Origin of the sequence: Ekhidna sp. (assembly GCF_039960695.1) — a bacterium.
Classification (GTDB): domain Bacteria; phylum Bacteroidota; class Bacteroidia; order Cytophagales; family Cyclobacteriaceae; genus Ekhidna.
On sequence record NZ_JBDVKP010000003.1, the window covers coordinates 57,672 to 115,342 of the forward strand.

Below are 57,671 nucleotides of genomic sequence, written 5' to 3' on the forward strand. Positions count from 1 at the left end.
ATAAGTTTGGAAAAAAGAAACCACAACAATGATTTAACAAGATATCTGACCGTATCAGAAATATTTAAATTAACCTTGTCGCCTCAAATCAAAAAACAAAGTTTTTAAAACAGAATAGTATGCCAGAGTTTAATGTAGGGGATAATATGATTTACATATTCCCAATTTTACTTCTTTTCATGGTCGTAGAGTATAAAGTGGCCAAACACGATTATGAGCTTAAGGATTCTTTAGCAGGATTTGGAATAGCCTTAGGAGCTGCATTTATTTCATTCTTCACAAAGGCCTTTACTGTTGCTGTCATCTTTCAAGGTATTTTCAACTTTTTTGAACCCTTGCGGGCTGAGTATCTGGGGTACACGACTATTGGATGGGCATGGTGGGTCTGGATTCTTGCAATCATAGCCGATGATTTTAATTTCTATTGGCATCACAGGTGGAGCCATACCATTAGATTGCTATGGGCTGCTCATGTACCGCATCACTCATCAAAAAATTATAATCTGGCAGTGAGTATTCGAAACGGATGGTTTATAACATTTTACAAGCCTATTTTCTGGTTATGGATGGCGGTTATTGGCTTTGAGCCAATCATGATCGGTTCTGCTTTGATCATTAATGCCACTTATCAGTATTTCTTACATACCAAGTTGGTAGGTTCTTTGGGCTTCTTCGGTAAAATTTTCAATAATCCTCATGTTCATGCGGTGCATCACTCTAGCAATATTGAGTATTTGGATAAAAACCATGGTGGGATTTTGCTGATTTGGGATCACATATTTGGGACATGGCAGAATACAATAAAAGGTGTAAATCCACATTACGGTATTTTGAAAAGCCCGGATACCTACAATCCAATTAAACTCAATACCCACATTTTTGTTGATATTTTCAATGATGTCAAAAAAGCTAAGAGTTTCAAGGAAGTATTCATGTACATCTTTGGCCCTCCGGGATGGAGTCCTGATAACAGCTCGCTTACTGCAAAGCAAATACAAGAACTATATTATGCTGGCAAAATATCAGCTGATGCTCAATTTGAAGGAGTAAAGATAAATGAGGCTAATGAAGGTAAGTCTTCTGAAAAGGCGGCCTAAGCTTCTGGTTGAGATTTGATGTGAACATCACGTTGAGGGAATGGAATTTCTATTCCCTTTTCTTTGAACTTCTCAAAAATCGCAAAGTAGAGCTCTGTTTTTAGCCTTCTAGGCTTATCCGTATGAGTTGACGTCCAAATAGCCAAAGTAAAGTTTAATGAGCTATCTCCAAATTCATCAAAAAAGACATGAGGTGAAGGATGTTTTAATGCATGTTCATTTTCCTCTGCTACGTCCATCAACACTTTACGAACTTCTTCAGGATCTTCTTGATAGCTGACCCCAACCGGAATATCAAAGCGGATGTTTCGATCGTTGTGACTCCAGTTTATAACCCGTGAGGAAATGAATTCAGAGTTTGGGACTATGATAGAGACGTTTTCGTTTGTGAGAATCGTGGTGGCTCTAACTGAAATATTGATAACGTCACCTTCTGTATCCCCAACCACGATGCGGTCACCTACTTTTATAGGCTTTTCAAAAAGAATAATGATACCAGAAATAAAATTGTCTGTGATATTCTGCAATCCGAATCCAATACCAACGCCTAAAGCTCCTGCTAATAAGCTTAGCGAACTCATGTCTATGCCAGCACTTTGAATAATGAAGATGGATCCAATGAACATGATCATTACCCTGGTGATCAGTCCGATGGAATTTCTCGCCCCTTTTTCCATATTGGCTTTCACCAATATTTTATTAACCAGAAGATTCCTGAATCGCTTGGCTAAAAATGTCAGGATAATGAAACTGATAAGAAAATAGAGAATGGTGCCTAAGGTGATTTTACTATCGCCAAGATTGAATAAGTTGGTAGTAAATATTTCACCGACTCTGGTGAGGAAGTCGATGATCTTATCCCATACGGTTTGTAATGATTCCATTAAGCATTATTGTTGGAGTAAACCTAGCTCAGAACTTTGACAAAATGAATTGCGCTACCTCAGAACTTGAGTCTGAGCATTGCCTTTATCTCGGAAGCAGTATCTCCGAAGGATGTATCTAACGATGACCCGATTGCATTAGCTACTCCAAATGCACCAGGAAATGTAGTCTGCGCATATCGTATCCAAATAGAAACATTTTTGACGGGATCATATCGTACCATGGCATAGGTTCTGATGCCTGACCCATTGTAAGCAGGAATGGAGAACGCGTAGAGCACGTCACTTTCATAGACATACTGGGCATTATCAAAATCGTCCGTTTCGAAAAGTGCCATACGCGTATTGAACTTCAATTTCCAAACGTTAAAATTCACATCCTGAACGATAGCAAACCCCTTCGTGAATATATCATTCTCATCTTGAGTGCTGCTTTGTACTTTCGTTTTCAACTTCAGCCAGGGACGTAGCTCATAATCGATGTTGAAAATGTAATTGCGTTTGATTTGATCCGCAAGAATGTTCAGGTTTTCATCGCCTACTGTTATTTGTCTGTTTTGCTGACGAGCTTGAACATACATGGAAATCTGCCGAGTAGGGAAATGAGAATATCTAACCAACCATTCTTGACCAACAGAAGGGGCTTCCGTACGGAACTTTAACCATGGAAACTTAAATCGATCGTAATAAGCATTAAGTTTATGCCTTCTATTTGGTTTAACAGAGACACCCCAATAGGTGCCTTTTTCGTTGATATTTCGAGAATTTTCAGAGAACGCATTTCCATAGAATGAATGGAAATCTCGAGCATAGTTTCGCAGCACCATGGCCATATCTACAGTTCGTGAAAGGCTGGCTACAAACCCAGCGACAGCTCCAATTCCACCACTCTTTGATCGAGCTGCTTCTCCGAAAAATGTAAAATTTTGCCAGGTATAATGTCCATAGGCTGATGTGATATAATTGTGGTCACCTTTAAATTCAAATTGATTGTAGTTATTGGGTTTTCGTTGCAGTGGCTTGCTGTACTTACTATTGAGTCCGGAGACACCAAGGGTAAATCTTCGGTGAGGTGAATATTCAATAACTGCACCAATAGATTGTTCTTTTATTTGATCTTTCGTGGCTAGTTCTTGTGATGTCCGGTGGAAGCCCGTGTTTTGTATTGAGTTTACAAACTCTTCAAAATCAGAAAAAGTGGTGTCTGTTTGAATATTTCCATCTTGTTTAATGTTGGAGTAAAAGAGCGTTAACTCTAGATTTCCCTGCTTTCTTGTGATGCCTGCTCCACGAAAAAAACCTGCTTCAAGTACCGAGGTGTATGGGCGTAAACCTAAACTATTTCTTTTGGTGGTATTCACAGTTTCAGCACCCTTACCGGCATTAAAACCGGCGCCAAAAACGACTCCTTGTCCAATTTGCATCTGAAAATCACCTAACATGATTCTTTCAAACCCGAACTTATTTTCCAGCATTAGATGATACGAATAGAAGTCAAAACCCTTCTTGCCATCATCAAAGCTGAATCTCTCACCATTATCCTTTTCAAAAGTAAACCCAAGGCTAAAGTCATTGCGATGACTAGTTCTGAATCTGCCGTAAATTTTGTTTTGAGATCCTTGATATCGAGTAGGAGGTGTAGTGACGGTGTCTACTACAATATTGTCCTGATCGAGGATGAATGTTGTGTCTAAAGGTGTGGCTGCGGTGTAGCCAATTTGCTCTTCAAGGCGGCGCGAAAAGCGAAGCAAGAAGTAGTTGTTTTCTTCAGTAAGCATCCGTTTTAGCAATGGTCTTGTATCGATTAACGATTCTTTCATCGTGACAAAGGGAAGGAGTAATCGAATGGTTTCCAGGTCTATTTCCGGCACAGCCTGCAATTCGTTGATAGATAGAAAATCTCCAAAACGATCTCTGTAAATGAAGAAATTTGATAGTTGTGCCGGATTTAAAACATAGAGTGAAGCTAGCTCTTCAGGTTCTACGTTATTCAGGTTTAGCTTATTGCTATAATAGAGTAGAAGGGATTCGTAAATGTCTTCATAGGAAACATCTTCATCCTGAACCTGAAACAATCTTTCTGCAAAATCTTCCAGATTTATTTCTTCATTTTGTCCGAGTACAACAAGACGAGATGCAAGAAATAATATGGTTAGCCATTTCTTCATTTCTTGAATGAATACGCGACAGATATCTCATGTATGTTTCCTAGCTTGGAATCGTTGGAAAAGCCGTAATCAAACTTTAGATTTTTTGGATGAAACCCAACACCAAAGGCACCTATGAAAGGCTGAGTGCTAATGCCCGTTCTGACGAATACTTTTTCAACTATTCTATACTCGATACCAGCTTTAAATATTTCATCAAAATCGAGATCTTTTTCTACTTCGAGGTTAAGCATCAATTCATCGCTCGGACGATAAGAGAAACCTCCTTTCATGATCGTTGGAATCCGTTCGCCTGTTTCCGAATCATATTTTGCTTGATTGAGATTGAATATGTGTGCACCAAATCTTAGTTGTGAGGTGATTTCAGCAATACCACCAAATTGAATAGCAAGTGCTCTGCTTGTACCAACAGTAGCTATGTTGTATTGAAGTAAATCAAGGCCTAGCGAAAGACTTACCATTTGAATCTTGTTTCCAACAGCCAGATGAACACGCTGCTCGCTGTAGATGTCATCACCGAACTTGTAGAAACCAACACCTGCATTTCCAATATCTGTAGCGTATACAGCTCCCGCTCCCACCACTTGAAACTGACTTACACCATAGCGATTTTGATAAGATGCGAATGCAGCATGGTTTTCCAAACGTCCCAGTCCTCCAATGTTATTGAACAAACTAAACTCATCTCCAAGCGTCAATGAAGCACCAGCCATCCCGGCACTTCTACCACCTAGGTTAAAGGAACCTACCTGAGCATGAGAAGAAAAAGAGATTGCTACCAGCAGCAGCAGCAGGATACGTTTCATAGTTGCAAAGTATGCATTTGGCAACTTTAATTCAATAATCGTAAATTAACTAGTCATGAAAATTCTATCTGCCATCACTTTGGGATTGACTACATTTTGCTTAGATGCTCAACAAACAGATACTGTGAGATTTGAAAATGGAAGTATAAAGGCTTTTGGAGGGATGACTGATGCTGGGAAATTTGGAAAATGGACGTATTACTATCCAAATGGAGAGCTCAATAGCTTGCTCAACTACACCAAAGGTTTGTTGGATGGGCATCAGGAGTATTATTCATTTGACGGGAAACTCATTGGCCTGGAATATTATCAAAGTGGGCTCATGACGGATTCTGCTTCCTATTATTATCCTACAGGTCAAATTGAAAAACTAGGAGTCTATCAAAATGGATTGTATGAAGGAGAGTGGAAGTTCTATTATGAAAATGGAAACTTAAAGAGATCAGGTTTTTACAAAGAAGGACTTCCAAATGGACAGTGGTCTTTCTATTTCGAGAATGGGAATCTTAATCAGCAAGGCTTATTAAGTGATGGTTTGGAAAGTGGTTTGTGGAAATACTACAATGAAGATGGAAGCCAGCTTTATGAAGGCAACTGGAAAAATGGGGTGAAATCCGGGCAATGGTATTTCTTCAAAAAAGGAAAGAAAAAAGAGTGGAAAAAATTTGATTAAAAGAGGGATAGGAGATTTACAAAAAAGAATGTCTCATCCTGAGATGTCTGTGACAGCTCGAACCTAAAAGTCAAATCATTCACAACGACCAAGTCAACACCAGTTCCAAAGCTGTACAGGTATTGATCTGAAAGTAAATCACTACCATCATAATTTGGGTAGCCGACGGCATACCCTTGATCAAAATATATTTTACCGTAAATAGTAATAGGAAACGTTTGAAATTGTCTCACAGGCATGACTTTGCTGATGTCATATTTTCTACCCAAAAGTCTATGTTTAAACTCATTGCGTTGTAATATATAGGAGCTTGCTTCAATGATTCGCAGGTCATAGCCTCGGAGCACCTCTTTGAGGAAACCAACAGAGGAATAGTTGAAGTAACTTCTGTCTTTAGCTGGAAATGTACTTAGTCCGGAAATGTCCGCGACTAAATAGAAATTATCTGTAAACTCCCAATACTTGGTCAGGTTCAATCGAGCTCTCCAGAAATCCACATCATCATTATAAACACCTATCCCGTGCTTGAATAACCCGACCTGATACCATTCACCATTTGTAGGATAGTTTCTGTTATTACGTTTATCCCAAACATAAGTGTAGCCCAGCCAAAGGTGTTGTTGCTGTGTTTTGCTGTTGCCCAGATAGTTTGGGTTAATAGCGGCGATCGTATCTGCGACATCCAGCCGCACATGGCCAAGCGTCGTGAAATGAAAAGAATAAAAAGAGCTTCTATAGGAATGGCGGATGGTGGTTTTGTAGGCTCTTCTTAAGACATCATCCTCGGAAGAGGTGAAACGCCTGATGTTATCTCTGGTGATAACAGGCACATTCTTTGTCTCGAAATAGCTGCTACTGATGCGTAATCCATTCCGTTGCTTTTTGTCTATGTATGGAACACTGTAAATCACGTTGACCACAGTCTCAAACCCTGTTTGGAGCCACAGCCTGAGAATTTCACCTCTACCTCTGAAATTAAATTGCGTAAGTTTTATGCCATAGTTGACCCGACTTAGATCTCGATCTCTATTGACCCACCAATCGTTGAAGTTTCTATCTACCAATCTGAAAATGGGCAACGGGTAAAAGTACCAACGTTCATCTACCGTGATTTTGATATCAGTAGATCCGTTTGAAGTATTGATCAATTCCAAGAATACTTCATTAAACAGGTTTGTATTGTAGATTCGATTGCGATCCCACACGAACATACTGTCCAGCTGATAACGTTTGTAAGTGCGCCCTTTTTCGAAGCTGAGCTCGCGAGTAATCATTTGAGGTCTGGTCTTGTAGTTACCCTCAATGGTAATCTCCTTAATAGTAAGCACCTCAGTAGAGTCTTGCTGACAGTAGAGCAACTGATAGCAGCTGATGAAAACGAAAATTAGCAGGAATCTTTTCAATACAATCAATCAGAATTTTTACCACTATTCTTAGCGGCTAACGTGCAAACTGAATGATTTTTTGGTGCGCTTGCAAATTTGCTTGGTACTTTTGCTGCTGTGAACCGCATCCTTAAGAAAATCCTCATTTTCCCGATCTTGGTGTATCAGTACTCGATCTCGCCACTGTTTCCACAGTCTTGTAGATTCACTCCTACATGCTCGCAGTATGCGAAAGAGGCCATCCAGAAGTATGGGTGGAAAGGTTTTATAATGGGACTAAAAAGAATCAGCAGGTGTCATCCATGGGGGGGAAGCGGGTACGATCCGGTAGACTGATACTTACTCTTTTACAATTGTTGCATTTAAAATTCTCACATCCTCAAGCGGCCTATTTAGCGGATTGGTAGCCACAGCAGCTATAGAGTCGATTACAGCAAGTCCTGAAACTACCTCTCCAAAAACCGTATAGTTCTGATCCAGGTGCGGAGTTCCTCCAATGGTTTCATAAACTTCACGATGTTCTTTCGGAATTTGATACTTTTCATAGTCTTCATAGTCTTTTGCCAGTTCATAAAACCGACTGTTTATACGGTTGATTGTTCGCCAATCTTCATTTTCAAATGCAATTAACAAAGAGTCTAAGTCTGCTCTATACGCTGAGTCGTGAATGATATGATATTCAGCTAGCCAACCATTGATTCGAGTTTCTGCCTGGTTGAGCAAACTGTCGTTGAATACCTTGCCCTGCACAATGTAGAATTGGGTGCTACTGGAAACTCGACCCGGATGGCCACCGCGCGCGGCAGCAAGCACACCTTTCTTGTGAAAAAGTTTTGAAGTGATTTCAGCTGGCACATTGTATGGAAGATCGCCGTTTCCTAACGTGTCGCCAGGCTGAGCAGTTTTGCTATTAGTATCACCACCTTGTATCATGAAGTTTTCAATCACACGGTGAAAGAGTAGACTATCCAATACGCCATCATTTACAATCTTGATGAAATTGTCTCTATGTAGAGGTGTTTCATTGTAGAGCTGTAAGACGATCTCGCCTTTTGTTGTAATTAGCTTAATTTTTGTAAGCGGAGTAGTTTGGGTTTCTTTTTGATTTGGTGAACATGCAATTAGAAGTACAAGGAAAAGAATGGTTAGGTATTTCATGGTTTTGGACGTTTTCATGAGGAAGATAGGGATTTTAGAAAACTAAGTCTGATGTTATTTCTCGAAGATTTGGATCCTGTTTCCATCAGGATCTGTAATTATGATCATTTTCTTACCTGTTAATGGATCAGAAACGATATTTCCAGAGAAGCTAGCTTTTGATTTCTCCAGATGGTCTATCCATTTTTCAAAGTCGCTCACTTTAAATCCAATCTTGAAAAATCCATTCATTCGGGTCTTCTTTGTGAAGTTTGGAAGTACATCTTTCGGTTGAACTGCCCGATCAAGTTGAATCAGCTCTAACAAGATTCCATTTCTATTTAGATTCGATTGCCTGAAACCACGTTCTTCTGAGTCAACCCTGTTTTGAATTTCAAATCCCAGTACTGTTGAGTACCAATTAATAGAAGAGTCTATATCGGCAACAATGATTGCGGAGAAATAGGCATCCAAAGTAAGTTCTGGTTTTTCCTGAGCATAACCCAGATAGGAAGTACAAAGTATCGCAAGAGTGAATATCTTTTTCATGTTGAGTGAAGTCACCCTTCAATATATATCGTTTTCACTTAAAGCTCCTCCAGCTCTTCTCGATACCCACCACTCAAAATAGGGAATCGATACCATGAGCGAGGATCAATATTGAAGTCATCGTAGTGAAAGCTTGGCGCATAGCGCTCGCGCTTCCACTGATTTCTTGTCCAAAGTCGATAGAACTTTTTGATCCAATCTTTGAGCCTTTCAGAAGCATAATCCGCTTCTAACGATTTGAAAACTTGCGTTGGCGATTGACCGTTAAGGATTGCTTCTCTTTCAATTTTCACCAGGACTTCATATGGCATCAAGTCTTCCTCATCTGTCTGATGTTGATCTTCCGGTCTAAGTTCAGCCGTTGGGGTTAGACTGTTTACGTCTTTTAATCCCGAAAATTCTAACTCATTTTCTGCATACTTCAACCATTGAAGCACAAAGTGCTTATCTACACCGGCAATGGGAGAGATGCTCCCGCTCGTATCTCCATCCATCGTTGCGTAGCCTACATCTCCTTCGCTACGGTTCGAGGTGGCCAACAATAGTTTGCTTTCAAGATTGGCCAGCATCCATATGATAGGAGAGCGCGCACGCGCCTGGATATTTTGAAGGGTAATATCATCTTGCTTCCAGGTGAGTTTCCTTCCAATAGCATCTTCTATTGTGGAACGATATTCATTCACCTCACTATCAATGTTCCAATTGTAAAACGTAGCACCTAAACTAGCAGCAAGATTTTTTGCGGAATTGAATGTTGCTTCGGAGGAGTTTCCAGTAGCCTGATATGCTGTTGTAAGTAGTTGTTTCGTAATTTCTTTTGCGGTCTCACCGGCTAAATCAAAACCCAGTTTTCTTTCCAGTCCTTCTTTCCCTAGTTGTTTCAGTCCTGTACGTATAGCAAAGCTCACCAATGTGGCAATTGAGCTAGAGTCAGCGCCACCACTTAGCGATAAAACGAATCCTTTACTTCCACTTTTTCTGCAATAGTCAAATAACGCTAAAGATGCAGCGTGAGCAAATTCTTCATTTTGATTTTTATAATCTTCCTTGATATTAGCTACAGAAGTATTGGTGTCAAAGTCTACATCAACTGCAAGCAAACGATAATCGTGAAACCAAAGCCGATGGTTTCGGCCAATCAAGTTTCCTTTTTGAGCAATGAGCACGTCACCATCATAGATCATGCGGCCAGCTTCATTGCCTAGTAGATTGGCATATAAATAGACACAATCAAATTGTCTGGAGCTTTGGGTGACCAAATTTTCCCGAAATTGTGCTTTTTTGAATGCAAAATGCGAAGCGCTTGGATTGAGCACCAGGTCTACCTTTTTAGTGAGATGCCCACATGGCCGATCAGGTTGCCAGGCATCTTCGCAAATCTCAAAACCGATAGAAATATTTTGAATATCGCATGTGATATGCCCCAAAGGATACTCTTTGCCATCTATCTGAATACGTGTTACTTTCTCTGAAGGCCAGGGTGAAAACCATCGAGGTTCGTAGTGAACTCCATCGTTGGCAAGCTTTTGTTTGGCGTAAAGTCCAAGAATTAAACCATCCGAAAGGAGGCATGTAGTATTATAAATTCGGTCTTCAAATCGGACCGGTAGTCCTACAGTGACTGCTATTCCCTTTGAGTGAGGTATTATTTCCTTCAGTTTTTCGAGTGCTGTTTCAGGCAACCATTGACTCAGGAACAAATCTTCACAACCATACCCTGTGATGCACAACTCGGGTAGGCACAGAATATCTACACCTTCTTTTTTGGCATCCTCAATAGCGGAAACAATGTTGCGAAGGTTAATGGTCCAATCGATGGGTGTCTGATTGAGACATGCACCAGCTAGTTTCAGTTTGCGACTCATTGGCCTAAGTTAAGTTGCTCGTAGGTCTTTTGAGCGGCATCTTGCTCTGCTTTTTTCTTACTGAAGCCAAAGCCTTTAGACATGGCTTGATCATTAATGAAAACTTGTGCAGTAAATTTCCGATCTTCTTCATCAATAATCTCAAATCGTAAATCTTTGTTTTCTTTTTGAGACCACTCTAGCAAGCGACTCTTAAAATTTGTGATTTTAGAAATAAGCTCATCCAGATCATAATGTGGCTTTACAAGCTTTTTGATTACAAATTTTTTGCTGTATTCAAATCCATGATCTAGATATACGGCACCAATTAATGCCTCCATGCAGTCTCCATAGACGGAGCGATGTGCCCGTGAGTTTTGATTGTATTGAACGAGTTCTTTAAGTCCAATTTTTTGCCCCAGTCGATTCAGGGATTCACGATTCACAATCTTGGCCCTTATCTCTGTTAGAAATCCTTCTTCTTTGAATGGATACGTCATGTAGAGATATTCAGCTACAATCATTCCCAGAATGGCATCTCCGAGGTATTCCAGTCGCTCATAGGAGTTTTTTATTCCTTGCTCGTTTACTGAAGCTACGCTACTGTGGCGCATGGCTTGATTATATAAGGCAAGGTTGATAGGAGATCTACCAGTAATCAATCGAAAAGATTGTCGAAGTTTTTTTTCGGATTTAAGAGAATTAAGAAGTCGGCCCGATAATCTTTTCGGAAACGAAGACACTAGCCGTTGTATTTGCCGATGATGATTGAGGTGTTATGACCACCAAATCCAAATGTGTTGCTCATGGCAATATTCACTTCTCTTTCTTGCGCTTTATTAAAGGTAAGATTTAGATTCGGATCTATTTCCGGATCATCAGTGAAGTGATTAATCGTTGGAGGAACGATTCCTTTTTCTATTGCCATCAGGCAAGCGATAAATTCCACCGCCCCTGCGGCACCTAATAGGTGTCCGGTCATTGACTTGGTAGAACTGATGTTCATTTTTTCAGCATTACCTCCAAAAACACGCTGTGCAGCTTTGATTTCTCCTGCATCTCCAAGCGGAGTAGATGTTCCGTGCGTATTTAGATAATCAATTTTATCTGCTGTTAGCCGTGCATCCTCAAGTGCATTTTTCATTACGAGCTCTATGCCTGTTCCTTCAGGGTGTGGCTGTGTGATGTGATAGGCATCTGCAGACATGCCGCTTCCAAGTATTTCTCCGTAAATTCTTGCTCCTCTCGCTTTGGCATGTTCTAATTCTTCAAGCATGATTGCCCCGGCTCCCTCACCCAACACAAATCCATCTCTGTCTTTGTCATAAGGTCTGGATGCGGTTTCTGGAGAATCGTTTCTCTCCGAAAGAGCTTTCATTGCATTGAACCCTCCGATTCCAGCTTGAATTACACCCGCTTCAGATCCTCCAGTCAGGATTGCATTTGCCTTCCCAAGTTGGATGTATGAATATGCGTCTGTAATTGCGTTGTTTGAAGAAGCGCATGCAGAAACGGTGGCAAAATTTGGCCCCATGAATCCATATTTAATGGATAAAAGCCCCGGTGTAATATCCGGTATCATCTTAGGTACAAAGAATGGATTGAATCGTGGAGTCCCATCTCCGTTGGCAAAGTTTATCATTTCATCCTGAAATGTGCTAAATCCACCAATACCGGATCCCCAGATTACACCGATGCGAGTTTTATCAACCCTATCAAGATCCATTCCTGAGTCTTGAATAGCCTGCTCGCCAGTAACCATCCCATATTGGGTGTTGGGATCCATTTTCCGGGCTTCTTTACGATCCAGGAAGTCTGTAGCTTCAAAACCTTTGACTTCACAGGCAAATTTTGTACGGAATTTTTCGGTATCAAAACGAGTGATAAGAGCCGCGCCGCTTACTCCTTTGGCTAAAGAATCCCAAAATTCATCTTTAGTATTTCCCAAAGGGGTAAGGGCACCAATTCCGGTTACAACGACTCGTTTTAATTCCATAAGTTTAATAAGCTAAGTTGGTTGACTTACTTAACGTTTTCTTCAAGGTAAGAGATAGCATGACCGACAGTGGCTATGTTCTCAGCCTGGTCATCAGGGATAGAAATGTTGAATTCTTTTTCAAACTCCATGATCAACTCTACAGTGTCAAGAGAGTCAGCTCCTAGATCATTGGTGAAGCTTGCCTCTGGAGTTACCTCAGACTCTTCTACACCTAGTTTGTCAATTATGATTGACGTTACTTTTTGTGCTATTTCAGACATTTTTGTAATGTTTGGTTAAAAATGAGTTGCAAAGAAATATATTCTCAAACTAAAATCAAATTAGTCTTTGAACACATATCTCTTATTGCGAATTTAGGTCTTAGCTTGCACTTTCTATGAAGAAAAACAAATTAGATGGTGGTTATGCCATCGATTTTGAATTGTTTGGTCTTGTATGCAACAAAAAAGAATACAAGCTGGCCTGGTATCTAAACCAAGCGCTTAATATTACGCTGGTCAAACAAGATGATATTAAAATTGAATATGCCGACAATACGTCTATTTGGATTTCAAACTATGTTTATGAAACCGATTTTGTTTCGATTGAACTGCTTCAAAATAAGTTGGTAGGAAGTGGGAATATTAAAACCAAGCTATTGATGCCCGAACTGAAACAGTTTGACTTTCTCTTAAAACTCAAAGATCAGACTGATGAACTCTCTTCCGAAAACGTTAGCGCAATAATCAAGGATATTTCTATCATTGAGTACACAATGCGCCTTAAATTTGATTCCTTAAAATCGAAGGAAAATCTTCTCTATTAAACAATATTTACTCTATGCGTTCAATTTCTAAACGAACAAAAATAGTAGCTACAATAGGCCCAGCAAGTAATAATAAAGAGACTATTACTCAGTTGATTGAGGCAGGTGCTAATATCTTACGACTGAATTTTTCTCACGGATCGCACGAAGATCATAGAAAAGTCAAGGACTTTATTAGAACTATTGGTAAAGAGAAGGAATATCATGTAGGGATTCTCCAAGATTTGCAAGGGCCAAAAATCCGAATCGGCCTCATGAAAGATGATGGGGCGCAATTGGAAGATGGTCAAGAACTGGTGATTACAACTGAAGAGATCGAAGGCGACAATAAGCGCGTAAGTACTGTTTACAAACAGATTGTGAATGACGTTAAACCCGGTGATACTATTCTCATAGATGATGGAAATATTGAATTAGAGACTATTACAGTTGGAAAGAATGAAGTAGTAACTAAGGTTATTCATGGTGGCTTTTTGAAATCCCGAAAAGGAATAAATCTTCCTGATACAGTAGTTTCAGCACCTTCGCTTACACCTAAAGATTTGAAAGATCTGGAATTTGGGTTAGAACTGGATGTTGATTGGGTAGCGTTGAGTTTTGTGAGGAAGGCTGACGATATACGTCAGCTTAAAAACATAATAGCTAAGGCTGGCAAGGAAATAAAAGTAGTTGCAAAAATCGAAAAGCCTGAAGCGCTCAGGAATATCGATGAGATTATAGCGGAGACTGACGCAATTATGGTAGCTAGAGGAGACCTGGGTGTTGAGATTCCTATGCATGAAGTGCCTATATGGCAAAAGAAGATTGTAGAAAAATGTAATACGGCTGCAAAACCAGTCATCATTGCTACTCAAATGATGGAAAGCATGATTGAAAACCCAAGACCTACACGTGCCGAGACGAATGATGTAGCGAATGCAGTAATGGATGGAGCCGATGCTTTAATGTTGTCAGCTGAATCAGCTGCCGGTAAATTCCCGGTTGAAGCTGTTCAGAAGATGTCTGAAACGATCATGGCTGTAGAGACAGAGGCAAATTCCATGTATAATAAGTACTATGATAAGGAGTTTGAGTCAAGTACTCGGATGAATGATTTACTGATCCGTGCGGCCTGTCGATTGGCAGAAAATACGTCGGCTCGTGCTTTGGTTTGTATGACTAAGTCTGGCTATACTGGTTTTAGAACGGCCATGCATCGCTCAAAAGCTGAGATATACCTGTTCACTAATAATGAAAAACTCCTTCATCAAATGTGCCTCCTGTGGGGTGTGAAGACCTTTTACTACAATTCACATGAGAATATTGACAAAACTCTTGTTCAAATCGAGAAAAAATTGGTTGAGACAGGAAATCTCGCGAAGGGAGATATTTTTATTAATACGTCATCAATGCCTCAACATTGGCATGGCCACACAAATATGTTGAAGATTCAAGTAGTTGAGTAGGGAATCTTACTAAGTCGCACTTTGTATTGTGATACATAAGTAAAAGCACATAGGCGCAATCTTTCAGTTCTTGTATATCTTAGTTTTATATCTAAACTAAGTACCACCAAAACAAGCAAGATATGACCGATGAAGTTTCAAGATTTAATATTGAATCAATTGAAGATCACCTACTGGAATTTCAAACCGACGTTGAGGAGATTAATGAGGTTGTATCTGAATTTATGAGGTGTATCAAAGAGCAGGATAAGGATACATTTCTGCAATTGTTCTATCATGATAATACCCCATGGTTGGGCAAGTTTGATCGGGAAAGCGAAGAAATAGCCAAAGGAACCAACCCTGATGTTGTTAACCATTTTGGTGTTTTTGATATTTCAAGAGATACGTTTATCAATAGCATGGTGACACCTCCAAGAGCACTCCATTTTGAAGAGAGGTTAACAAATCTTAAAATTGATACCGATGGATTCGTCGCATCGGCTAGCTTCGATTATAGTTTACTGGTTAATGAAAGCCGTATCAAAGGAGGGCGTGAATTTTGGCAGCTAATTAAAACCACTCATGGCTGGCGTATTGTTTCTGTGATTCATTCTATAAAATTTTGAGTTTTTCTCAAGCTTATCGAAATACCACTTAATCATTTGCCTGGAGCGTAAAGGAGGATGTTAATCCAACGCTAAAATTTCTGGGAAGTTTTTCAACACCAAAGATTGCTCTGGAGTGAGTGCCCCGATTACCCAATACTTTCACAAATAAATCAGAAGCTCCATTCACAACTATTGGTGAGTCATCCCAATTTTCTCCGGATTGAAAATAGGCATCAATGTGATTGAGACCCGTAATGTTTTCAAAGCCAATTTTTTTATTAACCTGAGAGAGAACATTTAGAGCACATAACTCCATTGCTTTATAGCCATCTTCAGTCGATAATTCCTGACCCAGTCGTCCTTGAAAAAGATATTCATCATCTCGGATTGGAAATTGGATAGCGATATAAGCAATGTTTTCACGAATATTGACAGAAACATAACTACCGCCAGGGCTGGACGCTGTTGGTAAGGTAAGGCCTAGCTCTTTTAATTTATGGTGTGGATTCATTAAGTAAGCAGATAAAGTAGCATGACTATGATGAGTAAAATGGCAATCCATTTATAACCGGTACTTATCTCAGAAAATTCATATTGACAGATCGGACAGACTTTGCTCTTAACCGCTACTTCCATTGCACATGAAGGGCATTCTTTGGTTTTCATTCAAGTGACTTCAATGCGAACATCAAGAGAAATATCCAGCCCAAAATAAAGAGTAACCCTCCAACAGGCGTAATCGCTCCCAACCACTTCATTCCTGAGAAACACAGGATGTACAACGAACCTGAGAATATTAAAGTGCCAAATGTCAGGCTATAGCCAGCGTAACTCAGCCACTGACTTTCATACTTGATCATTAGCAATGCAATACCCAAGAGTGCCAAGGTGTGATAGAATTGATATTGAACAGCAGTTTGAAATGTATTTAGTGTTCCTTCAGCGGCAAGCTTGTCTTTGAAGGCGTGTGCGCCAAACGCTCCTAAGCCAACGGCTAGCATGCCAGAAATGGAGGAGATGATAAGAAAAAGTTTATGCATTTATTCTTTTATTCGAAAGTAATCAGGGATTTCGAAAATTGCTGGACCTGGAGCAACATCTAAATTCACTTCAGTGGCCACGGTGACAATATTCCGGTCTCCTAATTTAGCTCTTCGCTTCATCACCAGTCCTTTCCAAATCCACATTTCCTGAATGGCTTTTCCATTAAATGTCCAAACCTGACAGGACTTCCCTTTAAGTGTGGAATCTGCCTGTTGGGTTCCTCCCATTGAAAACAAGATGGCTTCTGATACCTGACTCGGATTTTTATATGATGCTTGTTGGCTCCACTTCAGGTCTCTTTTCATGAGGTAGGTGGAGTCGTCAGGATTGAGTCGATACACCAAATCCCCATCTGTAATTTCGTAGACGGTTTGCGTGCTCGTAATGCCGTAGAGCTCAAAGGTCATCACTTGCTTTCGCAAGCTGGTCCATCCGTAATTGTCGAAGGTCATCATTTCCTGACCTTCAGCATCTCCGGAAATTTCATACTTGATCTCTGCGCTTTTGATTTCGTATTTCTTCAAATCTTGCGAACGAAGTTTATCTGCATTTTGCGCTTGTGAGAAGCCAAAAAATGGAACGACTGTCAATAGGATAGTTAATCTTTTCATATTGGGTTGAGGCGTGGTTTATGTCAAAGATAAAAAACCCTGACGTCCCAAGTGAATTGGGGGCCAGGGTTGTCAACCAGCTATAGTCAAAGATCCCTAGTCAGGGGATTATCTTAATCTCGACAATTGACACTTATTCAATTCCGAGACAATCTTTATTAAGGTTCTTTCTGATGCATCCCGAAATCGTTCGAGTGCTAAGATTTCATTGGGTCTTCCGGACACTCTTGATTCGAATTCTTTATAGCTTCCGTATTGATAAGATTGGGCGGTGGTATTGTACCAAATTACTTGCATGGTGGTGGCGTTTAGTTGAATTTGACAACTCTAAGTTGAGTTGGTTTAATTTATAAATCCTGCCAACTCACTTTCAATTCCTGCCAATCTGGAATCAGCCCTCTAAAACCTCTTTAAATGAATGTTCGAAACGTTTTTCATATTGAGATGAAAATGAACTTACATTATTCATGCCGATTAATTGTGCGGCCTCAGTTGCTGTTCGTACTTTGTTATTCTTTAAGTGATTTTCTAAAAACTGCCATCTAACCTCCTTTATCAGTTCATAGGGCGTCAACCCTGAAATCTTCTTAATCATGCGATAAACTTTACGTTCACTAGCTGCCATTTCATCTGCTAAGTCCAACACCGATAAGTGAGGGTCATCTATTCGTTTTAGAATGAGATTTTCCAGTCGATGCATGATGTTCTTTTCAAATTCCTGAGCAGTTTCACCGTAGAGTTGGGAAAATACTTTATTGCTGTCCCATTCTCGTCCTAGAATGTTTTGAATTTTAATCAGCAGTTCATCTTTATCAAAAGGCTTACTAATGACGTCTTCGGCGCCTTTAGAAATCAGATCTAATCTTTCTTTTTTGTCGGTTCGCGCACTTACAACTATGACGGGAATTTTCTTAAGTTCCTTGTCTTTTTTCAGTTGATCTACCAATTCGAATCCGTCCATATATGGCATCATGAGATCTGTTATGATTAAATCAATTTTTCCTGCCTGGAGTATGTCCAGAGCGCTAGTTCCATTGGCAGCAAGATATACTCGGAAGTCTGTGGCTAAGATGCTCTTAAGGTAAGATCTAAGTTCTTTGTGGTCTTCAACAATCAATACAGACTTAGCTTCTTTGTCCTCATTTTTGATTCCAGGGACTTGAAGCCTTTCTTTTTCTTCCTGTAGATCCATCCACAAAGAATTTCTGGTGACTACATCGAGAGATCTTTCCGGGATAATGGCCTTAGAAATCCAATCACTTTTCCTGAAAGGGAATCCGAGGGTAAATATGGTGCCTTCATTTCCACTGGATGCTTTTATATTTCCACCATGTAATTCTACAAGCTCTTTCACCAAGGCAAGCCCAATACCAACACCAGCTTGGGAGTTGGTAGCTTCAGATGATTGGTAATATCGATCGAAAATTAACTCAAGACTGTCGCTTGGAATACCTGTGCCAGAGTCGGATATGACTATCTCCAAATCTTTTTTAGTTGTGTTTAACTGAACATCTACCAAGCCATTTTCGGGTGTGAACTTGATTGCATTGGATAGTAGATTGTAAATGATTTTCTCAAACTGATGAGGATCTATTTGCAGTGTGGTCTCGTCTTCGGCATGAGTAGAAAACTTAAGCTCGATGGACTTAATATCAGCGGCGCTGCTAAACATTTTGGTAAGTAATCGTAGATACGGAACGATCTTGACGTATTGCAGTTCCAATGTCACTTTCCCCTCTTCAAGCCTGGTCAAATCCATGATCTCATCTGCGAGATAAAGCAGACGTTTTCCGTTTTTAAGACCCAAATCCAAAAGCTCTTTGGATTCATTATTCATGATTTCATAGTCCCTTTCGATGATTTTGTCCAGAGCTCCCAGTATCAAAGTGAGTGGCGAACGTAGGTCGTGTGAAATATTGGCAAAGAATCTTGTTTTAGCTTTATCCAACTCCTGAAGTTTGAGTGATTGTCCTTCGATTTTTTCAAGTAATTTTTTACGCTCGATTAGCTGTTTTCTAAGAATGAATGCAAAAGCAATTAAGGTAATTAGAATAGCCGCTATAGATAGGATAACGGTGTTTTGAAATCGTATTTGCTGCTGCTGCTTTTCGGCTTCTTCTTTTAGAATTTGATTTTCTTTTTCTTTTATGTCATTTTGAAATTTTGCTTCTGCTTCTTCTCCAGCGGTTAAAATAGCTTCCCTTGTAAGCTCTTCCCTGATCAACGAATATTCTCTGAATAATCTAGCTGCCGTTTCATGATTTTTGAGGCCGGATTCTGCTTCGGCTAAAAACCAGGTCGTTTCTGAGAGACGTTCAGGATTATCATACTTCTTGGCTATTGTCAAAGCCTCTTCGGCAAATGTTTTGGCTCTTGCCCAATTGTTTTGCTCTCCATAGATTTTAGAAAGTGTAATTGCTGGATAAGTTTGTGTAAGCCCTTGACTGTATTGCTTCTTGAGGTCGTAGGCTAGATGGCCATAATACAGTGCGCTATCATAGCGTTTGTCATCTTGAAAGCTCTCAGAAAGGTTCCCATATGTTTGAGCGAATTGCAATTCATGCCCTTCGAACTCATAGTTACCTATTGCCTTTTTAAGATAATATCTGGCTTTTTCACTCTGATCCAGTTTGGAATAAGCTATGCCCATATTGTTGAAAATCCCATTTGCACGCCGACTTTCTTCACCTACGATTTCAAGGGCTTGCTGAAAATAAGACAAGGCTTTTTCAGCATTTTCCATTTTCATATAAACCAAACCCAGATTGCTCATTGTACTCGCTGCCGAAGCTTCACGACCCAACGCTAACTTGAGTTTTATTGATTCGCCATAATAGAAAATGGCGGAATCATATTTACCTAAACTTTTATAGGCATTACCTAGATTGTTATAGTTAGAAGAAGCTCCCTGCTTATTGTTGGCTCCTTTATTTAGAGCTAATGATTTGTTTAAATCCCGAATGCCAAAATCTCCAAGGTTGTTTTGCATCATTATTATTCCATGAGTGGAATATGCAATAGATTCAAGATTTTCATCCTTCATTTGCTCAGCTACTTCAATAGCTAATTGTCCATACATTAAGGCAGTGTCACTATCTATGCGTCTATATGTCCATGCTAGCTCATCCAATACTCGAAATCGAAGAGAATCCTCAGTCAAGATCTCAAGATCATTTTTAAGACTATCCAGAAAAGTTCTTAGCTGAGCATTTGCATCAACTATTGATAGAAGAACTAGTAGTAATAAGGTTAGTTTTTTTGACATGGTGGTATCAATTGGAAACGACAATATAAAAAAAGCTCTCCTGAATAGATCAAGAGAGCTTATTCTACCCACGGTGCTATGCGTGATTAGGTGGATTTCGTAGTGAAGATAGATGTGCTCATTTTATCATTTCTGCCAACCTACTTCATTATCCTGCCAATCATTGGTAAAACACCGCAACTTCTTCTAGTGGCTTTCGGGCCAGGTCCGGAACGAACACCTCATCCTTCGGATACCCGATTGGTAAAAGCAAATATGGACGCTCATTATCAGGTCGATTCAAAATTTTGGTGAGGAAATTCATCGGGGAAGGTGTATGTGTCAAGGTCACCAATCCTGCCTTATGAATGGCAGAGATGATCATGCCACATGCGATCCCAACCGATTCATTGACATAATAATTGTTATTCTTTTCACCGTCGATCATTTCGAATACTCGTTTGAAGATCACTATGAGCCAAGGTGCTTCCTCCAGGAAAGGCTTATTCCAGTCTGTACCTATAGGTTCCAGGTCTTTGATCCATCGTTCACTCATACGACCATGATAGCTATCATACTCTTCTTTTTCTGCTGCTTCTCGAATCGCTTTTTTCATTTCTGCATTAGAAATTGCACAAAAGGTCCATGGTTGCTTGTGAGCACCTGATGGCGCTGTAGACCCAGCCATTATCAAATTTTCTATAAGGTCTTTACTCACTGGCTTATCTGAGATGTCTCTTACTGTTCTTCGCGAGTCAAGCCATTCATAATATGCTTTTGCACGCTGCTTTGATTCTTCGGGAGTATATACGTCCCGTTCATATGATACGTGCGGATGACCGTTTATTTCTTTTTTTTCCATTATAGTCCTAATACTTCTACACCTTGCTCAAATACAATATCCACAGGAATGTTCTTTTCTGAAAGTCTGTCTAATTCAGATTGAAGAACATTTCCGATTTTACCTTTCTCTGCCACCAATTGGGCAACGCCATCATAGTCTCCATTTCCCTGTAGTGTGAGAATTTTTTCAGAGAGTGCGTCCATAGCCTCTTTCATCTTTTCAAAATCCACGCGATAGGTGCCTGTTTCCTCATCTTTAGCGAAAGCTCCATATTCATTGAAAAAGTTGAATCTAATCATATTTGCTTTTCCATGGGAGCTTGCTGCCCCGAAGCGAACAGATCTAAAGATTCCGGCCATAAATGTCACATAATAGTCATTTAAGTCTCCTTCAATTTCGCCTTTCTCATGAAGTTGAGTAATCATGTATAAGCCAAGAATGTCGGCTTTACCTTCCTCAAGTGCTGAGGAGTGTTCTTTCAAGGCATTTCGAACTGTCCCTTTTCCATTAATAGTATTCTTAATACCCAAACCATGGGCCACTTCATGAAACATGGTATTGCCGAAGAAAGCGTCAAACGTAATGTGCTTGCGCTGATCCGCATGGATTAGAACATCTGCAATTGGTATTAAAATGTTATCAAATTTGGCTTGCATGGCATTTTTTAGCTGCAATCTTCTAGATCCTTTTTCTAGCTGTACATCTTCATCATTCGGCAAGTTGATGGCAATAGTTTTGGATCCTGAATTACAATCACCTGCATAGTATACCACATCATATGCGTTTAGGTCGGCATCGGTCCCGGGAGTCTCTGCTTTATAGGCGTCAGCAACAGGTAGGCCTGCCTGAAGCTCAGGCAGGAAGGCGGCATATTTAGCTAATCTTTCACTCCAGCTTTTGTCTTTGACCAAAACGTAAGCCTCATGCGCGGCTTTATAGTTGTACAGCTTGTCTTCATAGTTTTCGATTGGTCCGACGACAAAATCAAGTCCGTTGGTCTTCATGTCCATCCAGGCCATATCACTGGGTTGATACTCATCATTTAGCAAGGCATCTGCTCTGAGCGTTAAGTAGTTTTTGAGACCTTCATCTTCTGCCAGCTCCGCACACTGGCGAAGTAGTTGTGAAGCTCTCTGTACATGTTCAGCAAACATCTCATAGTATGGAACTGTCATGAGCTTGCCAGATTCATCTCTTCTAATAAACGTATAAAGGCTGGTTTTCCCCTCCAAATCGGCAGCTTCAAATTCTTCCTTAGTCATATCAACAGGATAGTAGTTGGCGCCATCTGGTTTTGAACCTATGCCATCTAAAAACGGCTCATTGTTGGCCAATCTATCCCATGGGCCATAATTGATTTGTACATATCTTTTGGTTGCGGGATCGGTGAGGGAGGCAAGGAGCGAATCTTTTTTACCGTAGGCTTCATACCAAAAGAGATCGTCCATAATCTTAGAAGCTTCGATCATCAACGGGATCATCTGTTTTTCGCTTTCGCTCAGTTGATTGATATCAGTTGTCAATTGTACCTTTTTGTAGATGGCAACTTTTTTCTGCATTGGAGTAAGCTCCATAGCTTTTTCTTCTGTTTTCTCCGGAGCCCCGCATTGGCTTAAAATCAAACCAAGGAGGCCTATACTTAATATCTTTTTCATAATAGCAATAATTGAAAGGTTGGAACTTCCGAAGTTAAATAGAATCTTGGTTGTCCGTGTGATTCACCACTCACTTCTTTAATTTCAACTAAATTGGCAGCTTAGAAAATACCTAACTATGAAGAAAAATCTAGCCATGCTTTCAATCGGGGCAGTCTTGTTTGCCTGCCAAACAAACTCCGAATCCTCAAAACAGGAAATATCCGAAGAATCACTTAAGACGCACATTGAAGTGCTTGCGTCGGATGATTTTCAGGGAAGAAAACCATTTACTGAAGGTGAGATCAAAACGGTCAACTATCTGATAGATCAGTTTAAAGCTTATGGATTAGAGCCAGGCAATGGCAATTCATACACCCAAGATGTACCACTAGTTGAATTAACAGCTATTCCATCAGAATCCATGACGGTAGAAGGTAATGGAAAGAAAGTAGAGTTAAAGGTTCTGGATGAGTTTGTAGCTTATACCGAACAAGTAGTGGAGAAGGCATCTATTGATGCATCAGAGCTTGTATTTGCGGGCTATGGTGTGGTTGCTCCAGAGTACAATTGGAATGATTACGAAGGCATTGATGTAAAAGGAAAGACGGTAGTTGTACTAGTCAACGACCCAGGATTTGCGTCTGGAGATTCTACTTTTTTCAAAGGCGAAACCATGACTTATTATGGCAGGTGGACCTACAAATATGAAGAAGCTGCACGTCAGGGAGCTGCCGGCTGTTTGATCATTCATGAGACGGTACCGGCAGGTTATGACTGGTCAGTGGTCAGAAACTCATGGTCTGGAGCAAGCTTATATTTGGATCAAACTGGCGGCGCATACCAACCGGATATATTGGGTTGGATAACCAGAAATGCGGCAATCAAAATCTTTGAAGCTTCGGATGTCGATATGAAAAATTATGCCGTGAAATCAAGAAGTGAAGATTTCAATGCTGTAAGCTTAGGATTGAATGTATCAGTAGCTGTGACAAATAAAATTAAGCGTGATCAATCAAGAAATGTAGTTGCTATGATTACCGGATCAGAAAAACCCGATGAATATGTTATTTATTCAGCTCATTGGGATCATTTGGGAATAGGTCAGGAGATAGACGGAGATAGCATTTATAATGGCGCGCATGACAATGCATCCGGAACAGCTACAATGCTAGGCATTGCTGAAGCCATGTCTAAGATGGATCAGCCAAAAAGGTCTGTGGTTTTTCTTGCCGTAACGGCGGAAGAACAAGGTTTACTTGGATCTAAACATTATGCTCAAAATCCGATTTATCTTCCGGCTAATACGGTCGCCAACATCAATATGGATGGAATCACGGCCTGGGGTCCAATGAAAGATTTAACTGTGGTTGGTTATGGCCAATCTGAGCTAGAAGACATTGCAGAAGAGGTTGCAACGTCTCAAGGAAGGTATATTATTCCAGATCCAGAGCCAGGTAAAGGATATTTTTTTAGATCCGATCACTTTCAGTTTGCCAAAGTTGGTATCCCTGCTTTATATGCTTCGGGGACATACGAGCACATGACCAAAGGAATCAATTATGTGGATAGCTTAAATAAGGTTTATTCAAATACCCAATACCATCAACCAAAGGATGAATATAACCCAGACAGCTGGACATTCGGCGGAATGGCGTTGGATGGAATGTTGCTTATGGAAGTTGGATTGAAGGTGGCAAATTCTAATGAGTGGCCAAAATGGAAAGCTGGTTCCGAGTTTAAATCGATCCGCGAGCAATAAAATTAGGTATACAATAAGTTATCAAAGCAGTGTTATTATCAATAACACTGCTTTTTTCATGACCTACGCATTAATCTAGCGGAAGTATTCAACTAACTCTAATATGTTGGATTGATCTAGTTGCCTAATCCGAGCCGGGGTTCGCTGATGTCATGTAACTTTATTCCTTGAATAAAAAAACTTAATATCGTGCGAACCCTATTTTTTTTCCTCCCAATTATATTTTTAATTACTTCATGTGATCATACGCATGATCACAATCATGATGATCCTATGCAAGAGGCGCAAGAACTCTACGACTATGATGTAGAGACTAAAATTGTGGACATGGGCATCACCTTAGCAAAACCTTCTGCTCCAGCAGGTAATTATGTAAATGCTGTCCGAACAGGTAATCTGGTTTTTATGGCCGGAAAAGGTCCTAATCTACCAGAAGGTGGGTATGTAACGGGTAAGGTTGGCGAGAACCTTACGGTTGAAGAAGGGTATGAAGCAGCTAAACTTGTAGCATATGCTCAATTAGCTGCTTTAAAAGCTGAGATTGGAGATCTGAACAAAGTGGTCAGAATTGTGAAAGTCTTAGGAATGGTCAATTGTACGCCTGACTTTGGTAATCAACCTGAGGTGATCAATGGCTTTTCTGATACCATGGTAGAAGTTTTTGGTGATCGAGCAAAGCATGCACGAGCAGCTGTTGGAATGGCTTCACTACCACGAAATATTGCGGTGGAGATAGAGATGATAGTGGAAGTTGAAGATTAGATTCATTGAATTGACTAAATTAAAATCTCAAATCATCACTGACATGAAAGCCAAATATCTAATAGCAGCTAGCCTGCTACTCCTTTGTACTGCTGGAATGGCGCAAAGTCGAGAAGAAAAAAATAAGCACTTCTCCCATAAGATGGGAACATTTACCGATACCCGAGATGGAAAAGTTTATAAAACCATCACATTTATTCGAGAGCATAACGGTGCTGAAATTATACGAACATGGTATGCAGAGAATAATGCCTTCAATGTACCCGGCTCCAAAGCTTACAACAGCACAGATGAATACGCCAATACGTACGGCCGCCTTTATAATTACGAGCAAGCCAATCTGGCATGCCCTGATGGATGGCATGTACCTACCATTCATGAATGGAAACACTTGTTTCACTTCTTTGGAGGATGGCACCATTCAGGTAAGTATCTGATCGAAGGTAAAGCCAGTGATATGGATATGCTTTTTGGTGGGTTTGGACAACCGGATGGGACATTTAAAGGAATTGGTGTACATGGAAACTGGTGGGATAATGAATTGAAAGATAGCAATTCTGCCGGTATCATCACGTTAAAGAATGGAGACGAAAATATCTATCATTCAAAAGTTGGTGATAGGCACTACCTAAGCTGCCGATGTGTGAAATTTCATAATTGATTTTTTATAAGTGCACAGACTTCTAAGCATTCTCCTTTTAGTGCCATTCATCGGATACTCTCAAGGGGCAGACTCTACTGTCAATGAAGGTTCGTTTGCGGTATTTCCTGCAGTGAGCTATGCGCCCGAAACGAGTTTGCAGCTAGGTGGCGTAGCTATTTGGGTATTGAAAAGCCAAGACGTTTCACAGACCACCTTTCAACGCCAATCGACAGTGACACCCTATTTCATTTACACGCTGAAGAAACAGTCAATTGCGGTAGTGAACCTTGATTATTACTTCCCAAGTGGACAAAACCTCAATGCCTCGGTTCGTTATTACAACTTTCCTGATTCCTATTTTGGTATAGGAAATGATAATGACTCAGGTATTTCAGAAAAATATACGAATCGATTCTTCCAATTGGAGGGTCAATTTCTTCATCCGATTAATGATAAAATCTTTGTAGGCGGAGCTTTCGACGCACATTTCACCTCATTAAAGAATAAAATTGAAAATGGACTACTGGAAACAGATTCACCAGTAGGTTTGGAAGGTGGTAACCTATTTGGTCTTGGACCTGCATTTCGATACGATACAAGGGATTATACCCTTTATCCTACGAAAGGATATTTTATTACCAGTCGGATGATATTTAATCAAATAGGTGACTTTAGTTATACGAGCTACCTCGCTGATTTTAGAAAGTATGTGACCATCAAAAATGAAAAGCACATCCTTGCATTCCAATTTCGTTCTCAGTTCACCTTAGGATCCGATGTGCCATTTTATAAACTACCACAACTTGGTGGAGACGAGCGTTTACGTGGAATTACCAATGCCAGCCTTTATCGGGATCGGCAAATGATGTATACACAAGTGGAATATCGCAGGCCCCTTTTCTGGCGATTTGGGATGACCATTTTCGCAGGTGTAGGAGATGTTGCTAATGATCTTGAAGATTTTACTATTTCAGAGTTTAAATATATAGCAGGTATTGGCGGTCGGTTTGCTATTATTCCCGAACGAAAGCTTAATGTCCGTCTGGATGTAGGAGTGGGTCGCGGTGGGCAATCTGGAATCTATATAGGAATAAGCGAAGCGTTTTAGCGAACACTAAGTTCTTCTACCTTCTCTTTAATGATTTCGAGAAGCAAATCAATCTTAGCCTTGTGTGTTCGGAAGACGACAACTGCTACACGTATCCAAAACACACCATTGATGGTAGTCGAAGATAGAAAAATCCGCCCATCATCTTGAATAGCCTTGATTAGCTTTTCATTAAAGGAATTAGCTTCTCCTTTTTCTGGAATATATCTAAAAATGGTAATGGATAAATCCGGTATTGGCCCCACTTGATATCTTTCAATTTTCCCCAGTTCATCTCTAAAATAGAGAACCAAAAGCATTTTCTCTTCCAGGGCAGCACGAAATGGGTTGAGTCCAAATAGCTTGAGCGGCAGCCACATGCGAAGCCCTCTGAAGTGCTTGGTGAGTTCTGGAGAGACATCCGCTGCATTGACTTCATTGTCTGAATCAACGAGATCCTGGAGGTAGTCAGCCGTATAGCGATGTGCTTTGTAAATGGCTTTTAAGTCTTTGATTAACACAGCTCCGGTACCAAAAGGAAGGAATAAGCTTTTGTGCGGATCTAAAGTAATGGAATCTGCTTTTTCTATTCCCTTAGATCGATCTTTGATCTCAGGTAGCAACCTAAAAAACCCACCGTAAGCTGCATCCACATGAAACCATAGGTTATGCTTGCATGCTATTTCGCTCATTTGCTGGATTGGGTCAATAGTTCCTGTGTTGGTTGTCCCAAGGGAGGCATTTATGAAAAAAGGGATAAGTCCATTCGATTTGTCAGAATCTATCGTTTCATTCAAGGAAGAAATATCTAATCGCAACTCATCATCAATGGGAAGATAGCGGAGTTGGGCTTCTCCTAAACCAGCAATTCGTAATGCCTTTTGCAAAGAGTGATGTGCTTGGTCCGAAAGGTAGATGACAAGTTTATTAAAGTCTTTTGCTTTCGCATTACAAGCTTCTCTTGCTGTTACAACTGCAATGAGATTGGAAATGGATCCGCCAGATGTTAGGTTGCCAGTGGCTGTGGCAGGAAAGCCCATCAGCTCATTCATCCATCCTATGAGCATATTTTCCATGCGTGCAGCACCAGGGGCGGGGAAATAAATGCCCGCATATTTATTACTTACAGCCGCTAGATAGTCACCCAGTGCAGAAGGATAGAGCCCACCGCCGGGTACATATCCCATATGTCCACCTGATGCAGCATTGATGCCATCTTCCTCTACATTAGATTTAAGAAATGCCAGCAATTCACCCATAGCCGTTGGATGTTCTGAAATTATATCTCGATTGGGCGGCTCTGGATTTTGTGTAAATGCATTTGAATCGTCAAGGACAGATAGAAAGTCTGATGCATGGTCAAATACTTGTTGAGTCAGGGTCTTTAAAGAAGTTTCGTTTGGCTCGAGTTGGCGTGCGACCTTCTCCAGGTCTTGAATTTTCTTGATCATGGAGATCAAATTTAGCCAAGAAGTTGGTGGATAATCAATCTAAATCAGGCTCCTGGATTGTAATTCTGATTTTTGGATTTGTTTTGTCCATCTTTAAATTCATCCAGTAAAGCCATCATTCGCCCATGGATTTCAAATAGTGTGGTTTCGGCCAGATACTTAGGTGTGAACTTGCAGAAGGCTATGAAATTGGTTAATTCATCTCCAGTAAGATCTGTCTCTTGGCTCACCCAGTCTCGATTGAACTTACGGTAGGCTGCACGCTCAGTCTCCTTCTGTGCTAAAATTTTCTCTAGCTTTTTCTTTTCTTTCCCTTTTTTACCCAGTCCTCTCAGGTTGAAACCTATCCCAATAGTTGGAGCTTGATAATTAGCAGGTTCTACTTTCAATTCATTGGCCTCCAGCGGAAATGCATCTAGAGGAATAGCTGCTAACCCGAACACAACGTGTGTTGAATTTACGGGCTGACTATCTACGACCATTTGTTTAAATCTCCAATACTCTGGAAAAACGTTCACCTCCACTTCAGTCAGTTTTGTGGCCTCTTGTGTTAAATAGAAATTGATGAGTTCGATTGGTTGATTTTCTTCAATCGCATATGTAGTTGTTTTGTATCCTACGTAAGAAAGGACAAGTGTATCTCCGGCTTGCACAGGAATTTTAAATGTGCCATTAGCGTTAGTATTCGTAAGTAATCCGGCCTGGGGATTGGATATATGAACACCAATCATAGCTTCTGATGTGCCTGAATCTGAGACCACCCCATACAGGTAATTTCGCTGTGAATAGCCGAACAGCGATATGAAGACAAAAGAAATGATAAGTATTATTCGCACATGTCAAATATCCAAAACGAAGAATCGAATGACTAATTATTAAGATTTTTTAACAACAGTTTAGAGATATATTCATGGCTGGATGAATGTTTGATGCATTAACTCCAAGCTTGCTAAGTAAACTTATTTCTGAAAAGAATGTCGCAAAAGACCAAAACTTGTCCATGCTGTCCAACCGAAGACTACAGCAAATACTAATCTGTGGGTGAGTGGCATTGACCACAAACCAATTGCAAATCCAATCATAGAGCTTACCAGTAAAACAGCTGCAATATTTGCACGATATCGAATTTGAGCACTGTTTGAGCCGTTTGAGCTAATACGTGCCAGACCAAAAAGCCAAAAAGCAAGAGCAAAACAAATAGCGACTACATGTGCTTTAGAAACTGCTGATTTGGAATCCAACTCATCTGTTGGGATGGCGGTGAGAGCAAATCCAAGTCCAAAAAGAGAAAGCAGGATTCCTGCCAATTTATCTTTCAAGACTTTGCCATAGTACAGGCCAAATAGCAGAAGCAACAATCCAACATTTACGAATCCGATCAAATTCCACCAAAGAGCTAATGGTTCTCCTTTTGCGCCCAATTGACTTATGAAATTATTAAGAAAGTTCCATTTTGGATGAAGAGATCCAAAAACGATCAATGAGATCACAAACAGGGAAACTGAAAGGAGTCCAATTAGTCCTGCAGTTTTTTTCATTGAATTAGCTTTTGTTGAGTTTGAGTTATTCTAAGTGGCATGGACTTTACTCATAATGTTATAAGACCTCTTGTGAGCGGGTGTTCGTCTATAGGTACTGGGTGTAAAGGCAGTGACAAAGAATATTTCTATTCCTTTTCCTCAAATGGGAAGTAATCCAGAACATCGTACTCCCAAACGTTGGTGGGGAAAATCACCACAAGATTAGCAGTTTTCTCTCCTATGTTTTTGAAAGCATGAGGTACCATTGGAGGAATATTCACAATGTACGGGGCCTCAATAGTAAACAGGGTATCACCTAGTGCATAAAGGATAGTCCCTTCAAGTAAAACATGAGATTCTTCTCCTTTATGGGTGTGCATGGGAGGTGCTCCGCCTGGAAATGTTTCAGTGATGCCAATTACAAGATTTTGATAACCATGTTTATAGCCTTCCATTACATGGACATACTCACCAGGTCCAGGGTTAATTGCAGGTAAGTCTTCTACCTTAGCCACATATTCACTCCAGTTTTTTAGCTCTTTGCTTTCGTAGCCAGGTGGGACAGTTCTTCGCTCCAATACTTTATGTGAATGATGTTGAGTATGTAAATACTCAATAATTGAATCTGGAACTGTTTTAACCTCGTCAACTAGCTTTTCAATTGAAAATGTCTCTTGAGTTTGGCTATGACTATGAGTGTCATCTCCATGTGAATGGGTTTTCTCATTACTTTGAGAACAAGAGAATATTGTTATTGCAAAAAGAATAAGGGTTAATAGATTGAGCTTTTTCATTGGTTAAATTGGTAAGGTCTTAAAATTGGAAAAGCGATAAGCTTCGATTATTGCATTAAGTAACCAATACATTAATGTAAACAACATTATCCTTAAATCTACTGAAAAACCCAAATTTGATCTACACTGTCCAAACCACCCTTTTGTTATTTCAAACGTAAATAGCCGTTTCTAACCAATCTAGGTTACAAATTCTGATTTCCACCAGCGGTTGCCACCTTCCTGTAACAATTTGTTTTCTTTGCACTTCATCTTATTCAAATAATTTAAAAACCCTATGAGACAACTAGTATTACTAATCACTATGACGCTATGCGTGTCGCTGGTGGCTCAGGAGAAGAGATTCTTCATGCCGCAGCAGATGAAGAAAGCGTTTGACAATGGCACCAGATCTTATGACGGCAAGCCAGGTGCCAACTACTGGCACAATACCGTAGATTATAACATCAAGGCGACCATCGATCCGGAAACTCGCGGTATCAGTGGTACCTCCTCAATTACCTATACGAACAACAGCCCGGATGACCTGAGCACAGTTGTAGTACGCCTGTACAACGATGTGTACCGGAAAGGCAATCCACGTGCGTCACGTGTGGATGAGCGAGACATTGATGATGGAGTAACATTAAACATGGTTCAAGTGCGTGGCGACTCTGTAGATATGGAGAGCCGAGCTTTTACCCGACGTGGAACAAATATTTTCTTGCGTCTGGCGGAGCCGGTAAAAAGCGGTGAAAGCATTGAACTCGCAATCAATTGGGAGCAGTTTGTTCCTTACACTAATCGAAGAACAGGCGTGGCGGACAGTACGTCTTTCTTTGTGGCATACTGGTATCCGCAAGTGGCTGTATACGATGATGTATTTGGCTGGGATACACAGGATTACTCTTTCAGAACGGAGTTTTATAACAACCTGGCCAACTTCAATGTGGAGTTCAATGTACCTAAATCTTTTACTGTATGGGCGACAGGAGTATTACAAAATCCAGAAGAGGTATTCAATCCTGAAATCCTGGAGCGATACAACAAGGCACTGACAGCTACTGACCCTATGGACATCATTAATGGTGATGATTTGAAAGACGGATTTGAGCACAAGACGGGAACATGGAAATTTAAAGCTGACGAAGTACCTGACTTTGCTTTCGCAATGAGTGATCACTACGATTGGAATGCAGCTTCTCAAAAGGTAGATGGACGAGATGTTATGATCAGCTCAGTTTATCCTACAGGGAACCCACAAGGTTTTGCAGCGATGACTCCAAATCAGCAAAAGACCATGAAGCACTTCTCAGAGGATATCCCAGGTGTTCCTTATCCATATCCTAGATTCACTACGTTCATCGGACTTGGTGGAGGAGGCATGGAGTTTCCAATGATGGCCTATAATGGCGGTCCAGGACTTGGTGTAACTGTGCACGAAATGTATCATATGTACTTCCCAATGTATGTGCGTGTAAACGAAAGACGATTTGCATGGATGGACGAAGGATGGGCTGATTATGTCACTTCTTTGGTTACCAACAGATTCTTCAGAAACGATAGCTCGGATTTGTTTACCAACTATAAGGGTAGCGTAGGAGGGATGCAAGGGCAGTATGAAGATGTACCACTTTTCACTTCTTCTCAATTCATGGATGGCACCAACTACGGCTATTCAGCATATCCATTGCCAGCCTTCATTTACTCTATGTTACACTATCACTTAGGTGATGAGATGTTTTTTAAAGCATATAAGGAGTACATTAATCGCTGGGCCAAGAAGTCTCCAATTCCGTTTGATTTCTTTTACACTTTTGAGAATGTAAGCGGTCAGGATCTAAGCTGGCTATGGAAGCCATGGTTCTTTGAATATGGCTATCCAAGCGTGAAGATCGATGGAATCAAAAAAGATAAACTTACTGTATCCAACCTGGGTAATAGACCAGTTCCGGTCAAAGTAGAAGTGAAGTACAATGATGGAACGGAATACGAAACTTCAATGTCTGCTAAAACCATGGCTGGCAAAGACAAGTTTGAGGTGACCATTCCTAACTACAAGAAGGTAGAGACCATCGCTGTAAATGCAAGCCTTCCTGATGTGGATGATACGGATAATTTCTACCCACCTCTAAAGGACCGAATGATAGGAGTGGAAGTTCCAGAATTTATCTACGGAACGTACAATATTGCCAATTTCAACATTCAGGCGACCATGAAAATGGAAGATGGTTTGGTGAAAGCACAAGTGCCTGCTGCTGGCATGAATGTAGTAGTGATGCCAAAAGACGGCAAGTGGATTTCACTGGATGGACAAGTTGTAGTCGAGTTTGACAACTCTGGCGAGAAAACCAGCATGAGTATGGAATTGAAGCAATTTGGCGTGACCGTACAGGGTACAAAAGAATAGTTAACTACAAAGTAGCCAATGAAAAAAAGCCTCATCTGATGATGAGGCTTTTTTTAGTAATTGACGTATTGGAATTTTAGACCCGATCTGTTTTCCAAATCTTCTCCAAGTTCTTTGTGATCATCATCACCTTCTTCACTAAACCACCTGATCATTAACATGGCACCCATAGATTGCTTCTCTTGCAATACGATCATTAGCTGATAAAGGCATTTCATAGTGCCAGTATCGAAGTGTTCAAGCTTTAATTCTACAATAAATGTAGGAACGGTTGTGTGCTTGATTTGATCAATGATCGGTAGGTAAAAATCCTGAACATCACGCATCAGTGATCTACCTTCAATTTTTAGTAATCCAGTGTTGGGGTTGAATCTGACACTCGGTATAATATCTTCATGCTCTGACATATGGGCGGCGGTTTATGTTTTATTTATATGTTATTTTCTGTGATATAACCAGTATGAGTAATATAAGTTACTCATCCTTTTTCATTTCTTCAAATTTATCCTTTTGCTCCGGTCTCGGGAACATGTTGTTTTCAAGATTTACATCTGGAAGTTGCTGATTTGGGTCAATTGCAATATTCACGACCTCTTTATCTTTTAAAAAGGTCTTTGTTACTTCAGCTTCATTCAACCTCCAGATTTCAGCCGGCAATTGCTGCATTTCCTTGGTGCCATCAGCGTATGTCCACTCGATAATCACTGGCATCACCAAACCACCTTTATTTTGCAGTTTAAGCTCATAAATGTGTTTTCCTGAAAGCTTGTCTCTCATCTTACCTTCATCCAATCTGCTAAGAAACTGACCGTAGGAGTTACCACTTGTTGGTGTCATGGTAAATGGCTGGGGACCGTCTGAAAACCCCTCTCCTTCAGAACCATTACCTGTGCCAGTTATACGCTTAGAATTTCCTTTCTGTTGCTTGTTTTCAACGGTTGCTTGCTCCTCTTTGAGTTGATACCACTTTACTTCTGCAAGTTCAATATCTATTGTTTCAGTAGTAAAGAACCAGCCTTTAAAGAACCAGTCCAGATCAGTAGCAGTACCATCTTCCAGTGTTCTGAAGAAGTCTGAAGGATTTGGGTGCTTGTATTTCCATCGGTTGGCATATTCTTTAAAAGCAGCATCGAAGAGTTCTTTTCCAACAATGGTTTCTCTGAGCATCTGAAGTCCTACTGTTGGTTTTTGATAGAAGTTGGCACCCATTTGAAACAGCAGATCGTTATCAGAGTTTGTCATGATTGGTCGGAGTGTTTTTTGATCTCCCATCATAAATGGAATAATATCTTTTGGACGTGTGCTTGACCATTGTGGGTATCGCTCTGCCAAGGTTCGCTGATGAAGAAATGTATTCAAGCCTTCATCCATCCACATCCACTTTCGTTCATCTGAGCTCACGATCATTGGAAACCAGTTGTGACCTACTTCATGAATGATCGTACTGGTCATACCTCTTCGAGCTTGTTCGCTGATTTGTCCATCTACCGGACGACCACCGTTGAAAGAAATCATTGGAAATTCCATACCAATGTTTGATGTATTTACTGATATAGCTACCGGATATGGATAATCGAAAGTTGCTTCGGAATATACTTCTAATGCTTGCTTAACACCATTTGTAGATTCTTCCGTCCACACAGGAAGGCCTTCTTTTGGATAAAAGGACATTGCCATTACTGTGTTGGTTGGTAGTTTCACTGCGATGGCATCCCAAATGAACTTTCTGGAACTGGCAAACGCTACATCTCGAACGTTTTCGGCTTTAAACTTCCAGGTTTTAGTCCCTTTTTTCTTCGTTTTTTCATTTTCACGAGCTTCCTCAGGTGTGATAATGAAAAGCTGCTCATCAAAAGATTTTCGAGCTTTACTCATTCGGTCACGCTGTGTCTTAGTCAAAACTTCAGACTCATTCATAAGTATGCCAGTACCAGCTACAATGTGATCTTCTGGCACAGTAAGCTCCACCTCGTAATCTCCGAATTCGAGCGCAAACTCACCCAGTCTTCTAAACTGCTTGTTTTGCCAGCCTTCAGTATCGTTGTATACAGCCATTCTTGGAAACCAATGACCGAGTAAAAATACCTTGTTGTCATCTTCCGGAAAGTATTCGTATCCTTCTCTGGAAAGAAGGAACTTAGCTCTGTCCGTGATGTAGTTTTTCCATTTGATAGTAAATGTGACGTTCTGACCTGACTGCAATGCCTGTGGAAGATTTAGTCGAAGCAATGTATTGTTTACTATATATGGAAGGTCTTTGCCATTTTCATCTTTGATCCATTGAATGTCCGTTCCTGCTGGAAAATCGATCGGACGAATTAGGTATTGCATTTGAAGAGAACTGATAGAGTCTCGCACTCCTCCCAGTACGTCACCAAAATCTTCATTTCCTTTTCTATTTACGTTTTGCTCAATATTGAGCCATAAGAATTTTAAACCATGAGGTGAATTGTTGTAATAGGTGATGGTTTCTTCACCTGTGAGTTCATTGGTGTTTTCATCAATAGAAGCTTTGATTTTGTAATCTGCTCGCTGTTGCCAATAATCTTCACCAGGAGCACCAGATGCTGTCCGATAGGAATTGACGGGTGCTAGTAATCGGTCGATGGCATTAAATTTTCCCGAATACCCAGGTACATCCTGTGCAAAAGATAGCAATGATGCAGCAATGAGTGATGTTACAAATAGGATTCTCATGATTTATATTTTTTTGGAAAGTTAATGAATGGATCAGCTGAAGAAAAAGCAGGTTTACACAGATGGTCTATTTCGATATAGATCACAATTTATTTATTAAATTGATGCGGTCACCAATTGACTACCATGAAATTATTATTGCCAATAAGTCTGTGCTTGCTGGTGTTTACGCTCACTACGGCGAACGCGCAAGTACAGGGATCGGATCAGAATCTAGGATTCGGATTTGATATCAATTCGATCAGCGGAGGATCTAAGGACACCCGCATTAACCTTTACGTTTCTTATACTTATTTCATTACCAAAAACCTTTCGCTTGGTGTAGGTCCCAGATTTAGCTGGAGCAGAACCAAAGACAGTGATACGGTAGCCGTCTCTAAAAGCAACACCATCGGCTACAATGTCTTCCTTAATTATTCATTTTTGACAAATGGAGGATTTGTTCTCCCTTATTTTGGAGGTCAGTATACCAAACTTGTGCAAAAGCAAGCCGGAGATGACGATCCTTTTATTACTGATAGTGTAGGGGGAAATGTTGGCCTGAAGTTCTTCATAACCGAACGGTTGAATATTGATAACAATTTCAGCATCACACGAATAATTGCTCAGAATGAAACGCTGGATGACCTAGGTTTTGATGCTGATGGAACGGTCATGCAAATCAATGTAGGTTTGGGATACATAATAGGACGAAAAAATTAAAGCCATGAAGAGAATCATACTTATTGCTTTCACGATGATAGCAACTGCCTCTTTTGCCCAGGTGCAAAAAGGAGATATGAACGTTGGTGCAAATTTTGGCCTAATGAAACAAAATGGAGACGCTGATATCATGAATTATTCCTATTCAACGTTGATTCTGAATTGGCAATACTACATCACTGACAATGTTTCATTTGGAGTTTCGCCCAGTATAGCAACAGCCAAGGTACTTAATGATGCCTTTACTGTAAAATCGAGTGCATGGAATTTTTATTTGGATTATTCATTTCTCTCTGATAATGGGAAAGTTTTACCGTATCTAGGCGCAAAATTTACGCTCTATAATACGCTTATCGAAAATGGTGATTTATCCGGAACGGGTTCTGATTTGGGCGATGGTTTTGGTTTTGGAGGATTTATTCCCGGAGGAGGCGGTAGCGCTTCATTTGAAACCAAGTTTAAAAGACAGGTAGTATCCTTATCTGCAGGAGTTAAGTTTTTCATTTCTGAACGAATCAATATTGATAATAATCTCACTTTTGGTACCATTTTGAATGAAAAAGTTGAGCTCGATTTTCTGGGATTTCCGATTTCATTTGATGGTGAAGGAGGCGGACGCTTGATCCAGTTTACCATCGGTTTTGGATATATCATTGGTAAAAAAGGTACTTGATCCACATGCGACTTAATTTAATCACTATCCTTTTCTACCTGGCTTTTAATGTAGGAGCCCAGCAGATTTCGATTATTCCGGTAGGTAAACTTTCGTCATCGTTAGACCGGGTTACCTCGATTGCATTCTCTTCGGATTCAGAACAGATGATTGCCGGAGATCGCAAAGGGAATTTTCAATTCTGGGATTTAAAAGAATTGCGACCTGTTGCATCTAACCGCGTCGGAGATGAAATCATTTTTGTTTCTTTCTTAAAAGACGATGCTGAATTTTTAATAGTAGATGAAAACGGGGGATTGAATTTTTTCGATGCTTCATCCTATCAAAAATTACGAACTGTTGAGCTAAAAGATAAGCCTGTTTTGGTTAGTATAGATCCGGAGAGGCAATTCATCAGTTATGTGAATGATGATGAAGAATTAAAAGTTTTTAGCTTGAGAGCCCAGATGCAACAAGCCCAGATTAGAGTAGGAGATCGTGTGGATAAACCGATATATCTTGGATACGACAGGTTTGGGCAGCAATTAGCGGTAATGGGGCAGGATGGCACTGCATTGATGTGTAATCCGGTCAATCAAAAAGTGCTGCGCGAAGTAAGGTTGAGGAGTGATGAGTACGCCGGATCGTCCTCTGTCATGCATGCCGGTGCTTCTAATAAAGGAAGTGACCTCTTTGTGACTGGAGTTCAAGAAGTCTTTGTTCCGAAAGGAGGAATTCAAGGTGGACAACCGGAACGCAGGAATAGCATTATTGCCTATGACTGGGACTCTTCAAATGAAGTTAAGCGAATTCGCGTGAACGATCGTGTGGATGATATAGTGCTGGGACCAGGCCCAAGCCATATTGCATACTATACAGAAAAAAGATTCAGGTTAACGCTGGTAAATCTAGATCAAGGGGCGACGGCAAGCGAAGTGACGCTTGATGAGTTTCCAGAAACTATTGAGATATCCACAGATGACTCTTATCTGGCAGCGGGCGATAAAAACGGAACCATTCATTTGTTTGAATTGCAGAGGAATTCTGCTCCTCAAATCAAGATCACAAAGCCAACTCTTAAGCGAAATATTGCCGAAGCTATCGTTCAACAGTCTACCATAGAGATGCAAGGTGTTCTTTCTGACGGTGCCAAAATCAAGACAGTAACAGTGAATGGTAAAGAAGCAGAAATCTTACCAAATGGTAAGTTTAGCGCACATGTTGGCCTGTTACCAGGGAAGAATAAAATCAGGGTGCTGGCTGAAGACTATCAATCAAACAGCACATTCAAAGATTTTTATATTACCAGGAATCCTGAAATAAGTGTAGATCAAGCAGCTACTACAGTTGACTATTCATCGCAAAAACGTGTGGCTTTGGTCATTGGTAATGCAGCCTATGCAGGCACTGGTGCACTTAATAATACGGTTAATGATGCAAAATCCATGGCAACGACCCTGGAAACTCTAGGATTTGAAGTGACATCTGTTTTAGACGGATCGTACGAGGATATGAAGCGAGCCATCTATAAATATGGTTCATCCATTCGCGATGTGGACGTATCAATTTTCTTCTATGCCGGACACGGACTAGAAATAGAAGGCGTCAACTACTTGGTTCCGGTAGATTCTGAAATAGCCAGTCCTTTAGACGTAAAACTGAAAAGTATTCCACTGACAGGTGTGCTTCGAACCATTGAGTATGCTAATGAAGATGGTTTAAACATGATCATACTTGATGCTTGTAGAAATAACCCATTTCCAACAGGAAAGAGAGGAGGAGCCGGTTTAGCCAAAGAAACTCCGCCATCAGGTACCTTGATCGCTTATGCGACAGGTCCGGGAAATGTTGCTTCAGATGGTGAAGGTGAGAATGGACTTTACACCGGAGAACTGATCAAGCAAATGACCAAACCTCAGCGGATTGAGGATGTATTTATGCGTACGAGAAATAGTGTGGAGGAGATCAGTGACGGCACGCAGCAGCCTTGGGAAGAAGCCAGATTAAAAGGTATTTTCTATCTGAAGTACGAGTAGAATCTTTATGGGATAAAACTGATCACGAAACTGTGCGTTGGATATTTAGTTAATAATTCTGACCAAACCTTATAATCATGATCAAATCAATTTCTTCTGCTTTCTTGCTATTAATATCTTCCTTCTGCTTAGCTACAGATGTTGAGGTTACCTATGTGGAATCTGTTCGTGGATTGGATAGTGAACCATATGCAATCAATTTTACTATTTCCTGGAAAAATAGCTGGCACAATGAACGCAATCGTGATGCTGCTTGGGTCTTTTTCAAGCTAGATCTAGAGGATGGGTCCAGGCACCAATACTTAAAAGCCGGAAGTGCCAAGATGCTCTGGAAAGGAGCTAATGCCATGCCAGATGCAAAGATTGAAGTAGCCGAAGATGGTGCTGGATTATTTGTGTTTCCAGGCACTAAATATCGAGGAGATATTACCTACCACATTACTGTAGAGCGAGATACGACTAAGACTAATTTTCGTACACGCTTTGAGCGGATGGAGGCGATAGCAATAGAAATGGTTTACATACCGGAAGGAGGATTTACATTGGGAGATCCATTAAAAGAGGCACTTAATTTTGGAGCATTTTATCAGTCGGATTCAAACGGAGATTTTGACGGCTTATTTAAAATTACGTCTGCATCTCAGGAAATACCTGTCGGTCCAGATAAAGGGTCGCTCTACTATCAAAGCAGAAATAATATCTATCAGGGTGATCAGAAAGGGACGATTCCATCCGACTTTCCCAATGGCTATGAGTCGTTTTATATTATGAAATATGAAGTTACTCAAGGGCAGTATGCTAGATTTCTTAATTTAATCGGGAAGACAGCTGCGACCGTAAGAGTCAACTTTGGCTCCCCAAACTACAAGAAACATGGTGGAACCATCGAGCTAAAAGATGGAAAGTATGTGGCTGCAGCTCCTGACAGACGAAATGTGTATTTTCATTGGGACGACATGATGGCATTTACGGACTGGGCTGCACTTCGCCCATATACTGAGCTTGAGTTTACTAAAGCATGTCGAGGACCTTTAAGGCCTAAATCAAGAGAATATCCATGGAATACCTCATCCATTGATCGTATGGTCAACCGTATCGACCCGGTTACACAGGAGCAGGTGTTTCTAAATGGGATGACCGAAGCAGATTTAACAGAAGAAAACCGTGAGATATTTGGTGCATCCTACTATTGGGTGATGAACCTTGCTGGTAGCATGTGGGAAAAAGTAATCACCGTTGGTGATGAGAAAGGCAGGTCCTTTAAAGGGGTTCATGGAGATGGAAGTATAAGCTACTATGGTTATGCAGACGTAGAAGATTGGCCCGAAGGCTTCAGAGAGGTGGAAGGGTATGGCTATCGCGGAGGTGGCTATTATGGAGTTAAAGGTGATATCACTGACTTCAATCCATTTAGTCCGATAGCTTTTAGAAGATACGGAGCATGGAGTGGAGGCCCTCGAAATGCTGCATACGGGTATCGTGCGGCGAGAACTGCGCCGACCGACTAGTCATATTTTGGTTGCATTTTCCAGACTATAGCGAACCCTGCGGAGAGACCAATGATAGAAAAGAGGACATCATATGGATCGTAAACATTATTGCCACCCAGGTTATGAATCTTAAACTCTTGAGTTAGTACAAAAATGGCAGCCAGCAGCGTAGCGAGCAGGTATAGATGCTTGTCTTTAATTTTTTCCCCGGCTTTTACAAAGCGATGATTTAGGTATAAACCAATGTACGTAAGCGATAGCACACCTACAATACTTTCAAAAAAGTTCGGTAGCGATAAAACGATAATATCAAAAATCACATGAAAATCCCTATCGAGGATAAATGGTCTAAACCAGGCTTTGCATATAACGAAGAGCACACAGATTATTATCTGTATACGTGCAAGCTTTAGTATGTCTCTCATTTGTTGAATATAAAAAAAGGCAGCCTTACGCTGCCTTTGATTTCTGAACTAAGTCGACTCAGCTTCTGAAATTTTCTTGGTATTGTCATCCGGATTTCTATCGATCAGCTTATTAAGTGGATCTATTCCTACCGATGATGGCTTTTTACCGACCTCAATTTGAATTGAAGTTTCATCTCCTGTAAATAGGTGCTTTTTAAGGTAGATCAGTTTTTCATCGCCTTCTTCATCCAGCGCATAGACGCCGACATCAATCCAATCATTGATTTGTATTTGTGAAGAAAAGCCAAGGCTATCAGATTCCATTTTTTTGGTATTTAATTCCAAACTGACAAAGTATTTTCCATCACCATCCTTCTGATATGTGCTTTCATCTACTTTGTTTTCATATAAGATGATTGTATCAAAAAAGTCTGTGATGATACCTTGTAAACTGTCTGGAGTCACATCCCTTAGATATCCAACTAAATCGATCGTGGTTGCATATCGACCATTTCGGCCTAATGTTCCATCCCCCCAGTCAGTCATTAACCTTTGAAGGGCAGCATTTACGCTATCTTCTCCAATGTAATCCTGCAGCGCATACATAATATTGGCTCCCTTTCCATAGTGAATGTATGCTTGATTCTCAGCCAAAGCCAAAGGCATTTCCTTCTTCTGTTCGGTAGTTCTTCCACTAAGGTATCTGTTGAGCTCTTCTTTCAGGAACTCTTTGAGATGTTCTTGAGGATATTCTTGCTTCATCACCATCAATGCTGAATACTGAGAAAGTGTTTCAGAAAGCACTGCGCTCCCCTGAACATTGGCTGGAAAAAGCTGATGTCCCCACCACTGATGAGCCAGCTCGTGAGCAGTCACAAAGTAGGTGACATCCACATCGTCTTCCGCCTCTACTTTCACCATGAAGCCTATCGCTTCAGAAAATGGTACTGTATTAGCAAACGACTGTGCGAAAGAAGCATACCTTGGAAACTCCAATATGCGCATCTGTCTATATTGGTAAGGGCTGAAGTTTTCTGAGAAGTACTTAAACGAATGCTTCATGCCTTTCATCATACTTTCCAGATTGAATTCGTGTCCTTTGTGATAGTAAATCTCCAAATCGATATCACGGTCTATTGAGTCGTTCAAAGCGATAGTTGTTCGATCTTTTACCACTTCATATCTCGCTGAGACAATGTTGAAGAATGGCATCATTTTCTGGTCCATTTTATAATGGAAATAACGTCTGCCATTTTCTTCCCATTCTCTTTGAAGATAGCCAGGTGCTATTGCGATCTGATCAGTGACCGTCCCTATCACAATTTCAAAGTCAATACCATGAGAATCGTCGCTGATGAAGTTTTGACGCAATCCAATGGGATTGTTGCGTTTCATCATGCGTTCTTTGGGTTTTAGGTCATTGTCTTTTCTATCATCATCGCTCCCCAATTCGTTGCCAGAGTTATAACCAAGACTCGGGAAGCTGCTATTGTTTAAAAAAGTGCCATTGAAAACAATGCTTGTATTTGAACCCGATTCCTTAAACCCAATGGTGTTGAAAACAAACTTGAAGTTGAGATCAATAGAGTCTCCGGGCTGGAGCGGCTCCTCTAATTTGTGTACATAGTAGCGATATTCATCATAGCTTTCCACGATAGTGGTTGGCCGGCTAAATGTGGCTGTTTCATATGTTAGATCTTCATCCAAGCCCAATTGTAAGTGTATGCTATCGATGGGCTGATCTTCGAAATTTTTAAGCGTGTATGAACCTTCCATACTGTAATCCCTTTCGTATGGATATAACTCAGCCTTTACATTCATGCTCGTCACCTTTGGTTGAAGAACGAACTCATACTTTTTGAGTGCGCGTTCATAATCGGCTTGTAGGGCTTCTTGCTCATCCGAATTACGGTATGTGTTTTCAACATTGGTATTGTAGAAAATGTAGCAGCCTGAAAGCACGAAAGTTAAAAATGTTGTAATGATGAGTGTCAGAATTGGTTTGGATAACCTCATTTTACCTATATGCCATCTCCATTTCATGGCAGCTTCTGATCCTCTGACCGCAAAAACAACCGCAACCCCAAATAGGAAAATGCTAAATGCTAACCAATAAATATCGAACCAAGAGAAACTGGTAACGAAATGTCCATAGCCATTCATCTCCGAATATGTACCTAAGCTGGCACTGCCAAATTGAAAGAGACTATGTTCCAAGCCTAATAGATCCAGGATTCCGGTGGCAATAAAGAAAACAATGACTACTGCATGCCCGAGGAATTTATTATTCACCAAAACCTGAACAAAAAATGCTAAAAGAGAAAAGAGAATGACAAAAGAGAGCGTCTCAGTGAACAATGTGTAGAAGTAAACAGGCAAGTCAAATTTGTAATAGCCTTTCAGTGCTTGTATAAGTACACCGGATCCAATAAGGATCAGGTTGAGCACCACAAATACCAGCTGTAATCCAAAAAACTTACTCAAAAGGCTAATGAAGTCAGGCATCGGTAAAGCATCTTGAATCAAATTGATTTTTACATCTCGCTCCCGCCAAACTAATTCACCTGAATAAAAGACCAGGATTATTAAAAAGAAGAGCCCAAATGAACCTGTTATCAATTCAAGCATCAGGTAGGTAGTGGGATAGGTATACGTTCCAAATACTCTTCCTATAAAAAATGAATTAACGATCATAAGGAAGAACCCAAATCCAATGATTGCTTTAAATGGGATACTAGCGATTACGGATTTGAAGTAAAACCAGGTTTGCTTCCTTAGTTGCAGAAGGTAGGTGTTGAGGCCAAAATTAAAATTGACTGTAGGTAATTTCACATCTGTTTTTGATGCGACTTCTACCTTGGTATTCTTCTTCTTAAACCATGATTTTCTCACCACATTGAAACTGAATGAGAAGTAGCCAATAATTAATGAAAGAAGTCCAATACCCATCCACATCAATCTATTCCACAAGACTACACCGTTGAATGGTACGACCATGCTGTTTTGCTCAGCTACCGTCCAATACTGGATTTTATTTTGAATGGTCCGAATTGCAAAAGGATCGATCAAGGCTGCCAGTGAACGATTATCGACTTCTCGGGTTAAAAGAAGAGCAGTCTGATAAACTGCGAACAGTAAAATCCACTGTGCATACACAGTAACCATTTTTCTCGAGAGTGCACCAGTGATGAAGAAAAGCGCACTTGTAAAGAAAAGGTTAGGCATCACGATAGTTACAAAGGGATACATGTAATGATACAAATTGAAAGGAAGCATTTTTTCCTTGTCCGGATTGAAGAACTCTCCGATCATAAATCCCAGCATCATCCCTCCAAACACAAATAATACAACTAAAAAAGACCCTAGAAAACGTCCCATCAAATAGTCAAATTTTGTGATTGGTGAAGTAAACAGCATGGACTCTGTATTGTGCTCAAAGTCTCTCAAAACCGCTACTCCCATGATTGCGGAGGTGATCATCATCATGATGCCAGATAAAATGGCCATCATATTTGCAATGGTGGTAGGAGAGTTTTCTTTTACCAAACCTGACCCTCCACCCACTTGTATTATGTCAGTGCTCATAGTCAATACAGCCATGAGGAAAAGGATTGCAAAGTAGACATACGTTGCAGGTCTCTTTTTGCGGTACTGAATTTCGAATTTTAATATTTTAAACCACATGTTTGTTTTCTTTTGATTGGAAATTAAGCTGGTACCGCTTCTTTTTGAGTAGATAAAATGTGCGAGAAATACACATCTTCCAGATCTGCCTCAACTTTTTCGAATGATGGATCTGGGCTTGAATCCGACAATACATGGATTTCAGGTTTTCCAGCAATTAACCGGTCTGAAATAACCGTATATTCACTTTGATAGTGCTCCAATTCAGCTTTTTCAATCTTTTTCTTCCATACTTTTCCTTTGATTTCATCAAGGGCACTGGATGGACTGCCCTGAAACAAAACTTTGCCTTCGTTAATTATGGCCATTCGCGTGCACAGTTCCTTTACATCGTCCACTATGTGGGTACTGAGAATCACCACAGTGTTTTCACCCAATTCACTTAATAGATTTAGGAAACGATTTCTTTCAGCTGGATCAAGTCCCGCTGTTGGCTCATCTACAATGATGAGTTTAGGATTGGAAAGTAAAGCCTGGGCAATTCCAAACCTCTGCTTCATACCACCGGAGAAACCTCCCAAATTTTTCTTTCGTGCTTGCCATAGATTGGTTTTATGAAGGAGCGTCTCAACTAATTCCTTGCGCTCCTTATTGTTCGTGACTCCTTTTAGTACAGCTAAGTGATCTAAAAGCACTTCTGCGCTTATTTTAGGGTACACGCCAAACTCTTGAGGTAGGTAGCCTAAAATTTTCCTTACTTCATCTTTTTCTTTAAGCACGTCCAAATCTCCAAGCACAATACTTCCGGTATCTGGTTCTTGAAGTGTCGCGATGGTTCTCATAAGACTTGATTTGCCGGCTCCATTCGGCCCAAGCAGTCCAAACATTCCCGTAGGGATGTCCAGCGTCACATCATTAAGTGCTTGAACTCCATTTGAGTAGGTTTTTGATAGATTTTTTATCTGTAGATTCATAGGATAGAGGTTTAGTTGTGCTTATATGATGCATTTAGTTAGCGATAAGTATCAATTTATTTTATGATATTGATAATTGGATCATTTATATGATAAATGGCTGTAAATGGCTGGGCAATAGTTTAATGATCCTCATAAGAAATTCAATACCTGATCATCTACGAGTTATGGCTATCCAATAGATGTTTTGGCAATTGCCAAGAGGGACTAGAGAGGGTTCCACTGCCGCTTTTGCAACGTGTACAATCTAATTTCATGTACACCATCGGGTAACTTCACATGCCCTTTGTGAACAAATCCAAGCCGCTCAAGCACTCGACAAGAGCCAACGTTTTCTGAGGTTGTAATGGCGTTCACTTGATCTAATTGATATCGATTAAATGCAAGCTCTACCATTGCTTTAGCTCCTTCTGTAGCGTATCCCTTTCTTTCATACTGAGGCAATAAGGCATATCCAATATCAATTCCATCAACGCCTTCTCGATTGTGAAGACTACAGGTTCCAACTAGTTCACCAGACTCTTTATGTATCATGACGTGGTTGACGAAGCCTTTTTTATCCAGATCAGGATCCATTCGATCCTTCATGTACTTCAGCGCATCAGCTGCAGAATAAACCCCTCTGTCTCCAATCATTTTGTGCCACTTAGCATTGTTCATAAGCCGGTGGAGAAATTCTGCATCATCAGGTTTGATGAGTCTAAGCTGAAGTCGTTCGGTTTCCATGTGTAATGATAAATTTATTTCAAATTGAATTAAATCATTCTTTCAGGTGAGCGATCGATAAGTGCGTCAATTTAGTTTTGTGATGTTTTAATCAAAACAAGAAATTCATAATGCAATACTTCAAGCTGATTCTTTTCATTATCGTTTCTCTCATACTTGTTACCCTCTTAGTTGAGGTGGTGGAATTCTCGCTTGTGGCTCTTGTGAATGATCAATCCTTTTCTGATCTTCCTCAGGATCAGGAAGTATATTTCTCACTAAGAAATCAGACTTCTATATTGATAGCTAAGCCCATCTATACCTTTATTGTAGTGTTAGTTGTTACCTATTTGGGTGCTAAAGTTCTCAACCGCTACAGGAAACTATACTTCATTACTCTCGCTATTGTGCAGAGTATAGGTATTCTTTATGGAGCATTCTTGTCTGAGTTTAAGGAAAGCTTACCACTATGGTATTGGATGTTACTTTTATTGGTGATTTTAATTGGTTTTAGGGTTGCCTTTGTCATAAGCGGAAAGCAACCCCAAATTCGATGATTGTCGTTAATTGTTAGTCTATGTCTTATCAAGAAACTAATCCTCCAATATCACTGCAGGTAAATCCAGTCTCTTGTACAAATCATTAAATGCTTTCAATTCCACATCTATCAGCTGATTTCTGCGTTCTGCATATGATTCCCATTCATCCTTCAAGTCATTGAATCGATCTTTGGCACCCGAGGTTACTCTTGGATCGGCCACATCAATGAAACTCTTAAGGCTCATTAGTTGACTGTTGAGTTTATTTTGAAAGTTGATCACATCTTGGAAAGTCTTTTGTTTTGGTTGAATCAATTGATTTTCCCACTTTTTAATTTTGGCTACTAATGCCTTTGCTGTATCTAAAAGGACCTTAGCATCTTCATTTCCTTTCAATCGCTTTTGATAATCGTTGAGTTGAGCTTTTGCAGAACGCATGGAGTTTACACTTTCATGCATATCCTTGATCATCCCTTCAATGGAAATAAGCATGTTCTGCTGCTCATTCCAGACTGAAGCAGTGTATTCTTGACCTGGAACTTCCAGTATATTAACCGCGGTATTTAGTGTGTCTTTGTCTGTCATCAAACGGATGATATATTTACCTGGCCCAACTCGCGAGCCGCTATAGTCACCAAATGCAAATACACCATCTACCGCTGGTAATGTTTTCCTCTTAAAATCCCAGGTGAAACGATTGACGCCTTGCTTAGCTGGCAGTACTGGCGCTGGAGGCGGACCGCCTTGCCATGTTTTGAAATCCTCATCTTTCTGATTGGAATAAGATCGAATGACTTGATCATCTTTTAGAATCTCCACGTGTAACGCCACGCTATCAGGTAACTCTTCTGGTAAGAAGTAATCGAAAGTCACACCAGAAGGTGGATTTTTGCCAGCCTCAAGTGGAGCACTTCCACCCAATATTCGATAGTGATTTTCTTTTGCATAGAGCCCCTTGGTTATTTTACCCTTTCCTGCGGTTTGTTGGATAGCACTTAAATCATCCAGAATCCAGAATGATCTACCAGCAGTCGCTGCCACCAAATCATTTTGTCTGATCGTCAAATCATTGATTGGAACAATTGGTAGGTTAAGCTGAAATTTAGACCAATTGGCCCCATCATTATCAGAGATGTAGAGACCAATTTCGGTGCCCGCATAAAGCAGCCCCTTGACTTTTGGATCAGCTCGAATCACGCGAACGAATCCATTGGGATCGTTAAGTCCGCTGGTAATTTTAGTCCAGCTTACTCCATAATTAGATGTTTTATAGGCCAATGGAGTCAGGTCGTTGAATTTATATCTCATCACTGTGAGGTATGCGGTTCCCGGATCGTGTGGCGAAACTTCGATAGCGTTGACAATACCTTCAGCAAGTCCGCTGGGAGTTACGTTCGTCCAATTATCACCACCATTTTGCGTAATGTGAACCATCCCATCGTCAGAGCCAGCCCAAAGTACGCCTTCTTTATGTGGTGATTCTACCAAATACATGAGTGTATTGTAATTTTCGCCACCTGCGGCTTCATTCGTGTATGGTCGTCCTCCGGGCCCTTGTCTCGTGGAGTCGTTCTGTGTTAAATCCGGTGAGACGGTCTCCCAATTTTGTCCACCATCCGTTGTTTTAAAAACCACATTACCGGCATGATAAATAGTGTTTGGATCGTGCGGCGATGCTATGATCGGTGCATTCCAGTTGAATCGATATCTAAAGTCTTTTGGAATACCACTGAGTCGCTCTTCAGGATACTGCATAATAGGTTTTCCTTCCTTTGACTCCTTTACCCATCGTTCGATGATCCCTTGATAGCAGCCACCATAAATGACATCTGGATTTTCAGGGTCGAATGCCAGGTATGCACTTTCACAACCCGCGACTGAATACCAATCTTTCCATCCTATTCCCCAACCATTGGTTCTGCTGGCAATAGCAATGGCTGAATTATCCTGCTGACCACCATATACATTGTAAGGAACCTGATTGTCAGTGATGACACGGTAGAATTGCGCAGTGGCCTGATTTTGTTGCGTAGACCAAGATTGACCTCCATTTAATGATACATTGCCACCTCCATCATTGGAGTTGATCATTAGCTTGTTGTTGGTAGGATTAATCCAAAGGTGGTGATTGTCACCGTGAGGTGTAGACATGTTTTGAAAACTTCTCCCACCATCAATGGATTTCATAGCTGGAGCATTCAAAACATATACTTTGTTTTCATCCTGTGGATCAGCAAAAACTTCCATATAGTACCACGAACGAGTGATTAGCACTCGATCACTATTGATTTGGGTCCATTTTTTTCCCGCATCATCTGACCGATACAATCCGGATTTCTTTCCTTCGGCTTCTACGATGGCAAATACACGATTTGAATTAGCCCGGGATACTGAAATTCCTGATTTTCCAAATTCTTCAGGCAATCCTTCTTCCATCTTTTCCCACGTTTCTCCCGCGTCAACAGATTTATACAATCCAGAATTTGGACCACCGGATGATACAGTCCATGGATAACGCTGATGCTGCCACATTGCGGCATAAAGTATTCGTGGATTATTCATATCCATGGATAGGGAAGAGGCTCCAGAATTTTCAGCAACATACAGAACCTTCCTCCATGTGATGCCACCATCAATAGACTTGTAAACACCTCGCTCCTTAGTGGAACCATAAAGTGCTCCTTGTACGGCAATAAAAACAATATCAGGATCTTTTGGGTGGATGATTACATCCGAAATGTGCATGGATTTTTCCAATCCTAAGTGCTTCCATGTTTTTCCTGCATCGGTACTTTTATACACTCCGTCACCACTAGACGTCATTACGCCTCGAACTGCATGCTCACCCATGCCCACGTAGATTACATTCGGATCAGATTCGGAGACGGCAATTGCACCAACCGTACCGGTTTTAAGCTGTCCATCTGAGATGTTTTTCCAGCTAATACCAGCATCATTGGTTTTCCATATGCCGCCACCGGTGGTGCCCATATAGTAGGTCATGGGATCGGAAACTACTCCAGTTGATGTAACACTTCTTCCTCCTCTAGTGGGCCCAATGTTGCGCCATTTCATTCCTTCATAGAGTGCCGCATCTAGTCCAGAGGACTCAGCTTTCTTTTTCTTTTTCTGTGCCTCAACAGCAATCATTGAGCTAAAGGCGATGAGTATTACAAATAATTTCTTCATGGTATTAGGTTAGATTAAGTTTAGAATCCAGGTAAAATCATCACAGCATTTTGCATCATTCGTGATGGGCCTAGCCAGAACATCCGATACTGAGTGTTATCTATTAGGTAAACAATTTTCCCCTGACCCAAATTAGCCACCCCGGCAAATGCTTGTCCAGAAATATGATTCAGGTTTTGTTCTGAAGCATATCCTGCGACTAAAAGCTTGGATGGATCTTTTTGGTAATAACCCACGGTTTGAAATTTATCAGAAGGCTGTAAGACGCTGTTCCCGAATCGAAGTGAATACAGGTTTGCTTTGAGTCCGAAAGCCAATGGATTTGTCGTGTCAATTATTGAGTTGATAGCAGACCCTGGCACTCTGCGCTTACCGAAGTAATCTTCCCGATCCGCATATTTCAAGTAGCTCCTTTCATCACTACTGTCTTTAGGGGATTTTTTCATTTCTACTTCTGTAATTTCAGAATTTTCCTTTGTGAAAAATGCAGCTGCACTTTCTGTTGCTATGAGCGTTCCTCCGTTCTGCACCCAAGCTTTGATGGCTTCTTGCTGCTTTTCTCCAAAGAGGGCTTTCAAGGCAGTGCCACCTCCGGGTAGAATTAGTACATCATAGTCTAGGAGATCTGCTCCTCCAAAACGGAATCCTTGTTTAGGTAAGCTTGTTTGTTCAAGAGCAGTGGTTCTTATTCGTTCGATTGGAAGTTCGGTGATCCAATCAAACAGGAAGTAGATTTGACCACCTGTGTAAGAACTGAAAGGTGGATCTACCATCAGGGCAACTTTTGGTTGTTTTATAGGCCTATTGCTTGAGTTCGCCAGATCCATACCGGTGAGCATTCTACCAGAGTTGAAGCCAACTATTTTCACTCCGGCTTCTTCAGCAATCTTTTGGATGTCACTGTCAATAGATGCTACTTTCTCGCGATTTCTTCCCTTTAAGACAATTAATGAGCCAGCTGGGAAACTCATGTTTCCATCACTAAACGGTTCTTCGGCTGCCCGCACATTGTATTTCTTTGCCCATAATTTTGCGAGAGCTTTTGGTGCATCGCGCTGAGACCAATCGATGACGTAAGCATATTTGGCATTGGGGTTAATCACTTCACCTTTAGCGGTTATCAAATCGCTCACTTGACTCATGTCTGTTGAGTACGATCCGCTGGTAGACCAGGAATCAAGGTTGTAAGCGATAGGTGCAGACCATGTAGCCATGTCATACATCACAGAATCCTCGATTGCCATATTACGTTCCATGATGCTATTGATAAAGAGCGCTCGTGGCTGATTGGTTGGCACAATGAACGTGCCTTGAGGAAGTGTTTTCTTTCCAATTGAGCCGGTCCGATAATCTTTAGCTGCAGCAACTTGAAAGGTATTGTTGGCTTGATAAATCTTTACTCCGTTTCGCTTAAGTACATTCACAACTTCAGCGGCATACATGTCCTGATTGGAGAAGAAATAGGCTTTCGTGCTCGTCTTGCTATTGACCGGTTTCCATGCATCATAGCTGTATTGAAGCAAAGCTTTTCTGTTTTCCGCTGATGCCTTAATCGTAGCTATAGAAGTCGTGTAATGGTCAAAAACCCGTTGACGAAGTGTTAGATGATAACCATCATTTGTTTCAACAATTCGTCCTCCAGCGGAGTGACCACCCTGCTCGGTAAGCATGCCGATTGCTCCCATTACACTTGGCCAGCTGGATCCATATCCCGGATAGAAAAAGTCGAATGCATCGCGTGTGAAATAGTTGATTTGGTGCTTATCAAACTGAGCTATGTTAGCGTCCCCGAATACCTTAGACCATGATTCATATGAATCTGGTAGCAGCTTGTTCCTTGGAGTAGTGCCTGGCATGGTGAAATAATTAGAGTTGTAGCCTTGCTCGTGGTAGTCTACATGAACTTGTGGCATCCATTTTTGATACTCACCCGTGTGTCCACGTGATTCCGGATGAACGCCCCAGATCCAGTCACGATTGAGATCAAACCAATAATGATTGGTCCGTCCTCCAGGCCAATCTTCAAAATGTTCCAGGTCTTTGGGCTCGATACCTGGTCGTTTGATGCGCTTCATGGATTTGTACCAATACACGTATCGATCTCTTCCGTCAGGATTGATGCAGATGTACATGATGATGACAGAGTTTTTCAGCACGCTTATGGTTTCATCATCGGTTGCAGCAGCCATACGATAGGCCACTTGCATGGCGGCTTCTGAAGAGGAGGCCTCATTCCCATGAATATTGTATGAGAAGGAAGTAAAAACTGGCTCATTGTCCGTGATCGTTTGAGCCTCAGCTACTGATGCATTGAGCAACTGAAGGTGGGTCTCTTGAAGTTTGTCAATATTATTGATGTTCTCTTCAGATGAAATAACCAGGTTAATCAAAGGGCGATCTTCATAGGTTTTACCGTACTCATTATAGATGACTCTTGGAGACTCTTCTGCTAATTGCTTATAGTAAGCTACTATGTGAGCATAGCCTGTGAAGTTTTCTCCCAACTCATATCCCAAAAATTCTTTAGGCGAGGTGATGGAGGCATCCAATGAAAGGTCGGGTTCGAATGCAAAGCGTTTGTTATCTACGACCTGGGGTTGTGCAATAGCAATAGTAATAACGCCTGTAAACAGGAGAGAGGTTAGAATTTTCTTCATGATCTTTTAGGTTTAGAAAGACCTTGAAGATACAAAGAGCTGGTCATTTTGTTAATTAGTAAAATGACCAGCTGTTTTAAAATGATTTTAGTGGTGTACTATTCTTCTTTTAAAGCATTCGCTGGATTAGCAATGGCCGCTTTATAAGATTTAGCGCTTACTACAGCCCATGTGAGTAGTAATATTAAAACGATAGGAAGTAAAAGTAGGTACCAACTTAGCTCAATTCTATAGCTATATCCTGCAAGCCAGTCATCAAGCCAATAGAATGCAATTCCTATTCCTACGACTCCCCCAATAACAACTAAACGTGTGAAGTCTTTGATCATCATCCTAAGTAGAGAGGGGACTGTTGCACCCAAAACCTTTCGCACCGCTATCTCTTTGAATCGCTTCTGAAGAACAAAGGTCGTTAAAGCAAAAAGGCCCATGAATGCAATTATTATGGCAAGTGAAGAAAAGGTGGTAAACACTTGTCCGAATTTCCTTTCACTTTCGTATTGCTTTTCATAGGAGTCGCTCAAAAAGTGGGCGTCGAATGGATAGCCAGGAACTTGCTCATTCCATATTTCTTCAATTCTGTTTACTGTATTCACAATGTCACTGGTACTTACTTTGGCCAAAATATAAGCTTGGTGAAACATTCCAACCTCATTGTTACCTGGTCCATATCTAAATATGAGAGGTGAAATGTCCCTTTTTAATGATGCATAATTAAAGTCTTTCATAACCCCAATCACTCGATAGCTAAACCCACCTGGCCTGGCGAGCTCTTTCCCTACAGGATTTTCCCATCCCAGCTCTTTGGCTAAAGATTCGTTGATAACTACAGAGGCTGTATCCGAAACTCGGTTACGCTCAAAAAATCGTCCTTTCAGAAGTTCTATTCCAAGCACTTTTTCATAATCGGATGAAACAAAATTATTATAGGGAGCAACTCTTCTGTTATCTTCATTGGGCACCTGGTAGGTCCAGTCACCAAATCCATGGAAGGGAATTCCACTGGATCTTGAAACTATACTCACATTGGCTATACCCTCCAATTCACTTTTGAAGACATCATATTTTTCTTCCAACTCCCTGCCATTATTAATTATCAACGTTTGTTCTACATCTACGCCTAAATCCTGTGATTGCATAAACATTACCTGCTTGTAGATTACTGCAGTAGCTGCTACAAGAAAAATTGAAATGGCAAATTGAAATGCGACAAGACCACTTCTTAGTCCCTTTTTACCAGCTTGCTGCATTTGACCCCTAAGAGCTTTCAAGGGTGTAAAACTCGAGATGATGTATGCAGGATAACCGCCAGCAAGGAAACCGACGATTAATAATATGACACCAATGGAAACCATGTTGCTGAATGAGAATAGGTCACTCATATCAAATAGACGGCCGGTCAGTTGATTAAAATAAGGAAGCGCCACGGTTGAAATGACAATGGCCAGCATAATAGCAAGGAAAGTGATGAGAAGGGATTCAATAAGAAATTGAGTGATAATATTTTGTCTGTATGATCCCAAAGCTTTTCTGATGCCTACCTCTTTGGATCTTACTGCTGATCGAGCTGTAGCCATATTGATGTAGTTGACACATGCAATTAATAGGATGAACAGAGCTACCAATGAAAAAACAATCACATTCTTTTTGTCACCTCTTGCGCCCATTGAAAATTGCGGGTTTTCAAGGTGAATTTCCTTAAGTGGATGAAGAGTAAATCCATAATGCCTATCTGGATAATCTGCCACTAAATCTTCAAAAGTGGCATGACCTGAATATTGAATTGTTTGTGGTCCTACATATTTTTTATAGAGGTCTATTAGCTTACCATTCATTTCTTCTTTTGAAATACCCTCTTGTATTTTAGCATACGTCCAAAAATTATTTCCTGTCCAATTTTGATTAGCCTCGTCGTTATCCCAAATTCTTCCAATGAATTTGAATGGGAAGTGAGTGTTTTTGGGAGGGTCTTTAACCACCCCCGTAACTTGCATGTTATTTCCATCTACCACAATTGTTTTGCCCATAGCAGGCTCATCAGGAAAGAATTTTTTAGCTAAAGATTCCGTCAGCACAAGATCTTCGGGATCTTCAATTGCAGTACTTTGGTCTCCACTTATAAACTTCATTTGGAAAACGCTAAAAATGTTTTCATCTGCCCAAGCAGCTCCATCCTGAAAAAAACTTCGATCTCCAATTTTAAAGTGCGATTCCCAAAGCCCTGATATTCTTGTGGTCACTTCAACTTGAGGGTACTCTTGCATCATAGTTGGCGCAAGTAATTCTGGCGTGTATCTCCCTCTTTCTCCATTAGCTACACGATAGATTTGTTCACCTTCTGGATAGAAGTTATCATAACTACGCTCGTGAAAAACGTACATCATAATGAGTAAGCAGGAAGCTAACCCAATAGCAAGTCCAGCGATGTTTATTCCTGCGTAAGACTTTTGTCTTAGCAATGTTCTGATAGCAACTTTTAAATAGTTTTTGATCATAGCAAGGGTGGTTAATTGTTCAAAATCTTCTAGTCCTTTTAAATACCTCAATCGGAAAAAGCGAAGCGTATTCCATCCAAAACGGAACTTGGCATTGCGAGTGGAACCATCACGTATGAATAACTCATAGAGATCTCCCTCGATTTGTTCGCGATATCTTTCCTTGTAGAAAAATTGAAGGAAACTCAGCGCCCATTTAGGTGGTGAATGCTTTGTCATACGTATCCTAAAATCGTTTTTGGGATTTGCTTGTAAAGCTCATTTCGTGTCTCATGTATATAAGTAATGGCTCTGGATCCTTCAGCAGTAATTCGAAAAAGTCGCTTTCTTCTTCCTCCGCGCTCCGCGCTCGCACCTCCCATGTAGGAAGAGACAAAATCCTTCTTCTCCAGGCGATCAAGAACTGTGTGAACAGCACTGATATTTACCTTTCTCCCAATTTGATCCAGGATCTCATCCATGACTTTTACACCATATGCTTCTTCATTAAGAATCGCAACAATCATAAGTACGAGTTCTTCAAGTTCCCCTAGTTGATAAGATTTGATTTTCATTTTCTTTTGATTCACTCAATTATATTCATAAATGTAAATGAAATGAATGTGAGATTGAAGTTCTATTTGTTTTATAGATGTAAATGAAATGGTGAAGGTTGCATTTTTAAGAATAAAAATTTGAAGACCGCCGAAGTAAGTGCACCTGATTGATCTAAAACGAGAGTGGTAATAAAGGAGAGGCTATTTACAAAGCCTCTCCAAATTTTGTTAATATAAATCGACAAAATACTTGATGATATCAGTAGTGGTTATAATGCCAACAAGTTTTTCGTCTTTAACTACAGGTAGTGCATGAAATTCTCGTTTTGTAAATATTTCAGCTGCAGATTTAATAGTATCCTCTGGGCTTACTGTCTCCGGACTGTGCTTCATCACCTGGTTAATAGATAGCATTTCAAAGATGGCATCATCTGATCCTTCTTGATCATTACCAAAGGTGTTTCCAAAGCTGATTCTTAATATATCAGTCTGACTAATTATACCTATCAATTTGTCACCAGAAACAACCGGAATATGTCGGATGTGATGCTTGTTGAACAGATCGTTTGCTTCTTTGAGCGAATTGGTAATATTCACAGTTTGAACGTCTTTGGTCATTACGTTCTCTATTTTCTCTCTTTTTTTCATGATTTATTTAGTTTTAATTTTTAATCGATGCTTGCTGCTGAACGATGGAATCTACTGGCTATCTCCGGGTCAGGGTCTAGCGAAATATTGGCTTGATTCTTTCCTTCATAATTCAGATGACTCAGCACAAATCGTATGGTCTCTAGTCGTGCTTTTTTCTTATTGTTGGCCTCTATGATGATCCAAGGGCTGTAGGACATATGTGTCCGGGAAAACATCTCTTTTTTGTATCTGGTGTAATCGTCCCAGTGCTCCTGAGCCTTCTCATCAATTGGACTAATTTTCCACTGTTTCAATGGATCGCCTTTGCGTGAGTCGAATCGTTTCTTTTGTTCAGCCTTAGAAATGGATAGCCAAAATTTGATGATCTCTATTCCATCTTCATAGAGCATGTGTTCAAACTCTGGTACCTGAAGGAGAAATGTTTTATACTCATCCTGAGTACAAAAACCCATAACTGGTTCCACGACCGCTCGATTGTACCAGCTTCTATCATAAAAAGTGATTTCACCCGGATTGGGTAGGGTATTTACATACCGCTGAAAATACCATTGCCCTTTCTCTACCTCCGTAGGTTTACTCAATGCCACCACACGCATGGCTCGTGGGTTTAAGTGCTCGATAAACCGTCTGATGTTCCCACCTTTACCAGCGGCATCACGTCCCTCAAAGATGATGGCAACTCTGCGGTTGTTTAGGTGTACATCTCTTTGAAGTTTGACAAGTTCTATTTGAAGCTGTTTCAGCTCGTGCTCATAGTTGAGCGAAAACATGAGCTTTTCAATATCGTGATTTTTTTCTTTTAGGATTTTTCTTATTCCTTGAGCAGAGTTTATCCGTTGAAGGTCTTCAGCGGTGAGTTCGAGTTTGTCTTCCTTGCTGCCTGTACCCATAATCTCATATCGTTGATTAATTGATTCTCAAGATATGACCCGGTACTAGTGCAAAGAAGGATAAACGTCACCCTCGCTTTTGATTAATATCAACCGCTGCAAACACTAAGAATCTGCAGACATGGCCCTTGGTCCCATCTCAATGACTTCAAGGTTTTTGATTTCACCATTTTTTAAGTCGAACCGAAGGAGTGTTTTTACTTTATGAAAGCCATGCTTACCAGCAGCTCCAGGATTCATGAAAAGGAGATTGTTGGCTT

The 57,671-nt window shown here is 40.6% G+C and carries 52 protein-coding genes (2 of these 52 cut by a window edge); 17 read left to right on the forward strand and 35 right to left on the reverse strand.

Annotated features, from left to right (window positions below):
• Both ABJG98_RS00325 and ABJG98_RS00330 read left to right on the forward strand, forming a co-directional pair.
• Window positions 1-32, forward strand: partial view of a DUF3078 domain-containing protein gene (locus tag ABJG98_RS00325; RefSeq protein WP_348277456.1) — the final stretch only. 910 nt of this gene lie to the left of the window's left edge; 32 of the gene's 942 nt are visible here — the last part of the coding sequence; its start codon lies beyond the left edge, outside the window; the stop codon is at window positions 30-32.
• Between the two features lie 87 nt (window positions 33-119).
• Window positions 120-1,097, forward strand: coding sequence for a sterol desaturase family protein (locus ABJG98_RS00330; RefSeq protein WP_348277457.1), 978 nt, complete (start codon window positions 120-122; stop codon window positions 1,095-1,097).
• On the opposite strand, the gene ABJG98_RS00335 is transcribed toward ABJG98_RS00330, so the two are convergent.
• From ABJG98_RS00335 to ABJG98_RS00345, 3 genes are read right to left on the reverse strand one after another with little or no spacing between them, the layout of a single operon-like run.
• Entirely contained in the window at window positions 1,094-1,981 is an 888-nt protein-coding gene (locus ABJG98_RS00335) for a mechanosensitive ion channel domain-containing protein (RefSeq protein WP_348277458.1), read from the reverse strand. The two genes, ABJG98_RS00330 and ABJG98_RS00335, sit on opposite strands and share 4 nt — an antisense overlap.
• A 59-nt stretch (window positions 1,982-2,040) precedes the next feature.
• Window positions 2,041-4,149, reverse strand: a complete 2,109-nt coding sequence (locus ABJG98_RS00340; RefSeq protein ID WP_348277459.1) for a helix-hairpin-helix domain-containing protein — start codon at window positions 4,147-4,149, stop codon at window positions 2,041-2,043.
• Window positions 4,146-4,955 (reverse strand): hypothetical protein, encoded by an 810-nt coding sequence (locus ABJG98_RS00345; protein ID WP_348277460.1) that lies wholly within the window; start codon window positions 4,953-4,955, stop codon window positions 4,146-4,148. The genes ABJG98_RS00340 and ABJG98_RS00345 overlap by 4 nt, the downstream gene beginning before the upstream one ends.
• A 55-nt stretch (window positions 4,956-5,010) precedes the next feature.
• Between ABJG98_RS00345 and ABJG98_RS00350 the strand changes: the two genes are divergently transcribed.
• Window positions 5,011-5,628, forward strand: a complete 618-nt coding sequence (locus tag ABJG98_RS00350) for a toxin-antitoxin system YwqK family antitoxin (protein WP_348277461.1) — start codon at window positions 5,011-5,013, stop codon at window positions 5,626-5,628.
• Here the strand turns inward: ABJG98_RS00350 and ABJG98_RS00355 are convergent.
• Window positions 5,625-7,031: a BamA/TamA family outer membrane protein gene (locus tag ABJG98_RS00355; protein ID WP_348277462.1), complete on the reverse strand. Its 1,407-nt coding sequence runs from the start codon at window positions 7,029-7,031 to the stop codon at window positions 5,625-5,627. The two genes, ABJG98_RS00350 and ABJG98_RS00355, sit on opposite strands and share 4 nt — an antisense overlap.
• Before the next feature lie 99 nt (window positions 7,032-7,130).
• Between ABJG98_RS00355 and yidD the strand changes: the two genes are divergently transcribed.
• Window positions 7,131-7,349 carry a membrane protein insertion efficiency factor YidD gene (gene yidD / locus ABJG98_RS00360; protein ID WP_348277463.1) on the forward strand — a complete coding sequence of 73 codons (219 nt, stop codon included), beginning with the start codon at window positions 7,131-7,133 and terminating at the stop codon, window positions 7,347-7,349.
• A 3-nt stretch (window positions 7,350-7,352) separates the two neighbouring features.
• On the opposite strand, the gene ABJG98_RS00365 is transcribed toward yidD, so the two are convergent.
• From ABJG98_RS00365 to ABJG98_RS00390, 6 genes are read right to left on the reverse strand one after another with little or no spacing between them, the layout of a single operon-like run.
• Window positions 7,353-8,171, reverse strand: coding sequence for a peptidylprolyl isomerase (locus tag ABJG98_RS00365; RefSeq protein ID WP_348277464.1), 819 nt, complete (start codon window positions 8,169-8,171; stop codon window positions 7,353-7,355).
• A gap of 54 nt (window positions 8,172-8,225) precedes the next feature.
• A complete protein-coding gene (locus ABJG98_RS00370; RefSeq protein ID WP_348277465.1) occupies window positions 8,226-8,699 on the reverse strand; it encodes a VOC family protein in 474 nt (157 codons plus the stop codon).
• Window positions 8,700-8,737: 38 nt separating this feature from the next.
• Window positions 8,738-10,564, reverse strand: coding sequence for an NAD(+) synthase (nadE, locus tag ABJG98_RS00375; RefSeq protein WP_348277466.1), 1,827 nt, complete (start codon window positions 10,562-10,564; stop codon window positions 8,738-8,740).
• Window positions 10,561-11,286 (reverse strand): ribonuclease III, encoded by a 726-nt coding sequence (rnc, locus tag ABJG98_RS00380; protein WP_348277467.1) that lies wholly within the window; start codon window positions 11,284-11,286, stop codon window positions 10,561-10,563. Before rnc ends, nadE begins: the two co-directional genes overlap by 4 nt.
• Window positions 11,286-12,539 carry a beta-ketoacyl-ACP synthase II gene (gene fabF / locus ABJG98_RS00385; protein ID WP_348277468.1) on the reverse strand — a complete coding sequence of 418 codons (1,254 nt, stop codon included), beginning with the start codon at window positions 12,537-12,539 and terminating at the stop codon, window positions 11,286-11,288. The genes rnc and fabF overlap by 1 nt, the downstream gene beginning before the upstream one ends.
• A 26-nt stretch (window positions 12,540-12,565) precedes the next feature.
• Window positions 12,566-12,802, reverse strand: coding sequence for an acyl carrier protein (locus ABJG98_RS00390; RefSeq protein WP_089358163.1), 237 nt, complete (start codon window positions 12,800-12,802; stop codon window positions 12,566-12,568).
• A gap of 116 nt (window positions 12,803-12,918) precedes the next feature.
• On the opposite strand from ABJG98_RS00390, the gene ABJG98_RS00395 reads away from it, so the two are divergent.
• The 3 genes from ABJG98_RS00395 (at window position 12,919) to ABJG98_RS00405 (ending at window position 15,400) form a co-directional block, all read left to right on the forward strand.
• Window positions 12,919-13,347, forward strand: a complete 429-nt coding sequence (locus tag ABJG98_RS00395; RefSeq protein WP_348277469.1) for an IPExxxVDY family protein — start codon at window positions 12,919-12,921, stop codon at window positions 13,345-13,347.
• A 14-nt stretch (window positions 13,348-13,361) separates the two neighbouring features.
• Window positions 13,362-14,792, forward strand: a complete 1,431-nt coding sequence (pyk, locus tag ABJG98_RS00400; protein ID WP_348277470.1) for a pyruvate kinase — start codon at window positions 13,362-13,364, stop codon at window positions 14,790-14,792.
• A 122-nt stretch (window positions 14,793-14,914) separates the two neighbouring features.
• Window positions 14,915-15,400 carry a hypothetical protein gene (locus ABJG98_RS00405; protein WP_348277471.1) on the forward strand — a complete coding sequence of 162 codons (486 nt, stop codon included), beginning with the start codon at window positions 14,915-14,917 and terminating at the stop codon, window positions 15,398-15,400.
• Window positions 15,401-15,428: 28 nt separating this feature from the next.
• On the opposite strand, the gene ABJG98_RS00410 is transcribed toward ABJG98_RS00405, so the two are convergent.
• The 8 genes from ABJG98_RS00410 to ABJG98_RS00445 all read right to left on the reverse strand — a co-directional run bounded on the left by ABJG98_RS00410 (window position 15,429) and on the right by ABJG98_RS00445 (window position 22,699).
• On the reverse strand, window positions 15,429-15,893 hold the full coding sequence (locus ABJG98_RS00410; protein WP_348277472.1) for a RidA family protein: 465 nt from the start codon (window positions 15,891-15,893) through the stop codon (window positions 15,429-15,431).
• On the reverse strand, window positions 15,893-16,048 hold the full coding sequence (locus tag ABJG98_RS00415; protein WP_348277473.1) for a zinc ribbon domain-containing protein: 156 nt from the start codon (window positions 16,046-16,048) through the stop codon (window positions 15,893-15,895). The genes ABJG98_RS00410 and ABJG98_RS00415 overlap by 1 nt, the downstream gene beginning before the upstream one ends.
• Window positions 16,045-16,422, reverse strand: a complete 378-nt coding sequence (locus ABJG98_RS00420) for a DUF423 domain-containing protein (protein WP_348277474.1) — start codon at window positions 16,420-16,422, stop codon at window positions 16,045-16,047. Before ABJG98_RS00420 ends, ABJG98_RS00415 begins: the two co-directional genes overlap by 4 nt.
• Window positions 16,423-17,037, reverse strand: coding sequence for a hypothetical protein (locus tag ABJG98_RS00425; RefSeq protein ID WP_348277475.1), 615 nt, complete (start codon window positions 17,035-17,037; stop codon window positions 16,423-16,425).
• Between the two features lie 108 nt (window positions 17,038-17,145).
• Window positions 17,146-17,334, reverse strand: coding sequence for a hypothetical protein (locus ABJG98_RS00430; RefSeq protein ID WP_348277476.1), 189 nt, complete (start codon window positions 17,332-17,334; stop codon window positions 17,146-17,148).
• Between the two features lie 94 nt (window positions 17,335-17,428).
• Window positions 17,429-20,302 carry a response regulator gene (locus ABJG98_RS00435; protein WP_348277477.1) on the reverse strand — a complete coding sequence of 958 codons (2,874 nt, stop codon included), beginning with the start codon at window positions 20,300-20,302 and terminating at the stop codon, window positions 17,429-17,431.
• A gap of 160 nt (window positions 20,303-20,462) precedes the next feature.
• Entirely contained in the window at window positions 20,463-21,143 is a 681-nt protein-coding gene (locus ABJG98_RS00440) for a nitroreductase family protein (protein WP_348277478.1), read from the reverse strand.
• Window positions 21,143-22,699 (reverse strand): Zn-dependent hydrolase, encoded by a 1,557-nt coding sequence (locus ABJG98_RS00445; RefSeq protein WP_348277543.1) that lies wholly within the window; start codon window positions 22,697-22,699, stop codon window positions 21,143-21,145. Before ABJG98_RS00445 ends, ABJG98_RS00440 begins: the two co-directional genes overlap by 1 nt.
• 199 nt (window positions 22,700-22,898) lie before the next feature.
• Here ABJG98_RS00445 and ABJG98_RS00450 point away from each other — a divergent pair, with 199 nt between their 5' ends.
• The 4 genes from ABJG98_RS00450 (at window position 22,899) to ABJG98_RS00465 (ending at window position 27,034) form a co-directional block, all read left to right on the forward strand.
• Entirely contained in the window at window positions 22,899-24,521 is a 1,623-nt protein-coding gene (locus ABJG98_RS00450) for a M28 family metallopeptidase (protein ID WP_348277479.1), read from the forward strand.
• A 273-nt stretch (window positions 24,522-24,794) separates the two neighbouring features.
• Window positions 24,795-25,283 carry a RidA family protein gene (locus ABJG98_RS00455; protein WP_348277544.1) on the forward strand — a complete coding sequence of 163 codons (489 nt, stop codon included), beginning with the start codon at window positions 24,795-24,797 and terminating at the stop codon, window positions 25,281-25,283.
• Window positions 25,284-25,326: 43 nt separating this feature from the next.
• Window positions 25,327-25,944 (forward strand): FISUMP domain-containing protein, encoded by a 618-nt coding sequence (locus ABJG98_RS00460; protein ID WP_348277480.1) that lies wholly within the window; start codon window positions 25,327-25,329, stop codon window positions 25,942-25,944.
• Between the two features lie 10 nt (window positions 25,945-25,954).
• A complete protein-coding gene (locus ABJG98_RS00465; RefSeq protein ID WP_348277481.1) occupies window positions 25,955-27,034 on the forward strand; it encodes a BamA/TamA family outer membrane protein in 1,080 nt (359 codons plus the stop codon).
• Here ABJG98_RS00465 and ABJG98_RS00470 read toward each other — a convergent pair.
• The 4 genes from ABJG98_RS00470 to ABJG98_RS00485 form a co-directional block, all read right to left on the reverse strand.
• Window positions 27,031-28,464, reverse strand: coding sequence for an aminotransferase class V-fold PLP-dependent enzyme (locus ABJG98_RS00470; RefSeq protein ID WP_348277482.1), 1,434 nt, complete (start codon window positions 28,462-28,464; stop codon window positions 27,031-27,033). The genes ABJG98_RS00465 and ABJG98_RS00470 overlap by 4 nt on opposite strands.
• Window positions 28,465-28,508: 44 nt before the next feature.
• A complete protein-coding gene (locus ABJG98_RS00475) occupies window positions 28,509-29,300 on the reverse strand; it encodes a carboxypeptidase-like regulatory domain-containing protein (RefSeq protein ID WP_348277483.1) in 792 nt (263 codons plus the stop codon).
• Window positions 29,301-29,423: 123 nt separating this feature from the next.
• The gene (locus ABJG98_RS00480) at window positions 29,424-30,002 is read right to left on the reverse strand and encodes a DUF998 domain-containing protein (protein ID WP_348277484.1); all 579 of its coding nucleotides are present in this window, start codon (window positions 30,000-30,002) and stop codon (window positions 29,424-29,426) included.
• A gap of 128 nt (window positions 30,003-30,130) precedes the next feature.
• Window positions 30,131-30,778 (reverse strand): cupin domain-containing protein, encoded by a 648-nt coding sequence (locus ABJG98_RS00485; RefSeq protein WP_348277485.1) that lies wholly within the window; start codon window positions 30,776-30,778, stop codon window positions 30,131-30,133.
• 277 nt (window positions 30,779-31,055) lie between these two features.
• Between ABJG98_RS00485 and ABJG98_RS00490 the strand changes: the two genes are divergently transcribed.
• Window positions 31,056-33,167, forward strand: coding sequence for a M1 family metallopeptidase (locus ABJG98_RS00490; protein WP_348277486.1), 2,112 nt, complete (start codon window positions 31,056-31,058; stop codon window positions 33,165-33,167).
• A gap of 53 nt (window positions 33,168-33,220) precedes the next feature.
• On the opposite strand, the gene ABJG98_RS00495 is transcribed toward ABJG98_RS00490, so the two are convergent.
• Both ABJG98_RS00495 and ABJG98_RS00500 read right to left on the reverse strand, forming a co-directional pair.
• Window positions 33,221-33,574, reverse strand: coding sequence for a SiaC family regulatory phosphoprotein (locus tag ABJG98_RS00495; RefSeq protein WP_348277487.1), 354 nt, complete (start codon window positions 33,572-33,574; stop codon window positions 33,221-33,223).
• A gap of 67 nt (window positions 33,575-33,641) precedes the next feature.
• A complete protein-coding gene (locus ABJG98_RS00500; RefSeq protein ID WP_348277488.1) occupies window positions 33,642-35,864 on the reverse strand; it encodes a M1 family metallopeptidase in 2,223 nt (740 codons plus the stop codon).
• A gap of 126 nt (window positions 35,865-35,990) precedes the next feature.
• On the opposite strand from ABJG98_RS00500, the gene ABJG98_RS00505 reads away from it, so the two are divergent.
• From ABJG98_RS00505 to ABJG98_RS00520, 4 genes are all read left to right on the forward strand, one after another.
• Complete coding sequence (locus ABJG98_RS00505; protein ID WP_348277489.1) at window positions 35,991-36,566, forward strand: outer membrane beta-barrel protein; 576 nt, start codon at window positions 35,991-35,993, stop codon at window positions 36,564-36,566.
• Window positions 36,567-36,570: 4 nt separating this feature from the next.
• Window positions 36,571-37,239, forward strand: coding sequence for an outer membrane beta-barrel protein (locus ABJG98_RS00510; protein ID WP_348277490.1), 669 nt, complete (start codon window positions 36,571-36,573; stop codon window positions 37,237-37,239).
• Window positions 37,240-37,244: 5 nt separating this feature from the next.
• The gene (locus ABJG98_RS00515) at window positions 37,245-39,254 is read left to right on the forward strand and encodes a caspase family protein (RefSeq protein WP_348277491.1); all 2,010 of its coding nucleotides are present in this window, start codon (window positions 37,245-37,247) and stop codon (window positions 39,252-39,254) included.
• Between the two features lie 77 nt (window positions 39,255-39,331).
• The gene (locus ABJG98_RS00520; RefSeq protein ID WP_348277492.1) at window positions 39,332-40,762 is read left to right on the forward strand and encodes an SUMF1/EgtB/PvdO family nonheme iron enzyme; all 1,431 of its coding nucleotides are present in this window, start codon (window positions 39,332-39,334) and stop codon (window positions 40,760-40,762) included.
• On the opposite strand, the gene ABJG98_RS00525 is transcribed toward ABJG98_RS00520, so the two are convergent.
• From ABJG98_RS00525 to ABJG98_RS00540, 4 genes are all read right to left on the reverse strand, one after another.
• Complete coding sequence (locus ABJG98_RS00525) at window positions 40,759-41,169, reverse strand: hypothetical protein (RefSeq protein WP_348277493.1); 411 nt, start codon at window positions 41,167-41,169, stop codon at window positions 40,759-40,761. The genes ABJG98_RS00520 and ABJG98_RS00525 overlap by 4 nt on opposite strands.
• Window positions 41,170-41,217: 48 nt before the next feature.
• A complete protein-coding gene (locus ABJG98_RS00530) occupies window positions 41,218-44,835 on the reverse strand; it encodes a M1 family aminopeptidase (RefSeq protein ID WP_348277494.1) in 3,618 nt (1,205 codons plus the stop codon).
• A 23-nt stretch (window positions 44,836-44,858) separates the two neighbouring features.
• The gene (locus tag ABJG98_RS00535; RefSeq protein ID WP_348277495.1) at window positions 44,859-45,749 is read right to left on the reverse strand and encodes an ABC transporter ATP-binding protein; all 891 of its coding nucleotides are present in this window, start codon (window positions 45,747-45,749) and stop codon (window positions 44,859-44,861) included.
• A gap of 207 nt (window positions 45,750-45,956) precedes the next feature.
• On the reverse strand, window positions 45,957-46,475 hold the full coding sequence (locus ABJG98_RS00540) for a GNAT family N-acetyltransferase (RefSeq protein ID WP_348277496.1): 519 nt from the start codon (window positions 46,473-46,475) through the stop codon (window positions 45,957-45,959).
• 110 nt (window positions 46,476-46,585) lie between these two features.
• Here ABJG98_RS00540 and ABJG98_RS00545 point away from each other — a divergent pair, with 110 nt between their 5' ends.
• A complete protein-coding gene (locus ABJG98_RS00545; RefSeq protein ID WP_348277497.1) occupies window positions 46,586-47,011 on the forward strand; it encodes a hypothetical protein in 426 nt (141 codons plus the stop codon).
• Between the two features lie 36 nt (window positions 47,012-47,047).
• Here ABJG98_RS00545 and ABJG98_RS00550 read toward each other — a convergent pair whose 3' ends face one another.
• The 7 genes from ABJG98_RS00550 to ABJG98_RS00580 form a co-directional block, all read right to left on the reverse strand.
• On the reverse strand, window positions 47,048-50,182 hold the full coding sequence (locus ABJG98_RS00550; RefSeq protein ID WP_348277498.1) for a glycosyl hydrolase: 3,135 nt from the start codon (window positions 50,180-50,182) through the stop codon (window positions 47,048-47,050).
• A gap of 20 nt (window positions 50,183-50,202) precedes the next feature.
• Complete coding sequence (locus ABJG98_RS00555) at window positions 50,203-52,839, reverse strand: M14 family metallopeptidase (protein ID WP_348277499.1); 2,637 nt, start codon at window positions 52,837-52,839, stop codon at window positions 50,203-50,205.
• A 98-nt stretch (window positions 52,840-52,937) separates the two neighbouring features.
• Window positions 52,938-55,553: an ABC transporter permease gene (locus tag ABJG98_RS00560; RefSeq protein WP_348277500.1), complete on the reverse strand. Its 2,616-nt coding sequence runs from the start codon at window positions 55,551-55,553 to the stop codon at window positions 52,938-52,940.
• On the reverse strand, window positions 55,550-55,882 hold the full coding sequence (locus ABJG98_RS00565) for a helix-turn-helix transcriptional regulator (RefSeq protein WP_348277545.1): 333 nt from the start codon (window positions 55,880-55,882) through the stop codon (window positions 55,550-55,552). Before ABJG98_RS00565 ends, ABJG98_RS00560 begins: the two co-directional genes overlap by 4 nt.
• Window positions 55,883-56,098: 216 nt before the next feature.
• Window positions 56,099-56,518, reverse strand: a complete 420-nt coding sequence (locus ABJG98_RS00570; protein WP_348277501.1) for a CBS domain-containing protein — start codon at window positions 56,516-56,518, stop codon at window positions 56,099-56,101.
• Window positions 56,519-56,538: 20 nt separating this feature from the next.
• Window positions 56,539-57,411 carry a polyphosphate kinase 2 gene (ppk2, locus tag ABJG98_RS00575; RefSeq protein WP_348277502.1) on the reverse strand — a complete coding sequence of 291 codons (873 nt, stop codon included), beginning with the start codon at window positions 57,409-57,411 and terminating at the stop codon, window positions 56,539-56,541.
• Window positions 57,412-57,516: 105 nt separating this feature from the next.
• Window positions 57,517-57,671 carry the final stretch of a metallophosphoesterase family protein gene (locus ABJG98_RS00580; protein WP_348277503.1) on the reverse strand. Its footprint extends 355 nt past the window's final position, so the window shows 155 of its 510 coding nt (coding positions 356-510); its start codon lies beyond the right edge, outside the window; its stop codon occupies window positions 57,517-57,519.

Coding starts and splice junctions, on each gene's coding strand:
- ABJG98_RS00330 (WP_348277457.1), top strand. CDS start 120: ATGCCAGAGTTTAATGTAGGGGATAATATGATTTACATATTCCCAATT.
- ABJG98_RS00335 (WP_348277458.1), bottom strand. CDS start 1,981: ATGGAATCATTACAAACCGTATGGGATAAGATCATCGACTTCCTCACC.
- ABJG98_RS00340 (WP_348277459.1), bottom strand. CDS start 4,149: ATGAAGAAATGGCTAACCATATTATTTCTTGCATCTCGTCTTGTTGTA.
- ABJG98_RS00345 (WP_348277460.1), bottom strand. CDS start 4,955: ATGAAACGTATCCTGCTGCTGCTGCTGGTAGCAATCTCTTTTTCTTCT.
- ABJG98_RS00350 (WP_348277461.1), top strand. CDS start 5,011: ATGAAAATTCTATCTGCCATCACTTTGGGATTGACTACATTTTGCTTA.
- ABJG98_RS00365 (WP_348277464.1), bottom strand. CDS start 8,171: ATGAAATACCTAACCATTCTTTTCCTTGTACTTCTAATTGCATGTTCA.
- ABJG98_RS00370 (WP_348277465.1), bottom strand. CDS start 8,699: ATGAAAAAGATATTCACTCTTGCGATACTTTGTACTTCCTATCTGGGT.
- nadE (WP_348277466.1), bottom strand. CDS start 10,564: ATGAGTCGCAAACTGAAACTAGCTGGTGCATGTCTCAATCAGACACCC.
- fabF (WP_348277468.1), bottom strand. CDS start 12,539: ATGGAATTAAAACGAGTCGTTGTAACCGGAATTGGTGCCCTTACCCCT.
- ABJG98_RS00390 (WP_089358163.1), bottom strand. CDS start 12,802: ATGTCTGAAATAGCACAAAAAGTAACGTCAATCATAATTGACAAACTA.
- ABJG98_RS00395 (WP_348277469.1), top strand. CDS start 12,919: ATGAAGAAAAACAAATTAGATGGTGGTTATGCCATCGATTTTGAATTG.
- pyk (WP_348277470.1), top strand. CDS start 13,362: ATGCGTTCAATTTCTAAACGAACAAAAATAGTAGCTACAATAGGCCCA.
- ABJG98_RS00405 (WP_348277471.1), top strand. CDS start 14,915: ATGACCGATGAAGTTTCAAGATTTAATATTGAATCAATTGAAGATCAC.
- ABJG98_RS00410 (WP_348277472.1), bottom strand. CDS start 15,893: ATGAATCCACACCATAAATTAAAAGAGCTAGGCCTTACCTTACCAACA.
- ABJG98_RS00415 (WP_348277473.1), bottom strand. CDS start 16,048: ATGAAAACCAAAGAATGCCCTTCATGTGCAATGGAAGTAGCGGTTAAG.
- ABJG98_RS00420 (WP_348277474.1), bottom strand. CDS start 16,422: ATGCATAAACTTTTTCTTATCATCTCCTCCATTTCTGGCATGCTAGCC.
- ABJG98_RS00425 (WP_348277475.1), bottom strand. CDS start 17,037: ATGAAAAGATTAACTATCCTATTGACAGTCGTTCCATTTTTTGGCTTC.
- ABJG98_RS00430 (WP_348277476.1), bottom strand. CDS start 17,334: ATGCAAGTAATTTGGTACAATACCACCGCCCAATCTTATCAATACGGA.
- ABJG98_RS00435 (WP_348277477.1), bottom strand. CDS start 20,302: ATGTCAAAAAAACTAACCTTATTACTACTAGTTCTTCTATCAATAGTT.
- ABJG98_RS00440 (WP_348277478.1), bottom strand. CDS start 21,143: ATGGAAAAAAAAGAAATAAACGGTCATCCGCACGTATCATATGAACGG.
- ABJG98_RS00445 (WP_348277543.1), bottom strand. CDS start 22,699: ATGGAGCTTACTCCAATGCAGAAAAAAGTTGCCATCTACAAAAAGGTA.
- ABJG98_RS00450 (WP_348277479.1), top strand. CDS start 22,899: ATGAAGAAAAATCTAGCCATGCTTTCAATCGGGGCAGTCTTGTTTGCC.
- ABJG98_RS00455 (WP_348277544.1), top strand. CDS start 24,795: ATGCAAGAGGCGCAAGAACTCTACGACTATGATGTAGAGACTAAAATT.
- ABJG98_RS00460 (WP_348277480.1), top strand. CDS start 25,327: ATGAAAGCCAAATATCTAATAGCAGCTAGCCTGCTACTCCTTTGTACT.
- ABJG98_RS00470 (WP_348277482.1), bottom strand. CDS start 28,464: ATGATCAAGAAAATTCAAGACCTGGAGAAGGTCGCACGCCAACTCGAG.
- ABJG98_RS00480 (WP_348277484.1), bottom strand. CDS start 30,002: ATGAAAAAAACTGCAGGACTAATTGGACTCCTTTCAGTTTCCCTGTTT.
- ABJG98_RS00485 (WP_348277485.1), bottom strand. CDS start 30,778: ATGAAAAAGCTCAATCTATTAACCCTTATTCTTTTTGCAATAACAATA.
- ABJG98_RS00490 (WP_348277486.1), top strand. CDS start 31,056: ATGAGACAACTAGTATTACTAATCACTATGACGCTATGCGTGTCGCTG.
- ABJG98_RS00495 (WP_348277487.1), bottom strand. CDS start 33,574: ATGTCAGAGCATGAAGATATTATACCGAGTGTCAGATTCAACCCCAAC.
- ABJG98_RS00500 (WP_348277488.1), bottom strand. CDS start 35,864: ATGAGAATCCTATTTGTAACATCACTCATTGCTGCATCATTGCTATCT.
- ABJG98_RS00505 (WP_348277489.1), top strand. CDS start 35,991: ATGAAATTATTATTGCCAATAAGTCTGTGCTTGCTGGTGTTTACGCTC.
- ABJG98_RS00510 (WP_348277490.1), top strand. CDS start 36,571: ATGAAGAGAATCATACTTATTGCTTTCACGATGATAGCAACTGCCTCT.
- ABJG98_RS00515 (WP_348277491.1), top strand. CDS start 37,245: ATGCGACTTAATTTAATCACTATCCTTTTCTACCTGGCTTTTAATGTA.
- ABJG98_RS00520 (WP_348277492.1), top strand. CDS start 39,332: ATGATCAAATCAATTTCTTCTGCTTTCTTGCTATTAATATCTTCCTTC.
- ABJG98_RS00525 (WP_348277493.1), bottom strand. CDS start 41,169: ATGAGAGACATACTAAAGCTTGCACGTATACAGATAATAATCTGTGTG.
- ABJG98_RS00530 (WP_348277494.1), bottom strand. CDS start 44,835: ATGTGGTTTAAAATATTAAAATTCGAAATTCAGTACCGCAAAAAGAGA.
- ABJG98_RS00535 (WP_348277495.1), bottom strand. CDS start 45,749: ATGAATCTACAGATAAAAAATCTATCAAAAACCTACTCAAATGGAGTT.
- ABJG98_RS00540 (WP_348277496.1), bottom strand. CDS start 46,475: ATGGAAACCGAACGACTTCAGCTTAGACTCATCAAACCTGATGATGCA.
- ABJG98_RS00545 (WP_348277497.1), top strand. CDS start 46,586: ATGCAATACTTCAAGCTGATTCTTTTCATTATCGTTTCTCTCATACTT.
- ABJG98_RS00550 (WP_348277498.1), bottom strand. CDS start 50,182: ATGAAGAAATTATTTGTAATACTCATCGCCTTTAGCTCAATGATTGCT.
- ABJG98_RS00555 (WP_348277499.1), bottom strand. CDS start 52,839: ATGAAGAAAATTCTAACCTCTCTCCTGTTTACAGGCGTTATTACTATT.
- ABJG98_RS00560 (WP_348277500.1), bottom strand. CDS start 55,553: ATGACAAAGCATTCACCACCTAAATGGGCGCTGAGTTTCCTTCAATTT.
- ABJG98_RS00570 (WP_348277501.1), bottom strand. CDS start 56,518: ATGAAAAAAAGAGAGAAAATAGAGAACGTAATGACCAAAGACGTTCAA.
- ppk2 (WP_348277502.1), bottom strand. CDS start 57,411: ATGGGTACAGGCAGCAAGGAAGACAAACTCGAACTCACCGCTGAAGAC.